The organism is Acidovorax sp. SRI_002 (assembly GCF_057586455.1).
In genome coordinates, this window is sequence record NZ_JBYCZW010000006.1 from 169,742 (window position 1) to 225,966 (window position 56,225).

Annotated in this window: 51 protein-coding genes (2 of these 51 running past the window's edge); 22 read left to right on the forward strand and 29 right to left on the reverse strand. The window is 66.6% G+C overall.

Translation table 11 applies throughout. From position 1 onward, the window contains the following. From AC2YJX_RS17670 to AC2YJX_RS17685, 4 genes are all read left to right on the forward strand, one after another. On the forward strand, positions 1-90 hold the end of the coding sequence (locus AC2YJX_RS17670; protein ID WP_487256811.1) for a putative bifunctional diguanylate cyclase/phosphodiesterase. The gene continues 2,280 nt to the left of window position 1, outside the view; only the last 90 of its 2,370 coding nucleotides appear in the window; the start codon falls outside the window, past its left edge; its stop codon occupies positions 88-90. Positions 91-409: 319 nt separating this feature from the next. Beyond that, complete coding sequence (locus AC2YJX_RS17675) at positions 410-1,237, forward strand: pseudouridine synthase (protein ID WP_121508843.1); 828 nt, start codon at positions 410-412, stop codon at positions 1,235-1,237. A 55-nt stretch (positions 1,238-1,292) separates the two neighbouring features. Then, entirely contained in the window at positions 1,293-2,558 is a 1,266-nt protein-coding gene (locus AC2YJX_RS17680) for an esterase/lipase family protein (RefSeq protein ID WP_487256812.1), read from the forward strand. Between the two features lie 135 nt (positions 2,559-2,693). Beyond that, positions 2,694-3,629: a hypothetical protein gene (locus AC2YJX_RS17685; RefSeq protein WP_055400141.1), complete on the forward strand. Its 936-nt coding sequence runs from the start codon at positions 2,694-2,696 to the stop codon at positions 3,627-3,629. 266 nt (positions 3,630-3,895) lie between these two features. On the opposite strand, the gene aqpZ is transcribed toward AC2YJX_RS17685, so the two are convergent. Beyond that, positions 3,896-4,591 (reverse strand): aquaporin Z, encoded by a 696-nt coding sequence (aqpZ, locus tag AC2YJX_RS17690; RefSeq protein ID WP_055400143.1) that lies wholly within the window; start codon positions 4,589-4,591, stop codon positions 3,896-3,898. 322 nt (positions 4,592-4,913) lie between these two features. Between aqpZ and htpG the strand changes: the two genes are divergently transcribed. After that, positions 4,914-6,890 carry a molecular chaperone HtpG gene (gene htpG, locus AC2YJX_RS17695; protein ID WP_487256813.1) on the forward strand — a complete coding sequence of 659 codons (1,977 nt, stop codon included), beginning with the start codon at positions 4,914-4,916 and terminating at the stop codon, positions 6,888-6,890. Between the two features lie 120 nt (positions 6,891-7,010). Here htpG and AC2YJX_RS17700 read toward each other — a convergent pair whose 3' ends face one another. Beyond that, positions 7,011-7,319 carry a hypothetical protein gene (locus tag AC2YJX_RS17700; RefSeq protein ID WP_055400148.1) on the reverse strand — a complete coding sequence of 103 codons (309 nt, stop codon included), beginning with the start codon at positions 7,317-7,319 and terminating at the stop codon, positions 7,011-7,013. A 471-nt stretch (positions 7,320-7,790) separates the two neighbouring features. On the opposite strand from AC2YJX_RS17700, the gene AC2YJX_RS17705 reads away from it, so the two are divergent. After that, the gene (locus AC2YJX_RS17705) at positions 7,791-11,072 is read left to right on the forward strand and encodes an IPTL-CTERM sorting domain-containing protein (RefSeq protein WP_487256814.1); all 3,282 of its coding nucleotides are present in this window, start codon (positions 7,791-7,793) and stop codon (positions 11,070-11,072) included. 143 nt (positions 11,073-11,215) lie between these two features. Here AC2YJX_RS17705 and AC2YJX_RS17710 read toward each other — a convergent pair whose 3' ends face one another. The 10 genes from AC2YJX_RS17710 to AC2YJX_RS17755 form a co-directional block, all read right to left on the reverse strand. Further along, positions 11,216-11,929 carry a response regulator transcription factor gene (locus AC2YJX_RS17710; RefSeq protein ID WP_228897503.1) on the reverse strand — a complete coding sequence of 238 codons (714 nt, stop codon included), beginning with the start codon at positions 11,927-11,929 and terminating at the stop codon, positions 11,216-11,218. A 183-nt stretch (positions 11,930-12,112) separates the two neighbouring features. Further along, positions 12,113-13,171: a serine/threonine protein kinase gene (locus AC2YJX_RS17715; RefSeq protein ID WP_487256815.1), complete on the reverse strand. Its 1,059-nt coding sequence runs from the start codon at positions 13,169-13,171 to the stop codon at positions 12,113-12,115. A gap of 15 nt (positions 13,172-13,186) precedes the next feature. Beyond that, positions 13,187-14,281 carry a DUF2855 family protein gene (locus tag AC2YJX_RS17720; protein WP_487256816.1) on the reverse strand — a complete coding sequence of 365 codons (1,095 nt, stop codon included), beginning with the start codon at positions 14,279-14,281 and terminating at the stop codon, positions 13,187-13,189. Positions 14,282-14,366: 85 nt separating this feature from the next. Further along, the gene (locus AC2YJX_RS17725) at positions 14,367-15,806 is read right to left on the reverse strand and encodes a serine/threonine protein kinase (protein WP_487256817.1); all 1,440 of its coding nucleotides are present in this window, start codon (positions 15,804-15,806) and stop codon (positions 14,367-14,369) included. Next, entirely contained in the window at positions 15,803-16,561 is a 759-nt protein-coding gene (locus AC2YJX_RS17730; RefSeq protein ID WP_431151715.1) for a metallophosphoesterase family protein, read from the reverse strand. The genes AC2YJX_RS17725 and AC2YJX_RS17730 overlap by 4 nt, the downstream gene beginning before the upstream one ends. Positions 16,562-16,695: 134 nt before the next feature. Then, the gene (locus AC2YJX_RS17735) at positions 16,696-17,082 is read right to left on the reverse strand and encodes a DUF1304 domain-containing protein (RefSeq protein ID WP_291467703.1); all 387 of its coding nucleotides are present in this window, start codon (positions 17,080-17,082) and stop codon (positions 16,696-16,698) included. A gap of 4 nt (positions 17,083-17,086) precedes the next feature. Then, positions 17,087-17,503 (reverse strand): organic hydroperoxide resistance protein, encoded by a 417-nt coding sequence (locus tag AC2YJX_RS17740; protein WP_010462826.1) that lies wholly within the window; start codon positions 17,501-17,503, stop codon positions 17,087-17,089. 72 nt (positions 17,504-17,575) lie between these two features. Further along, positions 17,576-18,040: a MarR family winged helix-turn-helix transcriptional regulator gene (locus tag AC2YJX_RS17745; protein ID WP_487256818.1), complete on the reverse strand. Its 465-nt coding sequence runs from the start codon at positions 18,038-18,040 to the stop codon at positions 17,576-17,578. Positions 18,041-18,310: 270 nt separating this feature from the next. Further along, positions 18,311-19,129, reverse strand: a complete 819-nt coding sequence (locus tag AC2YJX_RS17750; RefSeq protein ID WP_487256819.1) for a crotonase/enoyl-CoA hydratase family protein — start codon at positions 19,127-19,129, stop codon at positions 18,311-18,313. Positions 19,130-19,210: 81 nt separating this feature from the next. Beyond that, positions 19,211-20,059, reverse strand: a complete 849-nt coding sequence (locus tag AC2YJX_RS17755; RefSeq protein ID WP_487256820.1) for a 3-hydroxybutyryl-CoA dehydrogenase — start codon at positions 20,057-20,059, stop codon at positions 19,211-19,213. A gap of 129 nt (positions 20,060-20,188) precedes the next feature. On the opposite strand from AC2YJX_RS17755, the gene AC2YJX_RS17760 reads away from it, so the two are divergent. The 3 genes from AC2YJX_RS17760 to AC2YJX_RS17770 all read left to right on the forward strand — a co-directional run bounded on the left by AC2YJX_RS17760 (position 20,189) and on the right by AC2YJX_RS17770 (position 22,866). Further along, a complete protein-coding gene (locus AC2YJX_RS17760) occupies positions 20,189-21,778 on the forward strand; it encodes a GMC family oxidoreductase (RefSeq protein ID WP_487256821.1) in 1,590 nt (529 codons plus the stop codon). A gap of 188 nt (positions 21,779-21,966) precedes the next feature. Then, a complete protein-coding gene (locus AC2YJX_RS17765; protein ID WP_487256822.1) occupies positions 21,967-22,704 on the forward strand; it encodes a hemerythrin domain-containing protein in 738 nt (245 codons plus the stop codon). Positions 22,705-22,710: 6 nt separating this feature from the next. After that, positions 22,711-22,866: a hypothetical protein gene (locus AC2YJX_RS17770; RefSeq protein WP_487256823.1), complete on the forward strand. Its 156-nt coding sequence runs from the start codon at positions 22,711-22,713 to the stop codon at positions 22,864-22,866. A 3-nt stretch (positions 22,867-22,869) separates the two neighbouring features. On the opposite strand, the gene AC2YJX_RS17775 is transcribed toward AC2YJX_RS17770, so the two are convergent. The 3 genes from AC2YJX_RS17775 to AC2YJX_RS17785 are packed head-to-tail and all read right to left on the reverse strand — an operon-like array spanning position 22,870 to position 25,582. After that, entirely contained in the window at positions 22,870-24,222 is a 1,353-nt protein-coding gene (locus AC2YJX_RS17775) for a GAF domain-containing protein (RefSeq protein WP_431151722.1), read from the reverse strand. Beyond that, on the reverse strand, positions 24,219-24,734 hold the full coding sequence (locus AC2YJX_RS17780) for a hypothetical protein (RefSeq protein ID WP_260666127.1): 516 nt from the start codon (positions 24,732-24,734) through the stop codon (positions 24,219-24,221). Before AC2YJX_RS17780 ends, AC2YJX_RS17775 begins: the two co-directional genes overlap by 4 nt. After that, a complete protein-coding gene (locus AC2YJX_RS17785) occupies positions 24,731-25,582 on the reverse strand; it encodes an ABC transporter permease (RefSeq protein WP_094289109.1) in 852 nt (283 codons plus the stop codon). The genes AC2YJX_RS17780 and AC2YJX_RS17785 overlap by 4 nt, the downstream gene beginning before the upstream one ends. Positions 25,583-25,672: 90 nt before the next feature. Between AC2YJX_RS17785 and AC2YJX_RS17790 the strand changes: the two genes are divergently transcribed. The 6 genes from AC2YJX_RS17790 to cynS all read left to right on the forward strand — a co-directional run bounded on the left by AC2YJX_RS17790 (position 25,673) and on the right by cynS (position 31,418). Beyond that, on the forward strand, positions 25,673-26,881 hold the full coding sequence (locus AC2YJX_RS17790) for a sensor histidine kinase (RefSeq protein ID WP_056059659.1): 1,209 nt from the start codon (positions 25,673-25,675) through the stop codon (positions 26,879-26,881). Continuing rightward, on the forward strand, positions 26,878-27,573 hold the full coding sequence (locus AC2YJX_RS17795; protein WP_094289105.1) for a response regulator: 696 nt from the start codon (positions 26,878-26,880) through the stop codon (positions 27,571-27,573). The genes AC2YJX_RS17790 and AC2YJX_RS17795 overlap by 4 nt, the downstream gene beginning before the upstream one ends. A gap of 146 nt (positions 27,574-27,719) precedes the next feature. Further along, on the forward strand, positions 27,720-29,126 hold the full coding sequence (locus AC2YJX_RS17800) for a CmpA/NrtA family ABC transporter substrate-binding protein (RefSeq protein ID WP_146870102.1): 1,407 nt from the start codon (positions 27,720-27,722) through the stop codon (positions 29,124-29,126). A 1-nt stretch (position 29,127) separates the two neighbouring features. Beyond that, the gene (ntrB, locus tag AC2YJX_RS17805) at positions 29,128-29,997 is read left to right on the forward strand and encodes a nitrate ABC transporter permease (protein ID WP_487256824.1); all 870 of its coding nucleotides are present in this window, start codon (positions 29,128-29,130) and stop codon (positions 29,995-29,997) included. Continuing rightward, complete coding sequence (locus AC2YJX_RS17810) at positions 29,987-30,862, forward strand: ABC transporter ATP-binding protein (RefSeq protein ID WP_487256825.1); 876 nt, start codon at positions 29,987-29,989, stop codon at positions 30,860-30,862. Before ntrB ends, AC2YJX_RS17810 begins: the two co-directional genes overlap by 11 nt. A gap of 112 nt (positions 30,863-30,974) precedes the next feature. Continuing rightward, positions 30,975-31,418, forward strand: a complete 444-nt coding sequence (gene cynS, locus AC2YJX_RS17815) for a cyanase (RefSeq protein WP_008905293.1) — start codon at positions 30,975-30,977, stop codon at positions 31,416-31,418. Between the two features lie 22 nt (positions 31,419-31,440). Here the strand turns inward: cynS and AC2YJX_RS17820 are convergent, their stop codons facing one another. From AC2YJX_RS17820 to AC2YJX_RS17855, 8 genes are all read right to left on the reverse strand, one after another. After that, the gene (locus tag AC2YJX_RS17820; protein WP_487256826.1) at positions 31,441-32,208 is read right to left on the reverse strand and encodes an anti-sigma factor; all 768 of its coding nucleotides are present in this window, start codon (positions 32,206-32,208) and stop codon (positions 31,441-31,443) included. Beyond that, on the reverse strand, positions 32,205-32,771 hold the full coding sequence (locus tag AC2YJX_RS17825; protein WP_055396332.1) for a sigma-70 family RNA polymerase sigma factor: 567 nt from the start codon (positions 32,769-32,771) through the stop codon (positions 32,205-32,207). The genes AC2YJX_RS17820 and AC2YJX_RS17825 overlap by 4 nt, the downstream gene beginning before the upstream one ends. A 107-nt stretch (positions 32,772-32,878) precedes the next feature. Then, positions 32,879-33,457, reverse strand: coding sequence for a DUF3455 domain-containing protein (locus tag AC2YJX_RS17830; protein ID WP_055396334.1), 579 nt, complete (start codon positions 33,455-33,457; stop codon positions 32,879-32,881). A gap of 153 nt (positions 33,458-33,610) precedes the next feature. After that, a complete protein-coding gene (locus AC2YJX_RS17835) occupies positions 33,611-34,936 on the reverse strand; it encodes an FAD-dependent oxidoreductase (protein WP_487256827.1) in 1,326 nt (441 codons plus the stop codon). Further along, on the reverse strand, positions 34,933-36,090 hold the full coding sequence (locus AC2YJX_RS17840; RefSeq protein ID WP_487256828.1) for an acyl-CoA dehydrogenase family protein: 1,158 nt from the start codon (positions 36,088-36,090) through the stop codon (positions 34,933-34,935). The genes AC2YJX_RS17835 and AC2YJX_RS17840 overlap by 4 nt, the downstream gene beginning before the upstream one ends. Positions 36,091-36,133: 43 nt before the next feature. After that, entirely contained in the window at positions 36,134-36,703 is a 570-nt protein-coding gene (locus tag AC2YJX_RS17845; protein ID WP_487256829.1) for an OsmC family protein, read from the reverse strand. Positions 36,704-36,789: 86 nt separating this feature from the next. Beyond that, positions 36,790-37,701, reverse strand: coding sequence for a sulfurtransferase (locus AC2YJX_RS17850; RefSeq protein ID WP_015012391.1), 912 nt, complete (start codon positions 37,699-37,701; stop codon positions 36,790-36,792). Between the two features lie 233 nt (positions 37,702-37,934). After that, positions 37,935-39,563: a sigma-54 interaction domain-containing protein gene (locus AC2YJX_RS17855; RefSeq protein WP_487256830.1), complete on the reverse strand. Its 1,629-nt coding sequence runs from the start codon at positions 39,561-39,563 to the stop codon at positions 37,935-37,937. A gap of 108 nt (positions 39,564-39,671) precedes the next feature. On the opposite strand from AC2YJX_RS17855, the gene purT reads away from it, so the two are divergent. Both purT and AC2YJX_RS17865 read left to right on the forward strand, forming a co-directional pair. After that, positions 39,672-40,874 carry a formate-dependent phosphoribosylglycinamide formyltransferase gene (gene purT / locus AC2YJX_RS17860; RefSeq protein WP_487256831.1) on the forward strand — a complete coding sequence of 401 codons (1,203 nt, stop codon included), beginning with the start codon at positions 39,672-39,674 and terminating at the stop codon, positions 40,872-40,874. Positions 40,875-40,938: 64 nt separating this feature from the next. Next, the gene (locus AC2YJX_RS17865; protein ID WP_487256832.1) at positions 40,939-43,350 is read left to right on the forward strand and encodes a putative bifunctional diguanylate cyclase/phosphodiesterase; all 2,412 of its coding nucleotides are present in this window, start codon (positions 40,939-40,941) and stop codon (positions 43,348-43,350) included. On the opposite strand, the gene AC2YJX_RS17870 is transcribed toward AC2YJX_RS17865, so the two are convergent. The 4 genes from AC2YJX_RS17870 to AC2YJX_RS17885 form a co-directional block, all read right to left on the reverse strand. Further along, positions 43,325-44,260 (reverse strand): ATP-binding cassette domain-containing protein, encoded by a 936-nt coding sequence (locus AC2YJX_RS17870; RefSeq protein ID WP_176888169.1) that lies wholly within the window; start codon positions 44,258-44,260, stop codon positions 43,325-43,327. The two genes, AC2YJX_RS17865 and AC2YJX_RS17870, sit on opposite strands and share 26 nt — an antisense overlap. A gap of 117 nt (positions 44,261-44,377) precedes the next feature. Next, entirely contained in the window at positions 44,378-45,514 is a 1,137-nt protein-coding gene (locus tag AC2YJX_RS17875; RefSeq protein ID WP_487256833.1) for a GGDEF domain-containing protein, read from the reverse strand. Positions 45,515-45,538: 24 nt separating this feature from the next. Next, on the reverse strand, positions 45,539-47,020 hold the full coding sequence (locus AC2YJX_RS17880; protein WP_055396354.1) for an AMP nucleosidase: 1,482 nt from the start codon (positions 47,018-47,020) through the stop codon (positions 45,539-45,541). A gap of 68 nt (positions 47,021-47,088) precedes the next feature. Further along, positions 47,089-49,161 carry a putative bifunctional diguanylate cyclase/phosphodiesterase gene (locus tag AC2YJX_RS17885; RefSeq protein WP_487256834.1) on the reverse strand — a complete coding sequence of 691 codons (2,073 nt, stop codon included), beginning with the start codon at positions 49,159-49,161 and terminating at the stop codon, positions 47,089-47,091. 164 nt (positions 49,162-49,325) lie between these two features. Between AC2YJX_RS17885 and AC2YJX_RS17890 the strand changes: the two genes are divergently transcribed. The 5 genes from AC2YJX_RS17890 (at position 49,326) to AC2YJX_RS17910 (ending at position 55,128) form a co-directional block, all read left to right on the forward strand. After that, entirely contained in the window at positions 49,326-50,606 is a 1,281-nt protein-coding gene (locus tag AC2YJX_RS17890) for an MgtC/SapB family protein (RefSeq protein ID WP_121422157.1), read from the forward strand. Between the two features lie 33 nt (positions 50,607-50,639). Beyond that, positions 50,640-52,043 carry an ATP-dependent RNA helicase DbpA gene (dbpA, locus tag AC2YJX_RS17895; protein ID WP_487256835.1) on the forward strand — a complete coding sequence of 468 codons (1,404 nt, stop codon included), beginning with the start codon at positions 50,640-50,642 and terminating at the stop codon, positions 52,041-52,043. A gap of 388 nt (positions 52,044-52,431) precedes the next feature. Then, complete coding sequence (locus tag AC2YJX_RS17900) at positions 52,432-53,175, forward strand: GntR family transcriptional regulator (RefSeq protein ID WP_055396362.1); 744 nt, start codon at positions 52,432-52,434, stop codon at positions 53,173-53,175. 120 nt (positions 53,176-53,295) lie between these two features. Continuing rightward, a complete protein-coding gene (locus AC2YJX_RS17905; protein WP_431151738.1) occupies positions 53,296-54,306 on the forward strand; it encodes a tripartite tricarboxylate transporter substrate binding protein in 1,011 nt (336 codons plus the stop codon). A 3-nt stretch (positions 54,307-54,309) separates the two neighbouring features. Then, a complete protein-coding gene (locus tag AC2YJX_RS17910) occupies positions 54,310-55,128 on the forward strand; it encodes an amidohydrolase family protein (protein WP_487256836.1) in 819 nt (272 codons plus the stop codon). 54 nt (positions 55,129-55,182) lie between these two features. Here the strand turns inward: AC2YJX_RS17910 and AC2YJX_RS17915 are convergent, their stop codons facing one another. Together AC2YJX_RS17915 and AC2YJX_RS17920 are read right to left on the reverse strand one after the other, a co-directional pair. Continuing rightward, the gene (locus AC2YJX_RS17915; protein WP_487256837.1) at positions 55,183-55,872 is read right to left on the reverse strand and encodes an ankyrin repeat domain-containing protein; all 690 of its coding nucleotides are present in this window, start codon (positions 55,870-55,872) and stop codon (positions 55,183-55,185) included. 41 nt (positions 55,873-55,913) lie between these two features. Further along, a protein-coding gene (locus tag AC2YJX_RS17920) for a GlcG/HbpS family heme-binding protein (RefSeq protein WP_121423024.1) crosses the window boundary here: on the reverse strand, positions 55,914-56,225 show its 3' portion. It continues 183 nt past the right edge of the window; 312 of the gene's 495 nt are visible here — the last part of the coding sequence; the start codon falls outside the window, past its right edge; the stop codon is at positions 55,914-55,916.

Sequence of the window (56,225 nt, forward strand, 5' to 3'; positions counted from 1 at the left end):
GCGCAGGGCTATCACATTGCACGACCACTGCCGGTCGATGATTTCCTGGCCTGGCAAGAGGGGCAGGCGCATCAGGTGCGCCAGGGGTAAGTTTCTTTAGTTCTTGGTCTGCCAGGCCCCGCAGGCGAAAATACGCGCAATGTCTTCTCCTTCCAGTTCTCGCCCGCCTGCCGGCCCCGCTGCTGCCCCTGCGCCTGCTGCAAGTGCCAGCGCACCAGCGGCACCCGCAACCCGTCCTGTTCTCCGCCGTCCCGCCGTGGCCGCCAAAGCCGCTCCCGTCCGGCCTGCGCTGCCGCCGCGCGCTGCCAGGGCGCCCGCGCCCCCCAACTACCGCACGGCGTCGGGCTCGTTTGTTGCGCCCATCAAGCAAGCGCCCGAACGGGCGTCCGCGACGATCACCGTGAACGGCATGGTCAGCTCCCGCCTGAACAAGCGCATGGCCGAGCTGGGCCTGTGCTCGCGGCGCGAGGCGGACGACTGGATCGCCCAGGGCTGGGTGAAGGTCAATGGCCAGGTGGCCGAGATGGGCGTGCAGGTGTTGCCCACCGACCGCATCGACGTAGACAAGGTTGCCCAGGGTTTCCAGGAGCAGCGCGTCACCATCCTGCTGAACAAGCCCATCGGCTATGTGAGCGGCCAGGCCGAGGATGGTCACACGCCCGCGGTGGCACTGATCAACCCCCGCACGCACTGGCGTGACGACCCCAGCCGCAACCGATTTTCTCCGCCGCAGTTGCGTGGCCTGGCGCCTGCGGGGCGGCTCGATATCGACTCGGTGGGCCTCTTGGTGCTGACCCAGGATGGTCGGGTGGCCCGGCAGATCATTGGTGAGGACTCCGAGATGGAAAAGGAGTACCTGGTGCGCGTCGTTTACCAGGCACCGGGTCAGGTGGTGCCACGCCATCCCAGTGAGCGCTCCGCGCCGCTGCAGGAGATTGACGAGCGCGATCCTGTCAGCACCAATGTGCAGGCGGTGTTTCCCCCCGCGTTGCTGGCCCGGCTGCGCCACGGCTTGAGCCTGGACGGCGAGCCGCTCAAGCCCGCCAAGGTCGATTGGCAGAACCCCGAGCAACTGCGCTTTGTGCTCACCGAAGGCAAGAAGCGCCAGATCCGCCGCATGTGCGAGCTGGTGGGCCTCAAGGTGGTGGGGCTCAAGCGCATTCGCATCGGCCGCGTCACCCTGGGCAATCTGCCGGTGGGGCAGTGGCGCTACCTGTCTCCCAGCGAGCGGTTCTGAGTACCACCAGGCTCCCCGCGTCACCGCACTGCATCCCTTGAACGGAGCCTTCTCCATGCCTACCCCACCGCGACCGCGCGCTGATGCTGCCAACGCCGCCAAACCCCATCCGCTGCGCCAGTTGCGTGCGTCGGACTTGCGGGGAGTGGCGCGGTTGGCCACACAGGCCACCACGGGCATCAGCCGCGTGGCCGAGGGGGTGCACCAGTCGGTGCTGGGCACGCTGGGCCTGCCTGGAGGGGCGCAGCCGGGCCAGGCGCGCGGCCTGACCGGGCTGGTCTACCAGAGCATTCGGGGCGTGACACGCTTGGTGGACGCGGGCCTGCAGGCAGGTCTGGCGCGGCTGGAGCCGTTTTTTGAACCCGATGCGCCGCCCACCGCAGTGCAGTGGGAGCGCGAGGCCGTGCTCGCCGCCCTCAACGGCGTGATGGGCGACCGCCTGCAGCGCGACGACAACCCACTGTGCACCCGCATGGGGTTCTACCGGGATGGGCTGCCTTTGGACCTGCCCGCCTTGGCCGCCAGCGGCCGGGCCACGGGCAAGCTCTTGGTGCTGGTCCATGGCCTGTGCATGAACGATCTGCAGTGGCTGCACCAGGGCCATGACCATGGCGCCCACCTTGCGCAGGCGCTGGGCTATACGCCGGTCTACCTGCGCTACAACACGGGCCTGCACACGTCCGCCAACGGTGCCGAGCTGGCCGCCCAGCTGGAATCCCTGGTGGCGGCCTGGCCCGTGCCCGTGAAGGAGGTAGCGGTGCTGGCCCACAGCATGGGCGGCCTGGTGGCCCGCAGTGCCTGCCACCAAGCGGCGGCTGCGGGGCAGGGCTGGCAGGCGCTGCTGCGCCACCTCGTATTTTTGGGAACGCCCCACCATGGCGCACCGCTGGAGCGCGCAGGGCACTGGGTGGACACCCTGCTGGGCAGCACGCCGTATTCCCGGCCGTTTGCCCGGCTGGCGCAGCTGCGCAGCGCGGGCATTACCGACTTGCGCCATGGCCATGTGCTGGAGGCCGACTGGCAGGGGCGTGACCGCTTCGTGCGGCACCCTGACCGGCGCACCCCCGTGCCCCTGCCCGATGGGGTGGCCTGCCATGCTGTTGCCGCCACGCTGGCGGCGCGGCGCAGTCCGGCGGCCGAGCGGCTGGTGGGGGACGGGTTGGTGCCATTGCACAGTGCCCTGGGCATCCATGATGATGCGAAACGAACCCTGGGTTTTGCCAAGAGTCGGCAAGCCGTGTTCCACCGGATGGGCCACCTGGCGTTGCTGGGAGATGCGGGTGTGGCGCAGCAGGTGGAGCAATGGCTGCAGCCTGCGTGAAGACAAGCAAAAAACAGGCAACACGGCAGAACCGGAAAAGCGGTTCGGATGGCCTGTTTTTCCCCGCCAGCGGTCTTGCCGGGTGTGAGGCCACCGCTACCATGTGGCCACGAGATATGTAACAAGGAGAAGCTAGTGAGTGACGTGAAATACCGCCTGGTAACCCGCAGCGACTTTGACGGCTTGGTGTGCGCCGTGCTGCTCAATGAGCTCAACCTCATCGACGAGATCACCTTCGTCCACCCCAAGGACATGCAGGACGGCAAGATTGCCATCACCAGCCGTGACATCACCACCAACCTGCCCTATGTGCCCGGGGCCCATTTGGTGTTCGACCACCACGAGTCCGAAACGGTGCGCAATTCGGGGCGGCGCTCCGAAAACCACATCATCGAAGCCCATGCCCCCTCGGCAGCCCGTGTGGTCTACAACCACTACGGCGGCAAGGCGGCCTTTCCGCGCATCACCGACGAGATGATGGCGGCGGTGGACCAGGCCGACTCGGCCCAGTATTCGCGCGAAGACATCCTCGACCCCCAGGGCTGGGTGCTGCTGAACTACATGATGGATTCGCGCACGGGCCTGGGGCGCTTTCGCGAATTCCGCATCAGCAACTACGCACTGATGATGGATCTCATCCAGTACTGCCGCGACCACACCATTGAAGAGATCCTTGCCCTGCCCGATGTGCAGGAGCGCGTGCAGCTTTACCGCGAACACGCCCCCAAGGCCCAGGAGCAGTTGCAGCGCTGCGCCATCCGCATCGGCAAGCTGGTCGTGCTCGATCTGCGCGAGGAGGACACCATCTGGGCCACCAACCGTTTCATGATCTACGCGCTGTTCCCTGACTGCAACATCTCCATCCACGTGATGTGGGGGTTGCAAAAACAGAACACGGTGCTGGCCACCGGCAAGTCCATCCTGGACCGCAGCAGCCAGGTTCACATCGGCAACCTCATGCTGGAGTTTGGGGGCGGTGGGCATGCGGCAGCGGGCACCTGCCAGGTGGCCAATGACAAGGCCGACCAGATCCTGCAGTCGCTGGTGCAGCGCATCACGCTGGAAGGCTGACGGGGCAGGCCGCCACAAGGCCCGCATGGTTTGCATTCAACCGGAATGCCAGGCTGGAAGCTGCCGACAGTGCTGTAGCGCGGCAAGGCACGTCGCACCAGTGATCCCTTGCGCTTCGCGCCACCCACGGCGCACGAAGCTGGCGCGGCCCAGGCCAGTGCTCCCGCGCAAGGGCCGCCCCGCCGCGCTGGGAGCGTCCCCCTCCCGGCTCGCGCAGCGAGGCGAGAGAGGGGGAAGGCGCGAAGCGACTCAGGGGGTGTTTCACTTCAGTCGTCGCTCAGCAGCGCGCGGTAGATGGCAGCGCCCAGCAGTGCGCCTGCAATGGGCGCGGCCCAGAAGACCCACAGTTCCGACAGCGCATAGGCTGGGCCAAACAGCGCCGGACCGGTGCTGCGGGCCGGGTTGACCGAGGTGTTGGTCACCGGGATGGAGATCAGGTGGATGAGCGTGAGGCACATGCCGATGGCCAGCCCGCCAAAGCCGCTGGCCGCGCGTTTGGCCGTGGCGCCCAGGATCACGATGAGGAAGATGGCTGTCAGCACGACCTCCGTCACCACGGCGGCCATCAGCCCATAGCCGCCTGGGGAGTGTTCGCCATAGCCGTTGGTGGCAAAGCCCCCGATGTCTGCGCCCGGCTTGCCCGTGGCAATGAGGTACAGCACGGCCGCTGCAGCAATGGCGCCCAGCACCTGGGCCACCACGTAGCCCGGCAGCTCGGACGCCTTGAACCGGCCCCCCAACGCCAGCCCTACCGACACGGCAGGGTTGAAATGCCCGCCCGAGATCGGCCCCAGCGCATAGGCCCCGGTCAGCACGGTGAGGCCAAATGCCAGGGACACGCCGACAAAACCGATACCCAGCTGCGGGAATGCGGCAGCCAGCACGGCGCTACCGCAACCGCCAAATGTCAGCCAGAACGTGCCGAGGAACTCAGCGGACCATTTTTTCAGGGATGTGGGCATGGCAAGAGGGCTCCGGAAGAAAGGGGGCAGAGGATGGGAAGGCGGCCTCGCACCGAGTGCCTTCGGTGGCGTGCATCTTATGGGGTCTAAATGACAGAAATTGCTGTCAAATGCCTGCAAATTGTCAACAATCTTCAGCGCCGAAATGGCTGTGCGGGATGGCTTCGGTGCGGGCCGCGGGTGGTGAGGGGCGTGCGCCGCACAGTGCAACCCTTGAAATCACTGAGTCCGCCCCGAGGTGAACACGCGCGAATGCCGTTCCTGGCCTCCTGGGCGTGAAACGCGTTCTTTTTGCACCTTACACAGCAACCTCCAAGACACCATGAGCACAAAACAAACCCTGTCTTTCCAGGCCGAAGTAGCGCAACTGCTGCACCTGGTCACCCATTCGCTGTATTCCAACCAGGAGATCTTCCTGCGCGAGCTGATCTCCAACGCGTCGGACGCCTGCGACAAGCTGCGTTTTGAAGGCCTGAACAACTCCGCGCTGTTTGAAGACGCCCCCAACCTCGAAGTGCGCGTGACCTTCAACAAGGCCGCCAAGACGCTGACCATCACCGACAACGGCATCGGCATGAGCCAGCAAGAAGCCATCGACCACCTGGGCACCATCGCCAAAAGCGGCACCAAGGACTTCATGGGCCGTCTCTCAGGCGACCAGAAGGCGGATGCCCAGCTCATCGGCCAGTTTGGCGTGGGCTTTTACTCCGGCTTCATCGTGGCCGACAAGATCACCGTGGAATCGCGCCGCGCGGGCCTGAAGGCCGACGAAGGCGTGCGCTGGATCAGTGGCGGCACGGGCGACTTCGAGGTGGAGACCATCACCCGCGCCCAGCGCGGCACCAGCATCATCCTGCACCTGCGCGACGACGCCGAGGAATACCTCAACGCCTGGAAGCTCAAGCAGGTCATCGCCAAATACTCCGACCACATCAGCCTGCCCATCCTGATGGAAAAGGAAGAGTGGAAAGACGGCGAGCTGATCAACCCCAATGACGAAAACGGCGGCCGCCAGCCCGGCGGCATGGTCAAGACCGGCGAGTGGGAAACCATCAACAAGGCCAGCGCTCTGTGGACGCGCCCCAAGAAGGACATCACCGAAGAGCAGTACGCCGAGTTCTACAAGACCATCAGCCACGACCACGAGGCCCCGCTGACCTGGGCGCACAACCGCGTCGAGGGCAACACCGAGTACACGCAGCTGCTGTACATCCCAGCCAAGGCGCCGTTTGACCTGTGGAACCGCGACAAGAAGGCCGGCGTGAAGCTGTACGTGAAGCGTGTGTTCATCATGGACGACGCCGAGGCGTTGATGCCCACCTACCTGCGTTTTGTGAAGGGCGTGATCGACTCCGCCGACCTGCCGCTGAACGTGAGCCGCGAGCTGCTGCAGGAAAGCCGCGACGTGCGTGCCATCCGCGAAGGCTCGACCAAGCGCGTGCTCTCGATGCTGGAAGACCTGGCCAAACACGACAAGCACGACACCGCCGCCAATGCCGACGGCGTGACCGATGTGGTGGATGCCGACGACAAGGCCAAGGAAGGCAAGTACACCGCGTTCTACGCCGAGTTTGGCGCCGTGCTGAAGGAAGGCCTGGGCGAAGACTTTGGCAACCGCGAGCGCCTGGCCAAGCTGTTGCGCTTTGCCAGCACCACCAGCGACGCTGTGACGGTCGGTTTTGCCGATTACAAGGCCCGCATGAAGGAAGGCCAGGAGGCGATTTACTACATCACTGCCGACACCCTGGCCGCTGCCAAGAACAGCCCGCAGCTCGAAGTCTTCAAGAAGAAGGGCATCGAAGTGCTGCTGATGACCGACCGCGTGGACGAGTGGGCGCTGAACTACCTGCACGAGTTTGACGGCACGCCGCTGCAAAGCGTGGCCAAGGGCGCCGTGGACCTGGGCACGCTGCAGGACGAGGCCGAGAAGAAAGCCGCCGAAGAAGCTGCCGAAGCCTTCAAGCCTGTGCTGGCCAAGCTGAAAGAAGCGCTCAAGGACAAGGCCGAAGACGTGCGCGTGACCACGCGCCTGGTCGATTCACCCGCCTGCCTGGTGGTGCAGGACGATGGCATGAGCACCCAGCTGGCGCGCATGCTCAAGCAGGCCGGCCAGCAGGCGCCCGAGACCAAGCCTGTGCTGGAGGTGAATGCCGAGCACGCGCTGGTCAAGAAGCTCGATGGCAGCGTGCACTTCCACGACCTGGCGCACATCCTGTTCGACCAGGCGCTGCTGGCCGAGGGCGGCTTGCCTGAAGACCCCGCCGCGTATGTGAAGCGCGTGAACGCCTTGCTGGTGTAAAAATTTAGGCCAAATCGGCCTCTGGCGCTTGTCCATCAAGCGCTAGGTGCTATAAAAATAGTAGTAAAAACCGGTGGTGCCTGGCACCACCGGTTTTTTTATGGGGCTTTACAAAGCCGCTCAATCTTCGGGCTGGGCCTGCTCCAGGATGCGGCTGTGTGCCTGGTTGCGTTCCTGTGAGGGGGTGTCGATCAGCTCCTTGAGCGCGCCCTCTGGCAAACGCAGTCCCTTGCGCCGGTCGTTCTTGACCGGCAGGTTGCGCCAGCCCGACAGCACCAGCCAGTCCCACAGTTCCCTGGGCAGCGGATGGGTGACGGCCATCTTGACCTGCCCCCGCAGGATCACGGTGCCCACGGCGGGCAAAGGCCCCACGGGGGCGGGCTTGCGCTTCTGGCGAATGGAGAGGAGCGTGCGAAACATGTCCTTCATGGGTGGGCCAACTCGCGGTAGATCGAAGATGGCGCAGCATAGCCCAGGGGCCCCCAGCCGGTCCACCACCCGTGCTGCCCACCGGGGTGGCGTGCACCCGTGGTGCAAACAATACGCAATACCGTTCGCAACCGTTAACGATTGTTGCCGGGCGGATTGCGCCCCCGTCCGTCGATAAATTCCAACACAGCCTTGGTCCGTGGCGGCCACGGTACATCCACGCACTCCCTGCATTTTTTGCCAGCCCCTCGGGGCCTGGTGAGGTTGCGGCGTGGCCGGAAGTCGGAGCCATTCACCTCAGGAGTATTTTTGATGCTTTATCGATTGACGCGATCTTGGGAGGGCGCATGCGCTTTCTGGCGCGCGCGCACATCCAGTGGGCCCGCGCAGCCTGCTACAAGCCCTGCGCACAGCGCGGTACGCCGCTTTCGCTGGCTTTTGCTGGCGGGTGGCCTGTTTGCGGGTGCAGCCATGGCGCAGTCCGCCGACCTGGTGGTCAACCATGCGGATTCGCCGGACCCTGGGCCCGCAGGCGGCATCTTCACGTACACGCTGCGCATCGACAACAACGGCCCCAACGGCGCCACCGGCGTCACGCTGACGGACACACTCCCGGTGGGCTCCACGTTCGTGGATGTGGCCACCACAGCAGGCACCTGCAGCCAGGCGGCGGGTGTCGTCGATTGCACGTTGGGCAATATCCCGTTCAACAGCAACCAGACCGTGACCATCCGGGTGCGGCTGCCTTCCGCCGGGGTCTGGACCAACACCGCCACGGCTGGCAGCGCCACGTCCGACCCGAACACCAGCAACAACGTCAACAGCGTGCAGGACACCACCGCTACGCAGGCGGCCGACCTTGCGCTGGTGGCTACGCCCTCCACGGCCAACGTTGTGGCCGGCCAGGCCTACAGCTACGCGCTGCAGGCTGCCAACAACGGCCCGAACGCGGCCGATGGCAGCCAGCGCATTACCTTCACAGTGCCAGCCGGCGCGTCGATTACCTCTGTTCCGACAGGCACGGGCTGGTCCTGCGCGCCATCGGGCGGCTATCCGCTGAGCAGCGGCAATGTGACCTGCACGCGCACGGGCACCCTGGCCAGTGGAGCGTCTGCCTCGGTGCTGACGGTTCCCGCCGTGTCCAACGTCAATGGCACGGTGACGGCAGCTTTTGCCATCGATGGCATCAAGCCCGACAACTCCGCCATGCCCGATGGCAACACCGCCAACAACACCACGTCGGCGGACGTGACGTCCACCTCGGGTGCCGACGTGTCCATCACCAAGACAGCCGCCAGCTCCAATGTGGCCCAGGGTGCCAACGTGGTGTACACGCTCACGCCGCGCCTCAACGGCGGGGTGTCGCTGGCGGGTCAGCCGGTCACCGTGACCGATACGCTGGGCGCCGGACTCAGCTTCGTATCTGCCGTCGGCACGGGCTGGGTCTGTGACGCCACAATCACCTGCACGCGCACCGAATACACCGGTGCCAACTTCAGCAACATGCCCACGATCACCGTGACCGCCACGGCCAACAGCGCAGGCACGCTGGGCAACACGGCCGGTATCAGCACGGCGCTGCCAGACCCGGTGCCCGCCAACAATTCGGCTTCGGTCAACGTGACGGCCAGCAACGACGCCGACATGCAGCTGACCAAGACGGCCAGCATCAACCCCGTGGTGCCGAACCAGGCGTTCAATTACACGCTGACCGCGCGCAACACCGGGCCGCTGGCCGTGCCCAATGGCCAGACCATCACCATCACCGACCAGGTGCCGGCGGGCGTGAGGCTCGACAGCCTGGTCAGCGCGACGGGCTGGACTTGCGACGCTTTGCCGTTCACCGGCCCCGGCAACTGGGCCTGCTCGCGCTCTACCGGCCTGAACGCCAATACCAATGCCCCTGCCGTCACGGTGTCGGCCGTGCTGACGGGCACTGGCACCGCCACCAACAACGCCTGCGTGGCGCTGGGGGCGGGTGTGCGCGTGGACAGCAACGGTGCGAACAACTGCGTGGGTGTGGGCGTGACCTCCACGGCCACCGAGGCCGACCTGCGCGTCGTGTCCAAGACCGCTGCGCCCGACCCTGTGGTCGCGGGCCAGAACCTGACCTATGTCATCACTGTGGACAACGTCGGCCCGGCCGCTGCCACGAACGTGGTGGTGTCGGATACGCTGGGTAGTCTTGTGAACACCGGGGGGTTTCAATCTGCCGTGGCCTCGCAAGGCAGCTGCACGCCCAACGCTGTCACCAACGGCACCTCGCAGAACCTGAGCTGTAACCTGGGCACGCTGAACTCCGGCGCGCAGGCCACCGTGACTGTGGTGGTGCGCCCCAGCATTGCCGTCAGTGGCCCTCGCACCAACACCGCGACCGTGCGCTCTACCGACGTGGGCGACCCCAACCAGGCCAACAACAGTGGCAGCGTGACCAGCCAGGTCACGGCCATCGTGGATGTGACGGCTGCCAAGACGGCCACTCCGTCCACCGTTGCGGCCGGGGCTCCCATCACCTTCGTGGCGACGATTGGCAACACAGGGCCTTCCACGGCACAGACCGTGCAGATGGTGGACACCCTGCCGTCCAATGCCGCCTTTATCGACGTGGTGAGCGTGAGCGGGGGCGGCAGCTGCGCGCCCATCGCCGCGGGCACGGTGGGCGGAACGCTCACCTGTAATTGGGCCAGCATCAATTCCGGATCGCAGCAGACGGTGAACTACCGCATGCGCCCCCTGGGCAGTGCAACGGGCAGCACGGTGGTCAACAGTGTGGCTGCGACCACGGCAACCGCCGAGTCGAACACCGCCAACAACAGCGCCACCACCAGCACCCCGGTCACTGCCGCGCAGCTGGACATCCTGGTGAACAAGGTGGACAGCTCTGACCCGGTAGACCTGGGCCAATCGACGACGTACACCATCACGGTGAACAACAGCGGGCCGTCGTTCGGCACCAATGTGGTGATGACCGACATCTTCCCCGCACCGGGCTCCTCGCCCACGGCCACCTTCAGCTACCAGGGCGCGCTCACGGTGAATGCAGGCGGCGCGTGTACCGAACCCACGATGGGGGCGACCAGCGGCACGCTGACCTGTAGCTTTCCGGGGCTGAGCAGCGGCCAGAGCGCCACCATCACCTACGTCATGCGCGCGGAGACCCTTACCGTCAATGGCGCCACCAGCGGCACGGCCTTCAACCAGGCGAGTGTGGTGGTGGACGAAACCGAGACCACGCTGGCCAACAACGTGGTGACCCATGACACCACCGCGCGCCGCTTTACCGTGGCCACGGATCTGGCACTGAACAAGACAGCGCCGGCAGGTCCTCTTACGCCCGGCGCTGGGCTCGCCTACACCTTGGTGGTCACCAACAATGGCCCGCTGGCCAGTGATGGAGCGCAGGTCGTGGACGTGCTGCCCGCCGGGGTGAACTTTGTTTCAGCGCCAGGTTGCGTCAACGCGGCCGGGACTGTCAGCTGCGGCGTCGGAGCGTTGGCGGTGGGTGCATCGCGCACCTTCACGATCAACACCACCCTGGCCACCCCTTACAGCGGTGCGCGTCCTCTGGTGAACTCTGCCACGGTGGATGCGCCGGGCGACACCAACCCTAGCAACAACACGTCCAGCGCCTCGACGACGGTGACGGGCAACGCCAGCAACATTCCGACGCTGTCGGAATGGGGCCTGATCCTGCTGGCTGCATTGCTGGGTCTGATGGCCTGGCAGCACCCTGCCATGGGCCGCCGCCGGTAGCCCGGCAGCCACCACCGCCGCGATCACTTCGCGGCGGCGGGCTGAACGCCAAAAGGCCAGCACGCTGCAAAGCGTGCTGGCCTTTTTTTGTTGTTCAGGGAAGGAGCACGTGGCGGCTTGTGCGCCGCCCTGCGCGCGGCGTGTCAGCCGCGTGGGTCCGCCAGGGCCACCGTGTCTACCGTGTCCAGCCGGTACCCCATGCCATAGATGGCCGTGATCGCATAGCCGTGGGCCTGCTGCGTCAACTGCAGCTTGGTGCGCAGGCGCGAAACGTGGGTGTCGAGCGAGCGTGAAGGTGCTTCACTGCGCTCGCCCCACACCGCTTCGCGCAGGTGCGCGCGCGACAACAGGCGGCCCGCGTTGCGGAACATGAAAAGGGCGAGTTCGTATTCCAGGTTCTTCAGCGCCAGTGGCTCGCCGTGCAGGGATAACAGCCGCTTCTCCGGATCGAACCGGTAGGGGCCGAAGACCAGCTGCTGGCCCATGGCCTGCGGATACGCCCGCCGCAGCAAGGCCGCAACGCGGGCGACCAGCTCCCCCACACGCAGGGGTTTGACCATGTAGTCGTCCGCGCCCCGGTTGAGCGCTTCGATCACGTCACGTTCTTCATTGCGGCGTGTGACAAGCAGGATGGGCAGTTGCTGGCCGGCCATCTCGCGCAGGCGCTGAATGACCTCGATGCCATCCATGTCCGGCAGGTGCCAGCCAGAGATCAGCAGGTCAAAGGTTTCGTGCCGGGTGTCCTTGAGCAGGCTCGCACCGCTGGTATAGAAATGGCACACATGGTGGTGGCGCTCAAGGGCGCCCCGGATCATGTCGGGCAAGAGGGGGTCGTCGTGCAGGACGGCAATGCGCATGGTGTCGGTCTTCGGGCGCAAGCGCCCTTCGCAAGTCAGAAAACGCCTTTCCAGGAAGGCGTCTCTGGATGTTGCGCGACATCGCGCCCCTGTGCACACGGGTTGACAATCGTTTGCAATGCCCGGGCGCCTCCGGCGCCTCTCCGGGGCACCGCAGCGCAGGCGGCTCAGGGCGCATTCATCTCACGCCACCAGGGGCTCTTCCTGCATGGCCTCAATCTGCTCGATCAGCATGTCCACCTGCCCGCGCCAGTAGTCGCTGGTGCCAAACCACGGGAAGTTGACGGGGAAGATGGGGTCCTGCCAGCGGCGCGCGAGCCAGGCGCTGTAGTGGATGAGGCGCAGCGTGCGCAGCGGCTCGATGAGCGCCAGTTCGCGGCGGTCGAAGCTGCGGAACTGCTCGTAGCCGTCGATCAGCGCGCCGAGCTGGTGCGTGCGCTGGCGCCGGTCGCCCGACAGCAGCATCCACAGGTCCTGCACGGCCGGGCCCATGCGCGCGTCGTCCAGGTCCACAAAATGCGGGCCGCCCCGGCCCCATTCATCCAGCGGAGTCCAGAGGATGTTGCCGGGGTGGCAGTCGCCATGCAGGCGGATTGCTGTCGCATTTTCTAAGCCAAATGAGGCTCCAGCGCTTGATGGATAAGCGCTGGCAGCTATCAATTCAAGAGCTTTGTCGCATTGGGCCTTCCAGGTGGCCTGCATGTCGAGCGGAATGATCTCGTTCGTGAGCAGCCAGTCGCGCGATGCCGTGCCAAAGGTCTCCAGGTCCAGCAGCGGCCGGTGCACAAACGGTTGGGCCGCACCCACGGTGTGGATGCGCGCCAGAAAGCGGCCGATCCATTCCAGCACCTCGAAGTCGTCCAGCTCGGGCTGGCGCCCGCCGCGCCAGGGGCTGACAGAAAACGCAAAGCCATCGTGCTGGTGCAGGGTGGTGCCGTTCAGCACCAGCGGGCCCACGGCGGGCACCTCGGCGGCCATCAGCTCGGCGGCAAAGGCGTGTTCTTCGAGTATCTGCGCCTCGCTCCAGCGGCCTGGGCGGTAGAACTTGGCCACCACGCGCTCGCCGTCTTCCAGCGTGGCCTGGTACACCCGGTTTTCGTACGACGACAGGGCCATGAGGCGGCCGTCGCCATACAGGCCCACGCTGGCCAGCGCGTCCAGCACCTGGTCGGGCGTGAGGCGGGCGTAGGGGTGTTGGTCGTTCGAGGCGTTGGCAGCGATATCGGGGGGCAATGGGGTCATGCCCCATTGTCGCCGTCAGCCCGGCAGCATGGTGGCGATATGCCCTGCGCGCGGGTCGGCACTGCCCGCCAGCACGCTTGCGAACAGGGTTTGCGTGGCCTGGGGGCCCGCATGGTGCTGCACCACCAGCCAGGGCTGCGGCCCGGCCGACACGGCGGTGCTGAACTGGTTCCAGGCCGCCACCAAGCGGTCGTTCAGGCCCTGGGCGCCCCAGTCGGCGTGGCGCTTCTTGACCTGGGCGGGGGCGAAGAACATCACCGGGCGCGGGCCGGGCAACTGGCCTGCGCCGCCCAGGTCCTGCACGTGGCTGGCGCCCACCGAGCAGCTGTAGGCCAGGCCCGTGAAGTGGGCGTGGATGCGCTGGCGCAGGCCCACGCTGCCCGCAAAGTCGATGTACACGCTGGGTGTGGCACCGTCGATGCTGTCCAGTGCGTCGTAGGTAACCACGCGGCTGTAGCAGCCCAGGCTCTCGCAAAACGCCACATTGCCGGGTGAGGTGAGGCCGATGACCTCGACGCCCTCCCGCTGCGCGAGTTGGAACGCGGTGCCGTAGGCGGTTTTGCTCGACGCGCTGGACAGCAGCATGCGCTGGGCGCCAAAGAACTGCTGGTCCGCCAGAAAGTCGTCAATGAGCCACGAGGTGATGAACAGCGGCCGCAGCAGCGCCTGCACGTCCTCGTTGTCGGCGCGGTAGAGCCCGTCGGTGCGGGTGCGAAGGTAGTGGTTGTAGACCGCATGCAGGCCCGCGCGATGGGCTGCGCCGTCGCTGAAGCCTGCGGCGTTAACGCGCTGGGGTGAGAGCACGGCCTGGTCGGACATGGGCCAGTAGCCATACAGCCGCTCGCCCGCCGCTACGTCGGGGTGCAAGGACTCGGTCACCGTGCCAAAACCCCACACGGGCACGATGCCCCAGCCCGTTTCGCCGGTGGGGAAGAACTGCCAGTAGTTCAGCATGTCGCCCAGCGCGGCGTAGGTGATGTTGTTGGCCGTGAGGGCAAACGACTCGACCCGCACGCGGACCTGGCCGCCTTCCAGCGGGGTGTCGTCGGCGGTCAACAGGCGGGTGCTGGCCAGGTTGTCCTGGCGCACGAGGAGGGTGGTGGTGCTCATGCCGCCACGCTAAACGAAAGCCCGGCGCGGCTCAAGCGGGCCGCGCCACCTCGGCGACAGCGGGGCCCACTCTTTGAACAGGCGCTTAGCCTGGGAACGTCTGGCCCAGTTGCTCGAACGGCAGCGCCTGCTTGACCAGGATGACGGTGCAGGGCGCATCACGCGCCACGCGGATGGGCACGGTGTCGATGAAGCGCTGCATCTGCAGCCCGTGCGTGGCGGCGCCCAGGATCATCATGCTCACGTGGTTGCTGGCCGCATAGCGCACCAGCGCCTGGGCCACGTCGCCCGCTTCGAGCACGTGGTAGCTCACGGCATGTCCGGTCAGGTCCAGACCCTGGGCCCACTGGCGCAGGCGTGCCATGTGCTGGCGGTGCAGCGTGGTTTCACTGCGCTCACTGTCGCTGGTGCTGCTGGCGCCCGGCGAGATCACCGTCACGCAGGCCAGCCGCGCGCCGGGGCGGATGCCCAGCGAGCGGGCCACGGCCTGGCGCAGCGAGTACAGCGTGGCATCGCTCACATCGGCATGGGGCACGGCGACCATGAGGATGGGCGTGTCCTCGATCTGCTGCGAGGGCAGGGGGCTGGGCGTGTAGTGCATGCCCGCAGCACGCAGCCAGCGGCGCACATGCGTGCGCAGTGGAGTGCGCTCGGTGCGTTCGCCGCGTTCGGTAACCTGCACCTGTTCGGGGTTCGACAGGTCGAAGGCCAGGTGCGCGGCCGACGGGTAGCGGCTCCCTGCCTCAGGCTCCAGGCAGCGCAGGATGACTTCCTGCAGCCAGGGCGGGATGTCGGCGCGGTGCTTGCGCGGCGGCGCGGGCGTCATCCACAGACGCTGGCGCATGCCGCCGCTGGTGGTGGGCGCGCCAAAGGGCAGCTCGCCCGTGGCCAGCTCGTACAGCATCACGCCGATGGCAAAGATGTCGCTGCGCGGGTCGCCGCGCACGCCCACCACTTGCTCGGGCGCAATCCAGGCGGGCGAGCCCACGGCCTGGCGCATTTCCTCGGCCAGCAGGTCGGGGTAGTGGGCGTGGCACGAGAGGCCAAAGTCCAGCAGCACGGCCGTGCCATCTTCTTTGATGAGCACGTTGGCCGGTTTGAGGTCGAGGTGGCACACGTTCTGCTGGTGCAGGCTGTGCGCCGCGCGCGCGGTGGCCGCGCCCAGGCGTGCGATGGTTGCTGTGTCGCAGCGGCCAGGCCCTTCGTCCAGCCAGTGCTGCAGCGTCTGGCCGGGGATGTATTCCATGACCAGGTAGGGCAGACGCACCAGGTCGCCCGCCGCCACAAAACGCGGCACATGCTGGCCGCTGAGCACGGGCAGGATCTGCAGCTCGACCTCGAAGCTCACGATGTTCTCGGCCCCGTCGCCCGCCGTCATGCGCGGGATCTTCATCGCCATGGGAAAGCCGGGGCTGCGGTCGGCCTGCGCGTATTCCACGGCGTAGATGTGGGCCATGCCACCCGCGTGGATGCAGTCCACCACGCGAAAGCCGTCGATCTCGGTGCCGGGTTCGAGCAGTTTCATTGACCATGCTCCAGCCTGTCGGCATAAAACGCGGGCAGTCCTGCCGCGCGGATGGCGGCGGCGGCGGCCAGGTGGTCATACGGCACGCGGTAGAAGGTGATCTGCCTGGCGGTGTCGTCGAACAGTGCGTACATGGCGCGCGCATCGCCGTCGCGCGGCTGGCCCACCGAGCCCACGATGCCCAGCCACTGGCGGTGCGGTGGCACAGGCACGGGCACGCCGGGCTCGGGCGCAAAACGCATCAGCTTGGCGGTGGGCGTGAGGAAGTACAGCACCTGCTCATGCACATGGCCGCAGAACACGTAGCGGATGGCGGGGTCAAGGGCCTGGGCCGCCGTCATGCTGCGCTCGGCGGCGTTCGAGTCCTCCACGTAGCGCCATTGCTCCGGCATGTCGGCGCTGGCATGCACGAGCAGCGCGCTGCTGCCCAGACGTGCGGTGAGCGGCAGCGACTGCAAAAAGGCGATGTGGCTGTTGCCGAGCTGGTCGTGCGTCCACTGCGCGCCCAGCTCGCTGCGGTTGCGCGGGTTGGCAGGCGGGGCCAGGGCCATGGCGTCGTGGTTGCCCAGCACACACAGGGCGCCCTGCTGGGCGAGGTCGCGCACCTGTTCCACCACGGCCACGGGCTCGCCGCCGTACCCCACCAGGTCGCCCAGCAGCGCAAATTGTTCGGCGCCCTGTGCGCGGGCGTGTTGCAGGCAGGCGTCCAGGGCCTGGCGGTTGGCGTGGATGTCGGACAGCAGGGCGATTTTCATGGTGTTGTCTCCAACCCCATCATCGCGCGCATGGCTGAATGGCAGCTTGCAGGCCGCCGTGCTTTCCCGGATTCAAAGCAAAAATAGCTGCTACCGCCCGTCTATAGGGCGGTAGCAGCTATTGATTTGATAGCTCAGAGGCTGCGCTGGGCGGCGGGTTTTTTGTCCAGCGCCAGCACCAGGCCCAGCGCAATGATCGCGGGCAGCGCCTGGCTGAAGAAGATCTTGGGCGCTGCGGTGGCGGCGCCAAACACCCCGGCCACGATCACGCATGCCAGGAAGAAGATCTTGAACACCCGGTTGCCGGTGAACAGCCCCCAGAACAGGCCCGCCGCCAGAAAACCGTTGTACAGCCCCTGGTTGGCCGCCAGCGTGGTGGTGGCGTCGGCCAGCTCCTGGGTCAGGTTGAAGGTTTTCATGCCCAGGGGCTTGTTCCAGAAGAACATTTCGAGCACGAGGATGTACACATGCTCGATGGCCACCAGGGCCACCGCGATGCGGGGAATCAGCAGGCGGCCCATGGTCTTAGACGATCGTGATGGTCACGTCTATGTTGCCGCGCGTGGCGTTGGAGTAGGGGCAGACCTGGTGGGCTGCGTCCACCAGCTTCTGGGCGGTTTCCTTGTCCAGGCCGGGCAGGCTGATGGCCAGGCGGGCAGCGATGCCGTAGGCGTTCGGGATGGGGCCCAGGTCCACTTCGGCGTCGATGGACACGTCTTGGGGCACAGGAATGCCGATCTTGCCGCCGACGGCCTTCATGGCGCCGATGAAGCAGGCTGCGTAGCCGGAGGCAAACAGCTGCTCGGGGTTGGTGCCGGTGCCGGCCGTGCCGGGCGAGGACAGCTTGACTTCCAGGCGGCCGTCATCGGTCTTGGCGGCGCCATCGCGGCCACCGGTCACGTGCGACTTGGCGGTGTACAGGACTTTTTCGAGCTTGGTCATGGTGTCTTCCTTGCGGTTGTTGCCCACTGGCGGGCGGTGGAGGGAATCGGTTCTTGTGCTGTCTGCAGACCGTCAGCGTTGCTCGCTGAGCCGGTCCCGCAGTTGCTTGAGTTCGGAGGTCAGGGCCGTCAGCTCGGCAATCGAGCACTGGCTGCTTTGCAGCACACAGGGCGGGATGGCCTCGGCCTGGTCGCGCAGTGCGCGGCCTTGCGACGTGAGGGTGATGCGCACGCGGCGCTCGTCCTGCACATCGCGCAGCCGGGCAATGTGGCCCTGCGCCTCCAGGCGCTTGAGCAGCGGCGTGAGCGTGCCGGAGTCGAGAAACAGGCGCTCGCCCAGCTCGGACACCGTCACGCCATCCTGTTCCCACAGCACCAGCATCACGAGGTACTGGGGGTAGGTCAGGCCGATCTGGTCGAGCAGCGGTTTGTACAGCTTGGTCATCGCCAGCGAGGCGGAATACAGCGCAAAGCAGACCTGGTTGTCCAGCCGCAGGATGGCGGGGCTGGGAGTGTGGGGTGTGCTGTGGCTGGGCATGGGGTGAATTGTGGGTGTGAATTCAATTGTGCGCAATTGAATTGTGAAAAACTTTGTTAATGGATGGGATTGTGTGGGTGGGGGAGCGGCGCCGCGCCATCGGTGCTATTCGCGCGTCCCGCTTGCGCAGGCGGGGGCGCTGTGCCCCTTCACTCTCGGAAAATTGCTATCAATAGCAGAGCTGCTGGCGCATGATTCATATGCGCTAGCGACCGATTAGGCTTGAAATTTGGCATGTAGTGGTTCGGGCGACGACGAACCACCAGGCCCTCAGCGCCCGCTGAACTGCGCGGGCCGTCGCTCGACAAATGCGCGCACGCCTTCAGCGGCGTCCTCGCTGTTGGCCAGTTCCTTCTGCACCGGGATGAAGTCCGCCACCGCGGCCGCCTGGCCTTGCTCGATGGCCTTGAGCACATTCAGGCGCGTGGCGACCACCGCACGCGGCGCCTGTGCGGCAATGCGCTGGGCAATCGCCAATGCCTCGTCCAGCTCCTTGCCAGCCGGCACCACTTTCTGCACAAAGTTCAGGCGGTACGCCTCAGCGCTGCCAAACTCGTCGGCCGTCAGCAGGTGCAGCAGCGCATTGCCTGTGCCCGCGCGCTCGGCCATGCGCAGCGTGGCGCCGCCCGTGGCCATGATGCCGCGCTGCACCTCCATCTGCGAGAAGCGGCAGTTGTCGGCCGCCACCACGATGTCGGCACCCAGCATCAACTCGATGCCCACGGTGAAGCAGATGCCCTTGACCGCCACCACCATGGGCTTGGTACGGCGCCGGTAGCCGGGCAGGCCGTAGTCGTGCGGCTCAACCAGGCCTTCGGGGATGGCTTTCTCGCCGCGCTGCATGTAGGCGCTCACAGCGGGCAGGTCCAGTCCGGCCGTGAAGTGGTCGCCCATGGCGTGCAGCACACCGACGCGCAGGTCGGGGTCATCATCCAGTCGGGTGTAGGCCTCCGCCAGCTGGCGGAACATGGGGGGCGTCCAACCGTTGCGCTTGGCCGGGCGGTTGATGCCGATCAGCAGCACGTGGCCGAGCACCAGGGTGTCTATGCAGCCCTCGGGCGGGGGTGTGGTGGGGGTGATGTTTGTCATGGGCGCAGGTCTCCTGGCCCATGATTGAAAACGCAATGGAAACTGCGCGCCGTCCCCCGAGGGACAGCGCGCTGAAGGTCGTCAGTAGGTGTAGACGCCTTGCCCGGTCTTGCGGCCCAGGCGGCCTGCGGCCACCATTTCCTTGAGCAGCGGGCAGGGGCGGTATTTGCTGTCGCCAAACTCGGTGAGGTACACATCCATCACGGCCAGGCACACATCCAGGCCGATCATGTCCGCCAGCGCCAGCGGGCCGATGGGCTGGTTGCAGCCCAGTTTCATGCCCGCATCGATGTCCTCGGGGGTGGCCAGGCCCTCGGCCAGCACGAAGAAGGCCTCGTTGATCATGGGCACCAGGATGCGGTTGACCACAAAGCCGGGCGCGTTCTTCACGGTGATGGGGCTCTTGCCCAGCGCCTCGGCCAGGGCCTTCACAGCGTCGTGCGTGGCATCGCTGGTCTGCAGGCCGCGGATGATCTCCACCAGCGCCATCATGGGCACGGGGTTGAAGAAGTGCATGCCGATGAACTTGTCGGCGCGGCTGGTGGCGGCCGCCAGCTTGGTGATGGAGATCGAGGACGTGTTCGATGCGATCAGCACCTCGGGGCCCACGAGGGCATCCACCTGCTTGAGGATCTTGAGCTTGAGTTCGTAGTTTTCGGTGGCGGCCTCGATCACCAATTGCGCGGCTTTGAGGTCGTCGTAGCTGGTGGAGGTCTTGATGCGGCCCAGCGCGGCGGCCTTGTCGGCCTCGGTGATTTTTTCCTTCTTGATCAGGCGGTCCAGGCTGCTGGCCACGGTGGCCAGGCCTTTTTGCACTGCAGCATCGGAGATATCAACCATCACCACGTTAATGCCCGACACCGCACAGGCCTGTGCAATGCCGTTGCCCATGGTGCCTGCGCCGATGATGCCTACGGTCTGAATCGTCATATAGAGAGCCCTCTTCAAAGTGAAACGGATGGACGGAATGGTAAGGCGAATCGCACGACCGTTCGGTTATCGTGCGTCAAACCTGAACCAACAAGCCGCTGCGCAGCATGGCGGAGGAGACACAACAACATGTTCGACTACATCGTGATCGGCGGCGGCTCGGCGGGCTCCGTGCTGGCTGGCCGCCTGACCGAAGACCCCGCCGTGCGCGTGTGCCTGCTGGAGGCGGGCTCCGCCGACAAGAGCGTGCTCATCCACTGCCCTGCCGGGCTGGCCGTGATGGCCAAGTTCGAGCTGAACGGTTGGGGCTTCAACACCACGCCCCAGGCTGCGCTCAACAACCGGCGCGGCTACCAGCCACGCGGCAAGGTTCTGGGGGGCTCCAGCTCGATCAACGCCATGGTCTACATCCGGGGGCAGCATGCGGACTACGACCACTGGGCCGCGCAGGGCAACCCGGGCTGGGGCTGGGAGGATGTGAAGCCCTACTTCCTGCGCGCCGAGCACAACGAGCGCGGCGCCGATGCCTGGCACGGGCAGGGCGGGCCTTTCAACGTGGCGGACCTTCGCTCGACCAACCGCTTCAGCCACCACTTCACCGAAGCGGGTGTGCAGGCCGGGCACCCGCACAACACCGACTTCAACGGCGCCACGCAGGAAGGCGTGGGCCTTTACCAGGTCACGCACAAGAACGGCGAGCGCCACAGCGCGGCCAAGGGCTACCTCACGCCCCACCTTGCGCGCTCCAACCTGCAGGTCATCACCGGTGCCCACGCCACGCGCATCCTGTTCGAGGGCACGCGCGCCGTGGGTGTGGAATACCGCCAGGGCGGTGCCTTGAAGCAGGTGCGTGCGGGGCGCGAAGTGCTGTTGAGTGCGGGCGCACTGCTGTCGCCGCAGTTGCTGATGTTGTCGGGCGTGGGGCCTGCCGCACACTTGCAGCAACACGGCATCCCGGTGCTGCACGAACTGCCGGGCGTGGGCCAGCATTTGCACGACCATCCCGACGTAGTGCAGGTGCTGGACGCTCCCGATCTGAAGGACCTGTTCGGCCTGTCACTGTCGGGCATGGCGCAGACGCTGCGCGGCATTGTCGAATGGCGCAAGCACCGCACGGGCATGTTGACCACCAACTTTGCCGAGGCGGGGGGCTTCATCAAGAGCGACCCGTCCGAGCCAGCACCCGACCTGCAGCTGCACTTCGTGATTGGCAAGCTGGTGGACCACGGGCGCAAGACGGTGTTCGGCCACGGCTACTCGGCCCACGTGTGCCTGCTGCAACCCAAGAGCCGGGGCTCGGTCACGCTGGCCAGCCGTGACCCCATGGCCTTGCCACTGGTGGACCCGAACTTCCTGGCGGACCCCGACGACATGGCGCGCATGGTGCGTGGCTTCAAGCGCACGCGCGAGATCCTGATGCAACCGGCGCTCGCGAAGTTCGGCGCCAAGGAGCTGGCGGCCTCGGCCAGTGCGCGCACCGACGCGGAGATCGAGCAGTTCATCCGCCAGTACGCCGACACCATCTACCACCCCGTGGGCACCTGCCGCATGGGGCCTGGGCCCATGGACGTGGTGGATGCCGAACTGCGCGTGCATGGCCTCGCAGGCCTGCGTGTGGTGGACGCGTCCATCATGCCGCGCATCGTGAGCGGCAACACCAATGCGCCCACGGTGATGATTGCGGAAAAAGCGGTGGACCTGCTGCGCGCCGCGCCGTGAACGATTTCACGTTTGGCGCGCGGAACGCGATTTTTAAGGTTTTCAAAGGGTCTGTTTAAGGAGTTTTTAACAGGCAAAAACGCGGCGAATTTCTAGACTTCTTGGCATGGAAGCGGGTGCATGGTGCACCCGGCCCGGCGCCCAAAAAAAGGCGCTGAAAGAGCCCAACGAGGCCATGAAAGAACGTAATGAAGATTGATGCCCGCGAAATTGCCGCACTGACTCAAGCCCAACCCGCCGCCCCCCGCATGGACATGTACGCCAGCATCCACAAGGCGCTGCGCGCCTTCATGGCCGACACGCTGCTGGGCCTGGGCCGCATGGATGTGGACGACGACCTGGAGTTTGCCCAGACCTGCGACCGGGTGATGCAGCTGCTGGACCTGTGCCGCGCGCACCTGCACCACGAGAATCAGTTTGTGCACGCCGCCATGGAGGCGCGCCAGCCCGGCTCCAGCCAGAGCATTGCTGGTGAACATGTGGAGCACGAACAGGCCATCGTCGCTTTGGCAGACGGCGTGAACCACCTGATGGCCTGTGCCAAGCCCGCACGCCCAGCAGCCACCCAGGCCCTGTACCGCCAGCTGGCGCTGTTTGTGGCGCACAACTTCGAGCACATGAACGAGGAAGAGACCGCGCACAACCGCGTGCTCTGGCAGTGCTACACCGACGCGGAACTGGCAGGCGTGCACGATGCGCTGGTGGCCTCGATCCCGCCGCACGAAATGATGGTGGTGGCCCGCTGGATGGTGCCCTACATGTCACCCGCCGAGCGCACGGCCATGCTGTTGGACATGAAGCAACATGCGCCTGCCCCCGTGCTGGCCGCAGTGCTGGCGCAAGTGCAGCCGCACCTCACGCAGCCTGAGTGGACCAAGCTGATGCGCAGCCTGGGCCTGCCGGTGGTGCCGGGTCTGGTGCACTGAGAAGGTGTGAACGAACCCGCCATGCCCGCTCATCCCGCCAAAACACACCCGTTCGTCGTTAAAAATGCTCGCCATAGCCCGAGCTATGGCTGCGCTTTGCGTCTTGATCGGGCGCGTTTTGACTGCCTGCTCGGGCACGCCGGATTCATTCACACCTTCTGAGACTCAGGCGTCTTCCAGCACCACGGGGCGCAGCACGCACAGCCGAAAGCGCCCGCGCCCTGTTTTTTCGATGTGGATATGCGGGCAGTTCTCCTGCAGGCGGCGCTGCAGCAACAGCAGGCGGGCCTCCAGGTTGTCGGCCACATCGGGCAGGCGCAGGGCGGGGTCCAGCCGCAGTTCGCGGTTGGTGAAGTCCACGCGCCCGGTGTGCTGGTGGTCGCGCAGCAGCTTCCAGACAATGGCGCCCGCCACGCCCTTGATCAAATAGTCGTCGTTGATGAACACGCTGTCGTTGGCCGCAAAGTGGCGCACCCGCAGAGCGCTGCCGCTCACCGGCGGTGCCGCCGTCGGAGTAGGCAGCGGCTCGGGCGCATCGGGCGCGGCCTGCAGCAGGTCGATGGCGGCGGCCAGCTGGCCCGCAATGGCCACCAGCAGGTCTTCATCCTCGAAACCAAAGCGCATGTCTTCGGGGCTCTCGGCAAACAGCACGCCCAGCAGGCGTCCGGCCGACAGCAGTGGTACCGCCACCTGGCTGTGCGGCTCTGGCAGCCCGGGGTAGGGGATGTCCAGGCCGCGCAGCGGGGGCGCATCGGGTGTGGCATGCGCGTCCATGCTTTCGCGGATGGCATGGCTGTACAGGGCGGCGTGCGTCATGTGGCTGATGCGCACCGGCGTTCGCTCGCGCGCAGCCATGCCGATCACTCCCTGGCCCAGTCGGATTTCTGAACCCACGCCCGACGTGGCATAGCCGCAGCTGGCCACCGTGTAGAGCTGCTGGGCGCTGGCGTCCAGCATCAGCACCATGGCGTGCTGAATGCCCAGCTTGTCCTGCAGGCCCTGCAGCGCGCCTTGCAGCAATTCATCCAGCCCCGAGCAGCGCGCGATGCTCTCGCTGCACAGACGCAGCGTGTGCAGCAACCCGGAACGCGGCGCCGGTGCCGGCAGGCCTTCGCCCGCTACCGATTCGATGCGCTCCACAGCGTAGATGTCGGCCCCTTTGAGTTCAAACACCTCGGCCATGCCCGCATGCGACGCAATGCCCGCCAGCTGCGCGCGCATGCTCTCGAACACCGGCCCGCTGTCCTCGGTGCGTTCGTACAGCAGGTGCAGGCGGTAGAAATGGGCGGTGACTGGGTCCAGCACCAGCACCGACGCGCGCGGGTTGCGCAGGATGTTCTGGCGGGTCTTGTTGAAGAACTGGAACGACAGCGCCACGTGCGCCGCATCCACATAGACCACCTGCGAGATGTAGGCCACGTTGGGTGTGCCGTCAGGGTCGCAGGTCGCCATGATGGCGGGAATCGCCCCCTCTAGGCAGGGGCGGATGCTGTGCAGGGACGGCGCTGCGGAGCTCATGGCTGCAGTACGGGTGGTGTGGGTGGTGCGGGCGGCGCACACAACTCCGCGCCCGCGCGCGGGCCTGGGGTCTGGTCGAACGCGCTGGTGGGGGTGAAGGTCACTGCGACCACATCCTGCAGCGGTGCTGCCAGCATGGCGCCCACATACTGCGGCCCATAACCCACCCGGCCCACCTCCTGCACCATGGACTGCAGGTAGGCCTGCAACACCGGCAGGTCGCCATCAGTGGCCGGGCGCTGCGTGGCCCGGCGGGCTTTGAGCTGCAGCGTCTGGTGGGTGGACGGCACGCTGAACACCACGGCAATCTCTCCGGTGTGCGCAATGTCCTGCAGCAACTGTTCGGACTGGCTGCGCCGCAGGTACACCGTGACCTCCCGCCCATCGCCGTTGATGCGACTGCCCACGGCCCGCATGATGCTCGGCCGCAGGGCCGCATCGCGTGACGCCACGATGGCCGACACGCCCTTGGCCACCATGGCGATATGGCTGGGGCCGAGCAGCGCGGTCATGCCTTGAAGCGCTTGCGGGTCAGGGCCAGAGCCACCCAGAAGGCCACCACGGTGGTCACCACCAGCACCAGGCCGTGGCGCAGGGGGTGGGCGGGCCACTGGTCCATGAACAGCGGGCGTACCAGCTCGACCGCGTTGGTCAGTGGCAGCCAGTCGGAGATGGTGCGCACGATGGGAGGCAGCTGCTCGCGCGGGAAGAACACGCCCGAGAGAAACATCATGGGCGTGAGCACCAGCGTGAAGTAGTAGGTAAAAAAGTCATACCCCTTGGCCAGCGCATTGAAGATGAGCGCGATGCTGGAGAACATCACCCCCACGAACAGCAGCACCGGCCAGGCCACCAACAGCTTGGGGCTGTGGCTGATGGAGAGGGCCAGCATGACGCCCAGGATGGCGGTGACGGTGAATAGCGCCTTGAACGCCGCCCACAGCATTTCGGCCAGCACCACGTCGTCCAGGCTGACCGGCGCGTTCATGATGCCGTCCCAAGTCTTTTGCACATGCATGCGCGAGAAGGCCGAGTACAGCGCCTCGAAGCTGGCCGCGTTCATGGCGCTCATGCAGATGGAGCCGCTGGCCAGGAACAGGATGTAGGGCACCTTGGTGTCGCCCGCCGCGCCGCCCACGTTCACCTGCCCCACCAGGGCCCCCATGCCGTAGCCAAAGGCCACCAGCCACATCAGCGGCTCGGCAATGTTGCCCACCAGGCTGGGGATGGCCAGCTTGCGCCAGACCAGCAGGTTGCGCATGAACACGGGCCACCAGCGCACGGACAGGCTGGGCGGGCGCCATACCGACGGCGGGGGCGGGGCCACAGTGGCCACAGAGGGCGGGTGAGCGGTTTGCATCCGCTTATTGTGCGATGTTGGCGGGCGGGCGCACAGTCCCCGATGTGTTCATCGTCGCCACCTGGGCACGGCCATTGCTTGGGTACCCCTATGTCCACCCACGTCCTGAACCTGCCCGCCGGTGCCAGTGCCCTCTGGCAGAACCGCCTGGGGCTGCTGCTGGAGTCCACGGGCGAGGGGGTGTTTGGCATTGATCTGGCGGGCAACTGCGTGTTCATCAACCGGGCGGGCGCGCAGATGCTGGGCTTTGCGGCCGATGAGGTGATGGGGCGCAACATGCACGCGCTCACCCACCACAGCCACCCCGACGGCAGCCCGTATGCGGATGGCGACTGCCCCATCTTCAACGCGTTCCGTCAGGGCCTGCCCTGCCGGGTGGACACCGAGGTGTTCTGGCGCCGCGATGGCTCGGCGTTTGCCGTGGAGTATTCGAGCCACCCCATTCTGGAAGGCGATCAGGTGCAGGGTGCCGTGATCGCTTTTGTGGACATCACCAGCCGCAAACGCGCCGCCGACGAGCTGCAGCGCGCGCACGATGAGCTGGCCCGCGCCAACGACGAGCTGGAGCGCCGAGTGGCAGCACGCACACAAGAGCTGTCGCAGGCGCTGGCGCAGCTGCGCGAGCTGTCCGCCTATTCGGAGCAGGTGCGCGAAGACGAACGCACCCGCATCGCCCGCGAAGTGCACGACGAGCTGGGCAGCCTGCTGGTGGCGCTGAAGATGGATGTCAACTGGCTGCACAAGCGCCTGGGCGAGCAGGGCGAGCGCACGCCCGAGGCCGCGGGCGACATGCGCACCCAGATGCGCTGCAAGTGCCAGAACATGAGCCGCCTGATCGAAAACGCCGTAGACAACGTGGGCCGCATCATCACCGACCTGCGCCCCAGCATCCTGGACCACCAGGGCCTGTGGGCGGCGCTGGAGTGGCAGGCACAGGAGTTCGTGCAGTCGGCCGAACTGGAGCTGGCGTGGCAGATGGAGGTGCCTGCCACCCTGCACTTGCCCGAGCCTGCAGCCATCGCTGTGTTCCGCATCTTCCAGGAGATGCTGAGCAATGTGGGCCGCCACGCGCAGGCCAGCGCCATCGACATTGCCATCGACGTGCAGGACGAGATGCTGCAACTGCGCGTGCGCGACAACGGCGTGGGCGCCACCCGCCAGGCCCTGGAGGCGCCCACCGCCTATGGCGTGATGGGTATGCGCGAGCGGGCGCGGCAGCTTGGGGGCCGCTTGAGCATCACCAGCGAGCCGGGGCAGGGCTCGTGCCTGCAATTGCTGATTCCTCTGGAGCTGTCATGAATTCCGTCGTTCGCGTATTGATCGGGGATGACCACCGCATCGTGCGGGAAGGGCTCAAGCAGGTGCTGGGCGACCCGGCCAATGGCGTGCCCGAGATCACTGTGGTCGCCGAGGCCACCCAGGGCAACGAGGTGCTGGAGCTGGTCGCCGCCCTGCAAGGGCCCACGGGAACACCGGGGCTGGACCTGGTGCTGCTGGACATCGCCATGCCGGGCATGGACGGCCTCGAAGTGCTGCAGGCGCTCCGCAAGGCCTGGCCTGCGTTGCCGGTGCTGATGCTCAGCACCTACCCCGAGCGGCAATACGCGGTGCGCTGCATCCAGATGGGCGCGGCGGGCTACCTGCACAAAAGCGCCGATCCCGACGACATGGTGGCCGCCGTGCGCAAGGTGGCCGCTGGCGGGCGCTACCTGACGGAGGCGACCGCGCAAGCCCTGGCAGGTGCACTGGAACGCACCGGGGTGGTGCGCACCGCCCAGCAGGGCACGCCCGCCGGAGTGGACGCGCTCTCCTATCGGGAGCACCAGGTGTTCCGCCTGCTCACTGCCGGGCAGAGCGTGAGCGAAATTGGTGCGCAGCTCAAGCTCGCGCCCAACACGGTGAGCACCTACCGCGCCCGCATCCTCGAAAAGACCGGCGCGCGCAACGATGTGGAGCTTGCGCTGCTGGCACGTGGCGCACCGGCAGAGTGAATTCGGTGCGTTGCACGACCGATTTGTAGTGCTGGCCCTACACGCTGTAGACACCACACCCACGAATTCATGACAGCGGGCCGACACCGGCAAAAACTGGCCCGCGCTTTGCGTAACGCCTGGCACCAACTTCTTCGAGGTGTGCCATGTCCGAATTCTTCTCGCCCTACGATGCCGACCGCCCGTTGATGCTGAAATGCAGCTGTGGCCGCGACCACACGGTGGCCGACCACCACACCGAGGTGTCGGCCGATGCCGCCGCAGCCACCCTGCGCCAGCGCAGCGAGACCCGTGAGTTCGAGCTCTACAGCAACGAGTTCATCGAAGCCACGCTGGTCAAGGCGCTGTTTCCGCAAGACGCAGTGCGCCGCCGCTTCATCAAGGCGGTGGGCAAGGGAACGGCCATGGCGGCCATCGCGAGCGTGTTGCCCGTGGCCAGCATGCAGGCCATGGCGCAAGAGAAACAGGGCGCACTGGAGAAGACCAACCTCAAGATCGGCTTCATCCCGATCACCTGCGCCACCCCGCTGATCATGGCCCACCCGCTGGGCTTCTACAGCAAGCAGGGCCTGAGCGTCGAAGTCACCAAGACGGCCGGCTGGGCACTGATCCGCGACAAGATGATCAACAAGGAGTACGACGCAACGCACTTCCTGAGCCCCATGCCGCTGGCGATCTCCATGGGCCTGGGCTCCAACGCCACGCCGATGAACGTGGCCACCATCCAGAACGTGAACGGCCAGGCCATCACGCTCAGCCTCAAGCACAAGGACAACCGCGATCCCAAGAACTGGAAGGGCTTCAAGTTCGCGATCCCCTTCGAGTACAGCATGCACAACTTCCTGCTGCGCTACTACCTGGCCGAGGCGGGCTTGAACCCCGACACCGACGTGCAGCTGCGCGTGGTGCCACCCGCCGAGATGGTGGCCAATCTGCGTGCGGGCAATATCGACGGCTTCCTCGGCCCCGATCCTTTCAACCAGCGCGCCGTGTTCGAGGAAGTCGGCTTCATCCACCTGCTCACCAAGGACCTGTGGAACGGCCACCCCTGTTGCGCCTTCGGCACCAGCACCGAGTTCATCCAGAAGAACCCCAACACCTTTGCCGCGCTGTACCGCGCGGTGCTCACCTCGGCCGCGATGGCGCGCGACCCGGCCAACAGGGAGCTCATCGCCAAGGTGATTGCGCCCCAGGCCTACCTGAACCAGCCCGAGGCCGTGCTCAACCAGGTGCTCACCGGAAAGTTCGCCGACGGCCTGGGCAAGATCCAGAACGTGCCCGACCGCGCGGACTTCGACCCCATGCCGTGGCAGAGCATGGCCGTGTGGATGCTCACGCAGATGCAGCGCTGGGGCTACATCAAGGGCGATGTGGACTACAAGCAGATCGCCGAAAAGGTGTTTCTCATCACCGACGCGAAAAAGCAGATGAAGGCGCTGGACCAGAAGGTGCCCGAAGGCGCGTACCCCAAGTTCAAGATCATGGGGCGCGAATTCGATGCCGCCAAGGCGAGCGAGTACGCCAAGAGCTTCCCCATCCGCAAGGCGGCATGACATGACTCCCGCCAAGAACCTCAACCTGCGCGCGGGCCTGTTGTCCGTGCTCATCTTCCTGGCCCTGCTGGGGATCTGGTACATCGCCACCGCTTCTTCGGGCGGGGGCAACAGCACGGCCGGCATGACCGCCGAGCAGATCGAGTACGCCAAGATGATGGGCAAGGACCCAGGCGCCAGCGCCAAGGGCAGCGGCTTCCCCTCGCTGGCAGAGATGGGCCGTACCGTGTGGGGGCACGTGTCCAACCCGTTCTATGACAACGGCCCCAACGACAAGGGCATCGCCATCCAGCTCGCGCATTCGCTGGGCCGGGTCGCGCTAGGGTTCGGCCTGGCCTGCTTGGTGGCGATACCGCTCGGTTTCGTCATCGGCATGTCGCCGCTGCTGCGCCGTGCGTTCGACCCGTTCATCCAGGTGCTCAAACCCATCAGCCCGCTGGCGTGGATGCCGCTTGCGCTCTACACCATCAAGGACTCATCGATCTCGGGCATCTTCGTGATCTTCATCTGCTCGATGTGGCCCATGCTGGTGAACACGGCGTTTGGCGTGGCATCGGTCAAGCGCGAGTGGCTCAACGTGTCGGCCACGCTGCAGGTCAACCCGCTGCGCAAGGCCTTCCTGGTGATCTTGCCCGCCGCAGCGCCCACCATCCTCACGGGCATGCGCATCAGCATGGGCATCGCCTGGCTGGTGATCGTGGCGGCCGAGATGCTGGTGGGCGGCACGGGGATTGGCTACTTCGTGTGGAACGAGTGGAACAACCTGTCGCTCACCAACGTGATCTTTGCCATCCTGGTGATTGGCGTGGTGGGCATGTTGCTCGACCTGGCCTTCGGCCAGCTGCAGAAGGTGGTGACCTATGTGGAGTGATGTCGCCCAGCGCCCCGCTGTTCCAGCCCCTCTTGCCACTGACGTCCCGCAACGAAAGGCCTCTGCCGTGACCCAAGGCTTCCTCCAGATCGATCGGCTGAGCAAAGCTTTTGTGCCCGCCAAGCCCGTGTTTGCTGATGTGTCGTTCACGCTCGACAAGGGCGAGTTCGTCTGCATCATCGGCCACTCGGGCTGCGGCAAGACCACCATCCTGAACGTGCTGGCGGGGCTGGACACCGCCACCTCGGGCACCGTCATCATGGACGGGCGCGAAGTGGCCGGCCCCAGTCTGGACCGGGGCGTGGTGTTCCAGAGCCACGCGCTCATGCCCTGGCTGACGGTGCGCCAGAACATCGCGTTCGCCGTGAAGTCGCGCTGGCCTGACTGGAAGAAGAGCCAGGTGGATGCGCATGTGGAGAAGTTCGTGGCGCTGGTGGGCCTGAGCCCTGCCATCGACAACAAGCCCTCACAGCTCTCAGGCGGCATGAAGCAGCGCGTGGGCATTGCGCGCGCGTTCTCCATCCAGCCCAAGATGTTGCTGCTGGATGAACCCTTTGGCGCACTCGATGCGCTCACACGCGGCACCATCCAGGACGAGCTGATGGCCATCGTGCGCCAGACGCAGCAGACGGTCTTCATGATCACGCACGATGTGGACGAAGCCATCTTGCTGGCCGACCGCATCCTGCTCATGAGCAACGGCAACGAGACGCCCGAGGGCTACCGCCCCGGCGGCATCGCCGAGGTGGTGGTGAACCCGCTGCCACGCGAACGTACGCGCACCAGCCTGCACCACCTGGACGGCTACTACGCGCTGCGCAACCACATCGTGGACTTTCTCGTCACCCGAGCCAAAGCCCACTGATTTCCTGAATAGCCTAGCACTGTCGTGTTGCCCCTTGGGGGGGCAGGGAGTGCTGCACCCTGAAGTTCCTGTTCCCTGTTCCAAAACCCATCCAACCGAAGGAGCCATCACCATGAACCGCAACGACGTTACCGAAAAGATCATCAGCACCAAGGTCGCCAAGGGCCTGCAATGGGAGGCCATTGCCAAGAAGGTCGGCCAGTCCAAGGAATGGACCACGGCCCTGTGCCTGGGCCAGATGACGGCCACGCCCGAGCAGGCCAAGATCGTCGGCAAGATCTTCGGCCTCACGGCCGAGGAGCAGAAGTGGCTGCAGGTGGTGCCCTACAAGGGCTCGCTGCCCACGCCAGTGCCCACCGATCCGCTGATCTACCGCTGGTACGAGGTGGTGAGTGTGTACGGCACCACCATCAAGGAGCTGATCCACGAAGAGTTTGGCGACGGCATCATGAGCGCCATCGACTTCAGCATGGACATCCAGCGCGAAGCCAATCCCAATGGCGACCGCGTGAATGTGGTCCTGTCCGGCAAGTTCCTGCCCTATAAGCAGTACTGAAATCGGGCCCGGGCCGTGTTCGTCACAGCACTTTGACGGCGCGGCCAATGAACTGGATGGGGCCTGTGGGCTTGCCAATCGGCGAGCCCGTGGGTGGTTCCAGCGTCAGCTCGAACAGCTGGTTGGGCTGCAGCGGCGGCAGCTTGTCCAGCGGGATCTGCAGCGGCTGACCGGGCTGCACCAGGCCCAGCGACACAGGGCCGCTCCAGCCGTCGGCCTTGGTCCAGAACTCCAGGGCCTTGTCGGCCGGTACTTCGGCCACACCCAGCGGAATCAGGCTGATCTGCCGGGGCGAGTTGGCTTGCACCACCCAGCCCGGGGCCTTGTCCTGCGGCGCGACCAGCACCACCATGAACTGTGGCGGCGCGGCCACTGGGGCGGTGCGGGTGACGAGCACTGCCGCGAGCACCGCCGCCATGGCAAAGCCCGAGCCGGCGAGGGCCCGCCACAGGCCCAGGTGGTCCCACCAGCGCACGGACGGTTTGCGTTTTGTTTCTGCGCGGGGCGGTGCAACGGGTGTCGCAGTCTGTTGAGGGCTCGCCGCTCGCAGCGACTGGTCGATGCGCGCCCACAAGACAGCGGGGGGCGCGATGGGCTCTGCCAGCTGGGTCAGCGGCAGCAGGCGGGCTTCCCATTCGGCAACCGCCTGTTGCAGTGCCTTGTCACCAGGCAGGCGTTGCTGCACACCCTGGCGTTCGGCGGCGGGCAGGGTGCCCAGCACGTACTCGCCGGCCAGCACGCTCAGGTCTTCCGGCGAGGGGGAGGACGGTGTGTTGCGCACGTCGGTCATGCCATGCACTCCCGCAGCGAAACCAGGCTGCGCCGGATCCACGCCTTCACGGTGCCCAACGGGGCACCGAGGCGCTCCGCAATTTCTCCGTGCGAGCAGCCGTCCACATAGGCGTGCAGCACGCAGTTGCGGCGCGCGGGGTCCAGGGCCTCCAGGCAATGCTGCAGGCGGCCCAGGCTGGCGTTCAGCGCAAAGGTTTCCTCGACCTCATGGTGGGCCTGCACAGACATGTCGGCCTCCAGGGCTTGGGTGGTGGTGTCGTCCACATCAACGTGGCGGCCCGCGTCGCGCACGGCGTTCAGGGCCAGGTTGCGCACCACGCTGTAGATCCAGCCGCGTGCGCTGCCCCGGCGCGGGTCGTAGCTGGCGGCGCGGGTCCAGATGTTCACGCAGGCATCGTGCACGATGTCCTCGGCCAGGGCCCGCTGGCGCACGATGCGCAGCGCAACGCCCAGTAGCCGCGCGCCCTCCTGTTGGTACAGGCGGTGCATGGCCTGCCGGTCGCCCGCTGCGCAGGCGGCCAGAGCGGCTTCGTAGTCAAAATCGCCAGGGGTGTCGGGCACGGTGTGCAGGCAGCGGGGCCGCGGCTAAAGAGTGAGCGCATCGTAGCCGCAAACCCGCCACCGCCTGGCGGTAGCCCCCGCTGGGCAGGGGATTGCGTGTGCGTGGTTTACGCGGCCTTCCAGAAGATGTAGTCGGCCTGGTACTTCACGATCTGGCGCTCGCCCTTGTTGGCGGTGGTGCAGGCGGCTGCAGGTGCCACACCACCCTTCAAGGCCACGCGCTGGATGAAGGTCACTCCGGTCATGGCGCCGGAGCCCATGGCGGGGTTGGCCTTGACGAGCTGGTAGGGCAGGTTACCCGTGCCCGAGGGGGCCACGGCCAGCTGGGTGGCTGTCAGCTTGGACCCATCGCTCGACTCCCAGGTGGCCGGCGGGCCGTAGTAGGTGCCCACTTGTTTGCCACTGCGGTCATTCAGCACGGCCTTGGGGCCCACGAACACCCATTCGGTCTGGCCGGGCATGTTGGCCTTGTCGCGGCATTCGTAGGTGATCTCGCCCACGCCCACGGTTTCCATCGCCACCTTGTTGCCAGCCGGCACCTTGATGCTGTCGGGCAGGCTGTCCTGCGAATACATGGATTTGGAGGACGACGACATCATCGAACCGCAGGCGCTCAGCAGCACGGCGGCGGCAATGGCGCCCGTCAGGGGCAGCAGGCGGGAGATGGGGGACGTGTGGATGGTCATGGCGTTTCTCTCTGGTCTATGGGTTGATAGGACAGCAGCAAGATGCGCTGCTGTAGGTACTACCCACGAAAACGCCGTTTGGATGCAGTGGATGCCAAAAATTTTTTGCCGATGCCAGCCCGGGCAAGATTGCCGCCCGGGCCCGATGCTGCCTCAATGCAGGGTCAGCGGCCGGGTGGTGGTCTTGACCCGCACCACGGCCGCCCGGTGCTCATAGGGGGCCACCGGCTGGCCCAGGATGGCGGCCGCCAGCGTGCGCGCCTGTCGCGCAATCGGTTCGATATAGCGGCTGCACTGCCCGTCGATGCTGATGCAATCGCCCAGTGCATGGATGCGGGATACGCTGGTTTGCAGCGTGTCTGCGTCCACCGCAATGCCATGGGTCCAATCAAGCCCAGCACTCTGCGCCAGGCGGTGGGGGGGCAGCAGGCCTGCAGCCACCACCACTTCGTCCGCCGCAAAACGCCGCCCGCTGGTGGTGGAGACGCGGTAGCGCGAGCCCACGCGTTCCACCTGCTCCACCTGCAGACCGCCTTCAAAGCGGATGGACAGGTCTTTCCAGGCGTCCAGCAGCTGCGGGCCCGCCTGCTGGTCGTGCCAGCGCGCCAGTGGTTCGGTGGCCGTGTCCAGCAGCGTGATGTGGTGGCCGCCCAGTGCCAGGTCGTTGGCCAGCTCACTGCCGACCAGGCCCGCGCCGATGATGAGCACGTCCTTGGGCTGGTCGCCCAGGTGCTGGCGCAGGCGCTGGTAGGCGTCCAGGTGGTTGATGCGCCAGCACAGGCTGGCGGGCAAGCCCGGAGGCAAGGCGGCCTGCGCACCGTGGGCCAGCACCAGGTGGCCGTAGCGCAGCACGCCCCGCGTGGTGCGCAATTGGCGGGTGTCGGCGCAGATGCGCACGGCATGGGTGTGGGCCAGCAGGGTGACGCCCAGGCGGTGCGCCGCATCGCGACCGGTTTCGGACACCAGGGCCAGCGGGTCCAGCTGGCGCGCCATGGCCACCGACAGCAAAGGCTTGTCGTACCGGTCGCCCGCGCAGGCCGTCACCAGGGTGATGGGCAGCGTGGCGCTGTGTTGGCGCAGGGTTTCGGCCAGTTGCCAGCCTGCACGGCCCGCGCCGACGATGACCACTCCCGGCTCGCCACGCACGCGCAGGGAGGCGGCTGGCGCTGCGCTGGCCTGCGCCCGCAGCGCCTCCAGCGTGGGGGCTTCGTACGGTGAAAAATCGGCCTTGGTCACGCCGCACAGGGGGCAGGCCCAGTCGTCGGGTATGTCCGCCAGCCGCGTGCCCGGCGGCAGGCCGCCATCCGGGTCGCCGTCGGCCTCGTGGTAGACGTAGCCGCAGGCGTTGCAGATGTAGCTTTGCCAGGGCGCCTGGGCGGCCGCGTCGGCAAACGCATCGCACAGCGCCTGCGATGCCGCGCTCAACACGAACTCGGAGGTAACCGACGGCGTGGTGGCGGTGGGGAGGGCGGGCGTCATGCAGGCATCTCCTCGGTGCTGAGCCGGGCGATCTCCTTGCGCAGGTGCTTGATGGCGGGCGTGACGATGGCCACAAAGTGCGACTCGCGCACGCGCCGCTGCACGTCCGAGCTCATCAGGTAGCCGCGCGCGCCCTGGTGCATCAGGGCCGACTGAGCGGCGCGCAGGCACAGCTCCGCGCCATGGGCACGGGCGTCCAGCACATCGATGAAGAAGTCGGTGCTTGTGTCGAACGGCGTCTGGGCCAGTTGCATGACGCGTGCGGTCAGCGCATCCAGTTCGGCCTGCAGGGCGTCGGGCCGGTCTTCCAGGAACTGGTTGACGTGGCCCAGTTGGGCCTCCACCGCCCACATCGAGTCGATGGCGCCCTGGGTGATGCCCACCGCCATGCCACATTGCAGCATCACGAACGCAGCGCGGATGCGGGCGATGAAAGGCCGGGTAGGGTCGGCCATGGTGTCGGCCGTGCCGATGAAATGGTCCTTGAGCCGCAGTGCATAGGTGCCCGTGCCCTCCATGGCGGAGAAGCTGGGGCATTCGCGCATCTCCACGCCCGGTGCGTCGCAGCGCAGCAGGAACATAACCTCGCGCTGGCTGGCCGCACCGTCGGCCTCCACCACCGCCGCAATCGCGCCGCAGTAGTGGTCGGGCCCCAGGTTGCTCACCCAGGGCAGGGTGCCGTTGACGAGGTAGCCGCCCTCCACCGGCGTGGCCTTGAGCAGCAGGCTTTCGATCTGCGCGTAGCTCTTCATGGGGTTGGACAGCGCCGTGCCGCCCATGCCTGCGCCGCTGGCGTGGCGCTGCAGCACATCGCCCATCAGCGTGGGGTTGCCCGACTGCTGCAGGTACAGCCCACACACCGCCTGGCACCACATCATGAAGCCGGTAGCGCCGCACACGCGCGAGGCCTCGGCCATGGCGCGGATGGCCAGGCCGTAGTCGGCCGAGCCCGCCGTGCTGTCCAGGTGCGCGCTCATCGCGCCCACGGCGGCCAGCTGCTGCAGCTCCGCGCAGGGGTAGTAGCCGGTGCGGTCAATCGCCTCCACCTGCGCGGCCAGCGGGCCCTGGGCAATCTCGCGCACGGCGGCCAGCAGCGCATCGCCCCGCAGGGCGCCGTCCAGGTGGAGTTGGGGAGGGAGGTCGGCGGGGTTCATGGGGCTCCTTGGGTGCGCAGGGCGGGCTCGGTTGCGGGGCTATTTAGTCCGCGAGGCTGATCTCGAAGGGGATGGGGTTGCGCATGCTGTTAGCCACGGGCGAGTAGAAGTTGGCGTGCTGCACGATCTCGGCCAGTACCTCGCGCGGTGCATCGCCCTCCACCAGCACCTTCACGCGGATCGCCTGAAAGCCCATCTCCGGCGGCGTCTTCTGCAATGCGCCACCCGCACCCCAGGCGGCGGGGTTGCCGATGTCGCCTTCCATGAACACCTCGATCTTGCTGAGCTTGACCTGCTTCCAGGTGGCCACGGCCGTGATGCCCACGGCCAGGCAGCCGCCCAGGCCCGACAGCACGATCTCGCCGGGCGCAGGTGCCGTGTCCTGACCGAACAGGTGCAGGGGCTCGTCCACCACCACCGGCGCATGGTTGCCCACATAGCTCAGCGAGCGGTACTGCCCCTCCATCACCGTATGGACCTTGTTGGTACCCCGGCTGGCAGGGTTGTTGCGGCCCTTGTCGGCAAAGGCCATCAGCCCGTCGCGGTCGATGGGGCGCAGGTGCGTGTGCACGGTGGTGACGGGGGCAGAGGGTTCCAGCAGATCGGTGGACATGGTGTTCCTTGGAGAAAGAGAAGGGAATGCAAAAAAGAAGGACAGGGTTCGCAGCGGGCCACGCCCGCTGCAACAACGCACGGGGCTCAGGCCGCCAGTGCCAGCGCAGGCTTTTTGGGGAACTTGACCAGCGGCAGCCCGCTTTCGATCGGCAACTTGTCGTCGCGCGACCATTCGTTCCACGAGCCGAAGTACATGCGCACATCGGCAAAGCCCGCCTGCTTGAGCGCCAGGAAGGTGTTGGACGCGCGTGCGCCCTTGAAGCAATACAGGTACACCGTGTCCGCCGGGCTGATGCCCGCCGTGGCGCATTCGGCGCGCACTTCGTCGGGCGACTTGAACACCGGACCCTGGGGCGAGGGCTTCATGAAGCGGTACCACTCCAGCCACTTGGCGCCCGGCAGGCGGCCCTTGCGGGGCGCAAAGTCCTTGCCATAAGGGCTGGAGCTGTCGCCAATCCACTCGTCCACATCGCGCACGTCCAGCAGCACGGTGTCGGTGCCCAGGGCTTCGATCACGTCTTCCTTGGTCAGCATCACATCGGTGGTGGCCAGGTTGGTGGGGAAGATGGCCGGGGTGGGCACCACGGCCTCGGTGGAGACGGGCAGCTCTGCCGCCTTCCAGGCCGAGTAGCCGCCATTCAATACCTTGACCTTGGGGTAGCCCAGCCAGGTCAGCAGGTAGTAGCCCCGGCACGACTGGCCGTAGCCGCTGTTGAGCGCGTCTTCGTAGAACACCGCCGTCTCGGCACCCGACAGGCCGATGGCGCCCAGGTGCGCGGCAAAGGTGTCTTTCAGCTCCTGCAGGCCTTGGGGCGTGGAGGTGGCGAGATACGTGAAGGTCTCGCGCAGGTTCACCGCGCCGGGGATGTGCCCCAGGGCATAGGTGTCGGCGTCGCGGGTGTCGATCAGCACCACAGGTTCTGCGGCTTGCAGGGCCAACAGCTGGGTGGGTGAGATGAGGACGGCGTCGGAGGCGGTAGCGGTCACGGTGCTCATGGAAAACCTTTCGGTGCGGTGGTGGGCGGGATGCCTGCCCTCCTTATCGCAACAGGTGTGCCAGAGCTTGGGAATGCAAAGAAATTTGAATGAAATAGGCTGCTAGCGCTTATTGGTAAAGCACTGACAGCTATTGATTTGATAGTATTTTTTGCCGACTATCACCAGAGCGCAGCCTGTCCAACGCGGACGCTGAACACTGTGTCTACAAATTGTTGACACAGTGTTGGGCGTCACTTCAAGCCTGCTTTGCGCAGCCGGTAAGCGAACTGCCGGAGCGTCAACCCCAGGCTCTGCGCCGCGCGCGACTGGTTGCCGTGGTGTTCGACCAGCGCGGCCTGCAGCACCTGAACGCTGTGGGACTGGGCCGAGGCGTAGTCGCGCACCAGCGGTGCTGCGGCGATAGGGGTAGACGGCATCTCGGCCTGAATCTGCTGAATGGGCGCCGGTGCGGGTGGCAAAACCACAGCCGCAGCGGGCAGAAACCGGTCCAGCTCGCCACGCGTTACCAGCGTGTCATTGGTCAGCAGCACCAGGCGTTCGATCACATTGCCCAGCTCGCGGATGTTGCCGGGCCAGGGGTGTTCTTCCAGCCGCGCCAGCGCGTCGGGCGAGAGGTTCACGTTGCGCTGGTGCGCCTGGTTGGCGCGGCTCACAAAGTGCAGCGCCAGCGCGCGGATGTCTTCACGCCGCTCGGCCAGCGAGGGCAGATGGATCGGAATCACGTGCAGGCGGTAGTACAGGTCCTGCCGAAAGCGCCCGGCCTCCACATCGGCCGCCAGGTCGCGGTGGGTGGCCGCCACCAGGCGCACGTTGACCTTGACCTCGCGCTGCCCGCCCAGGCGCACCAGCGTGCCCTCCTGCAGCGTGCGCAGCAGCTTGGACTGCAGGGCCAGCGGCAGCTCGCCAATCTCGTCGAGAAAGATGGTGCCGCTGTCGGCCTGCTCGAACCAGCCCGCGCGGGCTGTGCTGGCGCCGGTGAACGCGCCTTTTTCGTAGCCAAACAGTTCGGATTCGAACAGCGCGTCCGGAATGGCCGAGCAGTTGACCTTGATGAAGGGCCGGTCGCGCCGCCCGCTGGCCAGGTGCACGGCGCGTGCGAACAGCTCCTTGCCCGTGCCCGACTGGCCCAGCAGCAGCACGGTGGCCTGGGTTTGCGACACGCGCTCCAGCTCGCTCAAGGCCTGCAGCAGCGGTGGCGAGCTGCCTATGAGCCCGTAGCGCGCGCTTTTGGTGTTGAGCGCGTTGGCCAGCACGGCATTGCGCGCCTCCAGCTGCCGCGTCTGGTCGGCCACCAGGGCTTCGAGCTGCAGCAGCTGCCCCACCAGCGTGGCCAGCACGCGCAGCACGGCCAGGTCGTCGTTCAGGTGGCGCTGGCGGCTGCGGATGCGGTGGCAGGCCAGCACGCCGATGGGCGCGTTGTTGACCTCGATGGGCAGTGCGATGAAGGCCACCGTCTCGGGCGGCAGCTGACTGCGCTCCACCACGCGGCCCAGGAACAGCGGCTCGGCATCAATGTCCTGCACGATGGCTGGCTGACCTGTGGCCAGCACGCGGCCCGTGATGCCCTCGCCCCAGGCGTAGCGCCCGCGCTGGGCCTCGGCCTGGGTAAGGCCGTACGCATGCTGGATGGAGGCGGTGCGCGCCTCGCCGGCTGTGGAGGAGGGGGCATCGTCCACCAGCACAATGCGCCCCCGGTTCAGGCCCAGCAACTCGCTCATCAAGTGCAGCATCTCGCGCAGCACCAAGCCAGGCGCCAGGCTGCGGCCGATAAGGCGCATTACCTCGCGCATCAGCAGCAGCTCCTGGGCGTGCCAGTCGGTGGGGCTGTGCGAGCGGGCCGTGCTGGAAGGGGAGGGCATGGGCGGTGGGGGCATGTCAGGGCGATTGCAAGTTCTGCGCCCGGGTGCATTAAAGTCGCCTGCGTCCAGCCATTTACCGACTTTTTCACCTTCTCGAAAGCCCCCACCATGACCACCCTCGGAACCCCTCTGTCCCCCCATGCCACCAAAGTCATGCTGCTGGGCTCGGGCGAGCTGGGTAAGGAGGTACTGATCGCGCTGCAGCGCCTGGGGGTGGAAACCATTGCCGTAGACCGCTACGACAACGCCCCCGGCCAGCAGGTGGCCCACCACGCGCGCACCATCACCATGAGCGACCCGGCCCAGCTCAAGGCGCTGATCGAAGCCGAACGGCCCCACCTGGTGGTGCCCGAGATCGAAGCCATCGCCACCCCCATGCTCGAACAGCTGGAAGCCGCGGGCACCGTGCGCGTGATCCCCACGGCCCGCGCAGCGCGCCTGACCATGGACCGCGAAGGCATCCGCGTGCTGGCGGCCGAGACGCTGGGGTTGCCCACCAGCCCCTACAAATTCTGCAATTCGCTGGAAGAGCTGCAGGTCGCGATCGATGCCGGTATCGGTTACCCCTGCATCGTCAAGCCCGTGATGAGCAGCTCCGGCAAAGGCCAGAGCAAGATCGACGGGCCTGATGACGTGAAGAAGGCCTGGGACTACGCCATGGCCGGTGGCCGCGTGAGCCATGGCCGCGTGATCGTCGAGGGCTTCATCGACTTTGACTATGAGATCACGCAGCTCACCGTGCGCGCCGTGGGAGTCGATGGCCAGATCGAAACCCACTTCTGCGACCCCATCGGGCACGTGCAGGTCAGCGGTGACTACGTGGAAAGCTGGCAGCCGCACCCCATGCACCCCGCTGCGCTCGAAAAGTCGCGCCAGATCGCCAAGGCAGTCACCGACAACCTGGGCGGCCAGGGATTGTTTGGCGTGGAGCTGTTCGTCAAGGGCCAGGACGTCTGGTTCAGCGAGGTGAGCCCCCGCCCGCACGACACCGGCCTGGTCACGCTGTGCACCCAGCACCAGAGCGAGTTTGAGCTGCACGCCCGCGCCATCCTGGGCCTGCCCGTGGACACCAGCCTGCGCAATCCCGGCGCCAGCGCCGTCATCTACGGCGGCGTGGAAGCCCAGGGCATCGTGTTCGATGGTGTGGAAGAAGCCCTGCGCGTGCCGGGCACCGATCTGCGCCTGTTCGGCAAGCCCGAGAGTTTTGTGAAGCGCCGTATGGGCGTGGCGCTGGCTCGGGCTCAGAATGTGGACACGGCGCGTGCGAACGCCAAGCTGGCGGCGAGCAAGGTCAGGCCCCGCGTGGCCTGATAGCCTGCGGCCGCAGTTGCGGCGGGCCGGTGCGACGACGGCGCTTCTGTGAAGGAGAACCCCTGTGAGCCTGAGTGCGCGGATCCTGTGGCTGGTGCTGGCAGCCTCTTTGTTGCCTGTGCCGGCCCTGGTGTGGCTGCTGCTGGAGTTCCGGGTGGCCACCACCGGACAGGCGCGCGACCGGCTGGTGGCCCGGGCAGGCATCATTGCCAGCGACCTGGACGACAAGATCGCGGGCACAGGGCAGCTCTTGTTTGGCCTGGGGCGCGTACCCCTGCTGGCAGCGGGCGACAAGGGCGCCTGCTCTGATTTCCTGGCAGATGTCCTCAAGGAACATCCTCAGTACACCGGCATCCTCACCATCCAGCCCGATGGCTCCCTGTTCTGTGATTCGCTGCGCAGTGGCCGTACCCTGGACCTCCGGGACCGCAGTTACTTTCAGCGTGCGCTGACGGCCTCCGGGCCGGTGCTGGAAGCGGTCATAGGCCGCCTGACGGGCAAAGGGGTGCTGCAGGTGGCCTACCCGGTGCGCGATGCGGGAGGCGCGTTGCGCTTCATCCTGCTGGCCTCGCTCGACATGCAGGACTACGGGCAGGCCACGGTGCATGCACAGCGCTATGAGCGCATGCATCTGCAGGTATGGAATGCCGACGGTTCGGTGGTCATGGACTTCCGGCGGCCGGAGGTGGCGCCGCTGACCCTGGGGGACGCCGAACGCACTTTCATGTTGCAAGCAGTCGAAGGGCATGCCGTGATGGAGGGGGCCGATGGCGTGCGTCGCGTCTGGGTGCGCGCCCAGTTGCCGCGCGCACAGGGCTCGGATCTGCGTCTGGCCCTGGCCGTGCCCGAGGACGACCTGCGTGGCCCGGTGGAGCGCCAGTTCCGGCGCGCACTGCTGGGGGTGCTGGCGCTGGCGGTCATCGTGTTCGTTGCGGCTTTTCTGTTGGTGGAATTTGCGGTGCGCCGCCATGCCATGCGCGCCATACGTGCCATTGGCCGCATGGATGCTGGCAACTACGCCGAACCCATTGGTACACCCTATCCACCGGGAGAGCTGGGGCAGGTGGCCCGGGCACTGGACCGGATGGCGGAGTCCCTGCTGCGCCAGCAGCAGTCCATCGCGCTGCACACGGAGACGCTGGAGCGCCAGGCGCGGCGAGACCCCCTGACCGATTTGGCCAACCGCTACAGCCTCACGGAGCGGCTGGACGCGGCGTTGGACCGGGCGCGGGAGCAGGGCCACTGCGTGGCCGTTCTGGCCATGGACCTGGACCGGTTCAAAGGAGTGAATGACAGCCTGGGACATGCCCGGGGCGATGCCTTGCTCAAGGAGGTGGCGGCCAGGTTGCAGGGTTGTGTGCGTCCTGGCGATGTGGTGGCCCGGCCGGGTGGGGATGAGTTTGTGGTGGTGCTGCCCGACCTGCCGGACCCGGCGGTGGTGGAGCCCATGGCGCGGCGCATTGTGCGGGCGCTGACCCTGCCTGTGGAGACCGGCACGTCCAGCTGGTTGCTGGGCACCAGCCTGGGCATTGCGGTCTTCCCGCAGGATGGGGACTCTGGCGACCTGTTGTTGCGCAATGCAGACGTGGCCATGTACGACGCCAAGGACCTGGGGGGGAATCGGCTGGCTTTCTTCAGCCCGCACATGACGGAGGTGTTGACGGAGCGCCTGCGGGTGGAGGCGGGCCTGCGCCATGCCATCGAGCACGACGGGCTGCGCCTGCACTATCAGCCCATCATGGATGCGCGGACGGGTCGGGTGTCGTCGGTGGAGGCGCTGGTGCGGTGGGCGGACCCGGAGCGTGGGCTGGTGTCTCCGCTGCAGTTCATCGGCATTGCGGAAGAAACGGGGCTGATCGTGCCCCTGGGCGAATGGGTGCTGAACAAGGCCTGCGCGCAGGCACGCCGGTGGCTGGATGCCGGGTGGGGGGAGATCCCGGTGGCGGTGAACCTCTCGGCCCGCCAGTTTCAGGAGCCCGAGCTGGACCAGGTGGTGGCCCGTGCCTTGCAGCGCACGGGGTGCCTGTCCCATTTGCTGCAACTGGAGATCACCGAAAGCTCGATCATGGAGCCAGTGGAGGAGGCCCTGCAGACCATGCAACGCCTCACCGCGCTGGGCGTGCAGCTGGCCATCGACGACTTCGGCACCGGCTATTCGTCACTGAGCCAGCTCAAGCGGTTTCCGGTGCGCAAGCTCAAGATCGACCGCTCTTTCGTCAACGACCTGGGGAGCAATGACCGGGGCGAAGCACTGGTGGACGCCATCGTGGCCCTGGCGCAAAAGTTGGGCCTGCGCACGGTGGCCGAGGGCGTGGAAACCGAGCACCAGGCACAGTGGCTGGCCCGGCTGGGCTGCGACGAACTGCAGGGTTACCTCTTTTCCCAGCCTTGCGCGCCACAAGACCTTGAAAACTGGTGGCAGGGCCGGATGGCGGGCCCTCCCGCCGGCCTCACTCCCGGATCTGCCGCCCCGTGAGCTTGAGGAACAGGTCTTCCAGATTGGCCGGCCGGTGTAGCGTGCGCAGGTGGCCATGCTGCCCCAGCGCCTGCAGCAGCGGCTGGGCGTTCTGGGTGTAGAAAAACACCGTCTCGCCGCTGATCTCCACGCGCGCGGCCAGGGTACGCAGCGCGGCGTCTTCGGCCATCTGGACGGCCCCCACGCCGAACACCTCCACCACATCCGGCTCCAGGTGCTGGGCGATCAGTTCGCGCGGGCGGCCTTCCGCAATCTTGCGGCCGTGGTCCAGCACCAGCAGGCGCGAGCACAGGCGCTCGGCCTCGTCCATGAAGTGGGTGGTCAGCAGGATCGACTTGCCTTGCTGCAGCAGCAGTTGCAGGCGCTCCCACATCAGGTGGCGGGCTTGCGGGTCCAGGCCGGTGGTGGGCTCGTCCAGCAGCAGCAGGCGCGGGTTGTTGACCAGGGCGCGCGCCAGCGACAGGCGCCGCTTCATGCCGCCCGATAGCTCGCCCGGCTTGGCATCGGCCTTGTGGGTGAGGGCTGCGAACTCCAGCAACTGGGGTACACGCTCGTCCATCACAGCGCCTTTGAGGCCAAAGTAGCGGCCGAATACGCGCAGGTTCTCGGCGCAGGTGAAGTCCGGGTCGAGGGTGTCGAACTGCGTGACCACACCCAGCTGCGCCTTGATGGCCAGCGCATCGCGTGGCATGTGCAGCGGTGCGGTGCCGGGCTTGGAGGTGAAATGCACTTCGCCGCCATCCGGTGACGCCAGGCCCAGGCACATGCGAATGGTGGTGGTCTTTCCAGCACCGTTGGGGCCGATGACGCCCAGGCATTCGCCGGGAGCAATCGCGAAGGACACGTCGTCCACCACCGTGGTCTCGCCATAACGTTTGCGCAGGTGCAGAGCTTCAAAAAGTGCGGTCATGGGGCGATTGTGTGCGACGTGGGCATACCCGGTGTTGCGCGCAGTCGTTGTAGCAAAAATCAACACTTAGCGCAGGTGGATAGTGCACTGATTGCTATCAAAAGAGGATCAATTGGCTCAGTCCGCTGCGATCAGCCGCCCACGGCCCGCCGTCTTGGCTGCATAGAGGGCGCCGTCGGCACGGGCCATCAGTTCCGCCAGGGCGGCCTCGCCGGGCTGCAGGACGGCCATCCCGGCGCTGTAGTCCAGCGCAAAGCCCAGCTCGGCCACACTGGCTGCATGCAGGCGCCTGCGCAGTCGCCGGTCCAGGGCCAGTCCGGCGGGCTCGCTGTTGTGCAACAGCAGCACACCAAACTCCTCGCCACCCAGGCGGCCAACCAGGTCGCCGCTGCGGCAGGTGTCGCCCAGCAGACGGGCAAAGAGTTGCAGGGCGCGGTCACCAGCCTCGTGGCCATGGGTGTCGTTGACCTGCTTGAAGTGGTCCAGGTCCAGCATCATTGCCGTCATGGGCAACTGGTGGCGTGCGGCGTGGGCCAGCAGGCTGCTGCCTTGGGTGGTGAAGCCGCGCCGGTTGAGCACGCCGGTGAGGCCGTCGGTCATCGCCAGCGTGCGCAGCTTGTGTTCAGCCTCCGACCGCCAGGCCACCAGCAGGGCGACCGTGCCCAGCACCAGGCTCACATTGGTGGCCACAGCAGCTGCCAGGTTGACGGGATGGGGCGTGCGAAAGCTGGGGTACTGGTCGGTGAAGGCGCCCAGCATGCCCCGCGCCAACGTGAACGCGGCCGACGTCAGCAGGCAGCCCAACAGCAGGCTGCGCCAGCGCAGGTTGGCCTCGACCACAGGCGCCAGGGTGGCGCGCGCAACGATGCACAGGATGGTGGCCAATACAAAGTTGGCCCAGCCCACGCGCCAGGCGTAGTGACCAAAGCCCAGGGTGTAGCCCAGCGGGGCGGCTATCACCAGCACCAGCAGCAGGCGGCGCAAGGGACGGGGGCCCAGCCATTCTTCGAGCGCCCGGTACAGCATCCACTGTGCGGCCGCGTTGCAGGCAATCGACACGGTGGAAAGGGCCTGGTCCCACAGGGTGGATGAGGCAATGATGGCCGCCCAGGCCACGGCCTGCAGCAGCATGCTGGCCTGCACATGGCGGGCCGCGCGGCTCACGTCCCGGCCCATGATCAGCGGCAGCGCGGCCGAGATCATGAACAGGTTGGCCGCCATGACCGTCATCAGCGTGAGGAAATCCAGTGGCATACGCAGCGGCCCCGGGGCCTGTGTTTACTGAAAAGCGACCTCGGCAAAGCTGCGCAGCTTGCGGCTGTGCAGGCGGTCCACGCCGCCGTTGCGCAGGATCTCGATGGCGCGCATGCCGATGCGCAGGTGCTGGTCCACCCGCTCGCGGTAGAAGTGGTTGGCCATGCCGGGCAGCTTGATTTCGCCGTGCAGGGGCTTGTCGCTCACGCACAGCAGGGTGCCGTAGGGCACGCGAAAGCGAAAGCCATTGGCGGCGATGGTGGCGCTTTCCATGTCCAGCGCCACTGCGCGGCTCTGGCTGAAACGGCGCTGGGGCGTGTTGTCGGGCAGCAGCTCCCAGTTGCGGTTGTCGGTGCTGGCCACGGTGCCGGTGCGCATCACGCGCTTCAGGTCGGCGCCGCTGATCTGCGTGACATCGGCCACGGCCTGCTGCAGCGCGAGCTGGATCTCGGCCAGCGCCGGGATGGGCACCCACAGCGGCAGGTCTTCGTCCAGCACATGGTCCTCACGCACATAGGCGTGGGCCAGCACGTAGTCGCCCAGCTGCTGGCTGTTGCGCAGGCCCGCGCAGTGGCCCAGCATCATCCAGGCGTGGGGGCGCAACACGGCGATGTGGTCGGTGATGGTCTTGGCGTTGGCGGGGCCCACGCCGATGTTGACCATGGTGATGCCGCTGCTGTCTGCGCGCACGAGGTGGTAGCCGGGCATTTGCGGCAAGCGCGGCGGAGCTACGCCCAGTTCGTCGCCGGGCTGGGCACCCAATCCCACGCGGCGGGTTACCACGTTGCCCGGCTCGATGAAGGCGATGTATTCACTGTCGGGCTTGGCCATCTCGGCGTGGCCCAGGCGCACAAATTCGTCGATGTAGAACTGGTAATTTGTGAACAGCACGAAGTTCTGGAACCACTCGGGCGCCGTTCCCGTGTAGTGGCGCAGGCGGTGCAGCGAGTAGTCCACGCGCGGCGCGGTGAACAGCGATAGCGGCTGCGCCTCGCCCGGGCGGGCCTGCCAGGTGCCGTTGGCGATGCCGTCGTCCATGGCAGCCAGGTCGGGCAGGTCGAACACGTCGCGCATCAGCATGCGGCGCTCGGGCGTCAGCGTGCCCTCGATGTGGTCGTGCTCGGCAAACGAAAAATGGATCGGAATGGGGTGGGCGCTGGTGCCCACTTCCAGCTCCACGTTGTGGCTGGCGCGCAGCAGGCGAAACTGCTCGGCGTAGTAGTGAGCGAACAGGTCGGGCCGGGTGAGGGTGGTTTCGTAGCGCCCAGGGCCTTCCACAAAACCATAGGCCAGCTTGGTGTCGGCCCGCGCCACGGTGGTGGTGTGCACCCGTACAAAGGGGTAGAACGCGCGCACGGCGCCTTCGGGCGTTTCGCCCGCCACAAAACGCTGCATGGCGTCGCGCAGGTGGCCAATCTGTTGCTGGTAAATGCGCTGCACCTGGGCCAGTGCGTCGGCCGGGTCGGTGTGGCGGGTGGGGGCGATGAAGTCGGGGATGAGGGGCATGCCCCTATTGTCCACAAGCCGGGAACGTGTCTGTGTGACGGCACCGGGAAGGGATCGGAAACAGGTTCTTAAACCGGCAAATCGCGCATCCAGCGCTGGAGCGCCACGGCATCCAGCGGCACCGACACCACATGCCCCTGGATCAGGTCACACCCCAGGCCCTTGAGCAATTGCACCTGCGCTGGGGTTTCCACCCCTTCGGCCACGGTTTTGAGCTGCAGGCTGCGGGCCATCTGAATGACGGCCGTGACGATGGCCACGTCGTCGGGGTTGCCGGGCGTGTCCACCACAAAAGACCGGTCGATCTTGAGGCTGTCGATGGGGTAGCGCTTGAGGTAGGCCAGCGACGAATACCCCGTGCCAAAGTCGTCGATCGAGATGCCCACGCCCAGCGCTTTGAGGGCATTGAGGGTGTCCAGCACCTGGCCGGTCTGGTGCATGAGCACGGATTCGGTCAGCTCGATCCCCAGGTACTGCGGCGCCAGGCCGGTATCGCGCAGCGCCGCGGCGATTTCGCCAGCGACATCGCGCTGGCGAAATTCGAGGGCCGACAGGTTCACCGCCACGGGCACCAGGGCCAGGCCCTCGTCCTGCCATTCCTTGAGCTGGCGGCAGGCCTCGCGCATCACCCAGCGGCCGATGGGGGTGATGAGGCCGCGCGATTCCGAAAAGGTGATGAACTCGTCCGGCCCCACCAGGCCGCGCTGCGGGTGGCGCCAGCGCACCAGAGCCTCCAGCCCCTGCAGGGAGCCGTCTTGCAGGCTGATCTGGGGCTGGTAGTGCAGCACAAAGGCGTTGTCCACAATGGCCTCGCGCAGAAGGCGCTCGTGCTGCAGCACATCGATGGCGCTGGCTTCCATGCTCGGGGTGTAGAACTGGCGGTTGCCGCGGCCGCTTTCCTTGGCGTGGTGCATGGCTGCATCGGCGCAGCGCAGCAGTGCATCGCCGGTGGTGGCGTGTTCGGGGAACAGGCTGATACCGATGGAGGGGGACACCGTCAGCGGCACCTGGCCCAGGGTGAACACGCCGTGCATGGACGCCAGCAGCTTGTCGGCCACCCGGGCGGCATCGTCGGGGCCCTGCACATCGGTCAGCACCACCACAAACTCATCGCCGCCCAGCCGCGCCACCACGTCAGCGTCGCGCACGCCCTGGCGCAGGCGTTCGGCCACGTTGCACAGCAGCTGGTCGCCTGCATGGTGGCCCAGCGAGTCGTTCACCGTCTTGAAATGGTCCAGGTTCACAAAAAGCACGGCCGCACGGCCGTGGCGCCTGCGGGCCAGCGACAGCACCTGCGACAGCTGTTCCATCAGGAAGTGGCGGTTGGGCAGCTGCGTGAGCGTGTCGTGCAGCGCAATGAAGGCCTCGCGCTCCTGGGCCTGCTTGCGGGCCGTGATGTCACGCACCACCACGATGCGGTAGTCGGCATGGTGCAGTGGCATGGTCTTGCCCACTACCTCCACGGGAATGACATGACCGTCCTTGTGGCGGATGGTCACTTCGTAGGGGTCTTCGCGCCCGGTGCGCGTGTAGTCCAGCGCCACGGCCCTCCATTCCGGACTGATGAAGTGGAAGATGGAAAACCCCACCACCTCCTGCAGCGCATAGCCCGTCAGGCGGGTGAGTGCCTCATTGCCGTCGGTGATGATGCCGTCGCGGTGGAACACGATGGCCTCGTCCGTGGCCTCGGTGAACTTGCGCATGCGCTCTTCGCTCTGGCGCACTTGGCGCTCCGCGCGCCAGCGCTCAGTGATGTCGGTGATCAGAACGAACGAGCCCAGCTGCTGCGCGCTGGCGTCAAAGTGCGGGATCAGGTTGACCTCGATCATGCGGGCCTCGCCATTGGGCAAGGTCTGCTCACGTGTGTACTTCACATGTTCGCCGCATGCGGACCGTTCCACATGCGGCTGGATGGCCAGCCAGGCCTTGTCGCCGATGGCCTCCTGCACCGTGAGGCCCAGGATGGACTCGGTCGTGTGGCCGTTGTAGGCGGCATAGCCTTGGTTGGCGAACTGGCAGCACAGGCCGGGCAGGTTGTAGTAGGCCATCAGCGCGGGCACGGAGTCTGCAATCAGCCGCAGCAAAGCATCGCTGGAGCCTCGGGGGCCAGGGGTGGGGGCTGCGTTGGTGAGGTCTTGCATGGGCAGGCGCTGATGGGTTTTGTTATAGCCGATAGACCTGACAGCAAGGCTTGGGGCAACTCCCCATGCAAGTTTGCTGCGCGGGTGGGTGGGTTGCGGTGGGTCTTTCTGTCACCATGGGGCATTGCCAGAAGAACAAAAGACAGGAAAGGTGCGGGAGTTCCATGCAGGAGTTCGGAGGTTTTTCCTCAGCGCTGGCCGTGCTGGCGAGCGCAGCGGGGTGCGGTTTGCTGATGGGTATTGAGCGCGAGCGTCGCAAAGGGGCGGGGCCCGACCGGGCGCTGGCCGGGGTGCGGTCGTTCACCCTGGCTTCCCTGGGGGGCGCGGCAGCTGCGCTCACGGCGGTTCCTGTGCTGGTGGTGGTGGGGGCCGTGTTGGTAGCGGCCCTCACGGTGGTGGCCTATGCGCGCGACCGCTCTGGCGACCCTGGCGTCACCACCGAGATCGCCTTGTTTCTGGCCTATCTGATCGGGGTGACCTGCGCGCGCGACCAGTTGCTGGCCGCCGCCCTGGCGGTGGTGGTGACGGGGCTGCTGGCGTTGCGGGACGTGTTGCACCAGTTTTCCAACCAGTGGCTGCAGCCCGGCGAGGTGCGCAGCGGGCTCATTCTGGCCGCCTTGGCTTTGCTGGTGTATCCGCTGGCCCCCAACACCCCCCTGTGGCAAGACGTGCTGAACCCGCAGGTGGTGGTGCGCCTGGTCATCGTGCTGCTGGTGATCCAGTCGCTGGCGCACTTGGCCAAGCGACTGATGCAGGCGCGCCATGCCGTGGCGCTGTCGGCGCTGGCCTCCGGGTTTGTGTCGAGCACCGCCACCATCGGCAGCCTGGGTATGGAGGTGCGAGCGGGCCGGGCCACGGCGCACACCAACGCAGGCGCTGCGGTGCTGTCGTGTGTGGCCACCATGGCCCAGATCGTGGTGGTGGCCGCCACCGTGCAGCCGCAGTGGCTGGCTCGGCTGTGGCTGCCCGCGCTGGCGGGCGGGTGTGTGGCGGCCGCCGTGGGATGGTGGGGCGGGCGCGGCGCGGCGCACCTGTCTGCGAAGGCTATGGACGCCGGTGCGGAGGTGGCGGTTGCTGTACCCCCTGACACCCCTATGTTCAAGCTGCGCGATGCCTTGCTGATTGCGGCTCTGCTCACTGGCATTCAGGCCGGTGTGCAGGGGCTCACGGCGTGGCAAGGCGACGCGGGCATGCTGGCAGGCGCGCTGCTGGCGGCCTTGGCCGACGTGCATGCCGCCACGGCGGCCGTGCTGGTGCGCGGCGGCCCGCACAGCGCGGCCGCACCCGCCATCGCGCAGGCCCTGATGGCCGCGCTGCTGGTGCATGCAGGCAGCAAGTGCGCGGTGGCCCTGGCCAGTGGTGGCTGGCGCTACGCGCTGGCTGTGGCACCGGGCGTGCTGGCGCACACCCTGGCTTTTGTGGGGGTGTTGGCCCTGCAGGCATAGCGGCTGGTGAAGGCGGGGCCGGATAATCGACCCATGACCTCCAAAGAAAACCAAGCCCGCGCTGATTTCAGCGCGCTGGCCCTGAGCCCCGCCACGCTGGCCAACCTGCAGCAGCTGGGCTACACCACCATGACCCCCATCCAGGCGGCCAGCCTGCCGCCCGCGTTGCTGGGCAAGGACCTGATCGCCCAGGCCAGCACCGGCAGCGGCAAGACCGCCGCGTTTGCCCTGGCCCTGCTGGCCAACCTCAACCCCCGCCGTTTTGCGGTGCAGGCGCTGGTGCTGTGCCCCACGCGCGAGCTGGCCGACCAGGTGACCACCGAGATCCGCCGCCTGGCGCGGGCCGAAGAAAACATCAAGGTCGTGACCCTGTGTGGCGGCGTGCCGCTGCGCGCACAGACGCTGAGCCTGGAGCATGGCGCGCACATCGTGGTGGGCACGCCCGGCCGCGTGATGGACCACCTGGAGCGCCAGCACCTGTCGCTGGAGGCGCTCAACACCCTGGTGCTCGATGAGGCCGACCGCATGCTCGACATGGGCTTCTTCGACGACATCGTCGTGGTGGCCAAGCAGTGCCCCAAGGAGCGCCAGACGCTGCTGTTTTCGGCAACGTACCCCGAGGGCATCGCCAAGCTCAGCGCCCAGTTCATGAAGTCGCCCGAGCAGATCACGGTGCAGGCCCAGCATGCCGAAGGCAAGATCGAGCAGCGCTGGTACGAGGTGAAAAACAGCGAGCGCCTGCACACGGTGTCGCAGCTGCTCAACCACTTCCGCCCAGAATCGTCCATCGCCTTTTGCAACACCAAGCAGCAGTGCCGCGACCTGGTGGGGGTGCTGCAGGCCCAGGGCTTCAGCGCGCTGGCGTTGTTTGGCGAGCTGGAACAACGTGAGCGTGATCAGGTGCTGGTGCAGTTTGCCAACCGCAGTTGCTCGGTGCTGGTGGCCACCGACGTGGCCGCGCGGGGCCTTGACATTGCCAACCTGGCCGCCGTGATCAACGTGGATGTGACGCCCGATCCCGAGGTGCACATCCACCGCATTGGCCGCACCGGCCGGGGCGATGCCGACGGCCTGGCGCTGAACCTGGCCAGCCTGGACGAGATGGGCTATGTGGGCAAGATCGAGCAACTGCAGGGCCGCGAGTCGCGCTGGTTCCCGGTGGCGGACCTCACGCCCACAGGCAGCGGCCCGCTGGTGCCGCCCATGGTCACCATCCAGATCATCGGTGGCCGCAAGGAAAAGATCCGTGCGGGCGACGTACTGGGCGCGCTCACGGGCGAGATGGGCTACACCCGCGAGCAGATCGGCAAGATCAATGTGAACGACTTCTCGACCTACGTGGCGGTGGACCGCGCCATTGGCGCGCAGGCCGCGCAGCGCCTGAACCAGGGCCGCGTGAAGGGCAAGACCGTGAAGGCGCGGCTCGTCACGGACTGAGAGGCTGAGAGTCTTTTATCTATGCCCGCCTGCACGCGAAAACGCCTCGGATCTAGGCGCAAAGCACAGCCATAGCTCGGGCTATGGCGAGCATTTGCAACGACGAGCCGGGGCGTTTTCGCGTGCTTTTCGGGCTCGGCTAAAAAACTCTCAGATCTGAGGCGCTCACGTGGGGCCAGCGCCGCTGCGCGGAGGCTGGCTGCGCTGGTGGCAGGTGAAAGTTTGGGTGAAAAATGCCGCCAGCGCTTGATGGGTGTCATTTGTTGCTATCTACTTGATAGCGATCAGGTTCTGCCCGGCGGCGGATCATTTCCGCAGCTGTTTTTTTCACGCCGCCTGTGGCATCTACGCATTGCATCATGACCTATAGAGGACTATAGTTCTTGGCATGACCACATCCCACAAAGTTGTTGCCTTTGACAGTGCCCCGGGACTGAGCCGCTACGCCGCCCTGGCCGCCGCCCTGCGTGCCCGCGTGGTGGCCGGGGAGTGGCCACCCGGCTCGGCCCTGCCGGCAGAAAGCCTGCTGGCCACCGAGCACCAGGTGGCGCTGGGCACCATGCGCCGTGCGCTGGAACTCCTGGTGGCGCAAGGCCTGGTAGAACGCATACACGGCCGGGGCACCTTTGTGCGCCAAGGGATTGCCGGTGCGTCGATGCTGCGCTTTTTTAGGTTTGACAGCGGCAGTGGCGAAATGCCACGCTCGCGCATCCTGTCACGCCAGCGCGTGGCGGCCCCGGCCGCCGTGGCCCGCAGGCTGGGCTTGGCCACGGGCGAGATGGTGCTGCGGCTGCAGCGTTTGCGCCTGCTGGCCGACCAGCCCTGTCTGCTGGAAGAGCTGTGGTTGCCGCTGGATGTGTTTGCTCCCCTGGCCGAAGGCAGCACCGCCGAATGGGACGACCTGCTGTACCCCATGTTCGCGCGGCGCTGCGGCGTGCATGTGCACCGTGCCGTGGACGACATTGGCTTTGCCGTGCTGACGGCCGCTCAGGCCATCCCCCTGGGGCTGGCCGCAGGCCATCCGGGCGTGGTGGTGCAACGGGCCGCCTACGACCTGGGCGGGCGCTGCGTCGAATGGCGCACCACGCGCGGCGATGCCCATGCCTTTCACTACACCGTGACCATTACATGAACGACAACCGTGGGGGTGTCCGTGGCCTGGCAAGCCAGTTCCACACCCCCTGCTGGACTTGGGGCGCCAGCTTCCTGCGTGTCCCCCTGAACGCCTGAAAACTCAACCAAGGAGACCTGTATGCACCATCTGTCCGATCCTCTGAACCCCCCTGGTTTGTCGCGCCGCGCGGCCCTGGCTGCCGTGGGCGCCACCTTGGCCGCCCCCTGGGTGCACACCCGCGCCGCGGGCGTGGGCGGCGGACGCACCGTGACCCTGGTTGTCTCTTACCCGGCAGGCGGCGGTGCCGACCTGATGGCCCGCATCATCGCGCCCCGCATGGCCGAGGCGCTGGGGCAAGGCGTTGTGGTGGACAACAAGCCCGGCGCCAGCGGCCAGCTGGCCGCATCGGCGGTGGCCCGCGCCACGCCGGATGGCACCACACTGCTGCTCGATGCATCGTCGTTCGCTGTCAATCCATCGCTCTACCCCAAGCTGCCCTACGACAGCAACACGGCCTTTGTGCCACTGGCCGTGTTGGCGACCTTTCCGAACGTGCTGGTGTGCCACCCGGGCTTCGGTGTCAATTCCGTCAAGGAAGTCATCGCGCGCGCCAAGGCCAAGCCCGAGGACGTGGCCTATGCGTCGTCCGGCAATGGTTCGGCCCAGCATCTGGCGGGGGCGTTGTTTGAAGAGCGCACAGGCGTGCGGCTGTCCCACATTCCCTATCGTGGGGGCGGCCCTGCCATGAACGACGTGATGGGAGGCCAGGTGCCGCTGTTTTTTGCCAATGTGGCCTCGTCCCTGGGCCACATTCAGGCGGGCAAGCTGCGGCCGCTGGCAGTGACCAGCGCCGTGCGCGCCCGTTCGCTGCCCGATGTGCCCACCATGGCGCAGGCCGGCGTGGCCGACTACGAAGTGCTGGAGTGGAACCCCGTGCTGGCTCCGGCGGGCATTGCGCCCGAGGTGCGCACGCAGCTGGTCAACGCCATCCGCAAGGCGCTGGCAGACCCTGAGGTGCTGGGCCGCATCCGCGCGCTGGGCGGTGATGCCTTTCCCGATGCCACCCAGGCCAGTGCGGGCAAGTTCATCCAGGCCCAGCAAGTGCAGTGGGGCAAGGTCATCCGTGAGCGCAAGATCGTGGTGGGCTGACCCATGGGTGCGCTGGCCACATCCACACCGTTGCGGGAAGCCCTGGAGGGATGGGACACGCACGTCCATGTGTTTGATGCCGCAGCCCCGGTCCAGGCCGGGCACTACCAGCCTGCGCACCAGCCTCTCGAACGCATTGAGGCAGAAGCCGCGAAGCTGGGCGTGGGCCACCTCGTGTTGGTGCAGCCCAGTGTGTATGGCACCGACAACCGGCTGGTGCTCGACGCCCTGGCGCGCGAACCGGGTCGGCACCGCGCGGTGGTGGTGGTGGATACCGACATTGCCGACAGCGAACTGCACTCCATGCACGCACTGGGCGTGCGCGGCGTGCGTTTCAATCTGGTGTCCCCCGTGGGCAACGGGGCGCAGGCCATGCAGGCGCTGGCGCCCCGCCTGAAGGCGCTGGGCTGGCATGTGCAGTGGTATGCAGCACCCGCCCAACTGGCGCAGATTGCCCAGCTGCATCTGCAAACGGGGTTGCCTTGTGTGCTGGACCATCTGGCGGGAATGCACGCCGCCTTGGCGCAGGACGATGCGGCCTGGCAGGCGCTGGCAAGGCTGGCCGACCTGGGGGCATGGGTCAAGCTGTCGGGCTGGTACCGCCTGCAGGCCGGGGCCCCCTACGCCGAACTGCACGGCGCGATCCGCCGCGTGGCAGGGCTGATGGGTGAGCGGCTGGTGTGGGGTTCGGACTGGCCCCATACGGCGTTTGCTCCGGACGCCATGCCCGCCTACGCGGGTGTGTGGGAGCCGGTGGTGGATGCCCTGGGCGCGGCGCGCGCCGACAAGGTGCGCATGGCGGGCGCCGAGCTGTACCGCTGAAGCGAAGTGCGTATGGGGGCATTGGCATGGGTGCTTCCCGCACCCGCCGTGTCTTTACCTGGCGCCTGCCGTTTCCAGCATCCGCACCATTTCGCTGAAGCCCCGTTGGCGCGCCAGTTGCAGCGGCGTGTTGCCCTGCCGGTCGGTCAGCGTTTGGCTCGCTCCCGTCCGCAGCAGGGCGTTCAGGGTCGCTTGGTGGCGCGGGCCGCCGTTGCCCAGCACGATGGACTCGATGAGCGCCGTCCAGTGCAGGTTGTTCACATGGTCCAGCGGCGCGCCAGCGGCGATCAGCTGGCGCACCACGCCGTCGTGCCCCAGGTGGGCAGCGGCGATGAGCGCCGTGCCTTCGTAGCGGCTGGTCACCTGTTTGGCGCTGGCGCCCAGTTGCAGCAGCACGCGCAGCGTGGCCTCGTCGTCGGCCACGGCGGCAATGGTCACGGCGTCGTAACGGTCGTTTTCCAGCAGATCCAGGCCAGCGCCCGCTTTGGCAAGGGCGCGGATCGCTTCGGCCTGCCGGGCGTAGGTGGCCACATGCAGCGGTGTGCGACCGTAAGCGTCGCGGGCGTTCAGGTCACCCTTTGCGGCAATCAGCTTGTTCAACGTCGGCATGTCGCCCCGCGCCGCAGCGGCATGCAGGCCCTGGTAGGCCGCTGTTTCGGCCGCCGTGGGAGGCACCTGGGCCTGGGCCGTGGTGGCACAGGCCAGTGCAGCGGCCAGTGTGAATACAAGGTTCCAGTGCTTCACGGGTGTCTCCGATGGCGTGCGTTGCAGGTGTGGGCGGGGGGTTACTTCAGCAGATCCTGCACCTTGGCGATGCCGGCCACGGCGCATTGCTCGTCCAGGTGGCCGCCAGGCGCGCCGCCCACGCCCACGGCGCCGATGACTTCGTTACCCACCTTCACCGGCACGCCGCCGCCCAGCAGCAGGTAGCCAGGGATGTTCACCAGGTTGGCAGCAGCGGGGTTTTTCTGCGCGCCTTCCATCATGGCCAGCGTGGTGTTCTTGGCCGATGCCGAGGTGTAGGCCTTCAGGCGGCTGGCTTCCAGCGTGTGGGGGCCTGCGTTGTCGGCGCGGTGCACGGCGCGCACGGTGCCTGC

Bases quoted from the DNA above. Each gene is read 5' to 3' on its own strand.
- AC2YJX_RS17790 (WP_056059659.1), top strand. From the start codon at position 25,673: ATGTCCACCCACGTCCTGAACCTGCCCGCCGGTGCCAGTGCCCTCTGG.
- AC2YJX_RS17715 (WP_487256815.1), bottom strand. From the start codon at position 13,171: ATGACCCCATTGCCCCCCGATATCGCTGCCAACGCCTCGAACGACCAA.
- cynS (WP_008905293.1), top strand. From the start codon at position 30,975: ATGAACCGCAACGACGTTACCGAAAAGATCATCAGCACCAAGGTCGCC.
- AC2YJX_RS17830 (WP_055396334.1), bottom strand. From the start codon at position 33,457: ATGACCATCCACACGTCCCCCATCTCCCGCCTGCTGCCCCTGACGGGC.
- AC2YJX_RS17725 (WP_487256817.1), bottom strand. From the start codon at position 15,806: ATGAAACTGCTCGAACCCGGCACCGAGATCGACGGCTTTCGCGTGGTG.
- AC2YJX_RS17875 (WP_487256833.1), bottom strand. From the start codon at position 45,514: ATGCCACTGGATTTCCTCACGCTGATGACGGTCATGGCGGCCAACCTG.
- AC2YJX_RS17910 (WP_487256836.1), top strand. From the start codon at position 54,310: ATGGGTGCGCTGGCCACATCCACACCGTTGCGGGAAGCCCTGGAGGGA.
- AC2YJX_RS17785 (WP_094289109.1), bottom strand. From the start codon at position 25,582: ATGCAAACCGCTCACCCGCCCTCTGTGGCCACTGTGGCCCCGCCCCCG.
- AC2YJX_RS17900 (WP_055396362.1), top strand. From the start codon at position 52,432: ATGACCACATCCCACAAAGTTGTTGCCTTTGACAGTGCCCCGGGACTG.
- AC2YJX_RS17755 (WP_487256820.1), bottom strand. From the start codon at position 20,059: ATGACGATTCAGACCGTAGGCATCATCGGCGCAGGCACCATGGGCAAC.
- AC2YJX_RS17835 (WP_487256827.1), bottom strand. From the start codon at position 34,936: ATGACGCCCGCCCTCCCCACCGCCACCACGCCGTCGGTTACCTCCGAG.
- htpG (WP_487256813.1), top strand. From the start codon at position 4,914: ATGAGCACAAAACAAACCCTGTCTTTCCAGGCCGAAGTAGCGCAACTG.
- AC2YJX_RS17680 (WP_487256812.1), top strand. From the start codon at position 1,293: ATGCCTACCCCACCGCGACCGCGCGCTGATGCTGCCAACGCCGCCAAA.
- AC2YJX_RS17810 (WP_487256825.1), top strand. From the start codon at position 29,987: ATGTGGAGTGATGTCGCCCAGCGCCCCGCTGTTCCAGCCCCTCTTGCC.
- aqpZ (WP_055400143.1), bottom strand. From the start codon at position 4,591: ATGCCCACATCCCTGAAAAAATGGTCCGCTGAGTTCCTCGGCACGTTC.
- AC2YJX_RS17675 (WP_121508843.1), top strand. From the start codon at position 410: ATGGTCAGCTCCCGCCTGAACAAGCGCATGGCCGAGCTGGGCCTGTGC.
- AC2YJX_RS17705 (WP_487256814.1), top strand. From the start codon at position 7,791: ATGGCGCAGTCCGCCGACCTGGTGGTCAACCATGCGGATTCGCCGGAC.
- AC2YJX_RS17780 (WP_260666127.1), bottom strand. From the start codon at position 24,734: ATGACCGCGCTGCTCGGCCCCAGCCATATCGCCATGGTGGCCAAGGGC.
- AC2YJX_RS17840 (WP_487256828.1), bottom strand. From the start codon at position 36,090: ATGAACCCCGCCGACCTCCCTCCCCAACTCCACCTGGACGGCGCCCTG.
- AC2YJX_RS17700 (WP_055400148.1), bottom strand. From the start codon at position 7,319: ATGAAGGACATGTTTCGCACGCTCCTCTCCATTCGCCAGAAGCGCAAG.
- AC2YJX_RS17735 (WP_291467703.1), bottom strand. From the start codon at position 17,082: ATGGGCCGCCTGCTGATTCCCCGCATCGCGGTGGCCCTGGTGGCCATC.
- AC2YJX_RS17765 (WP_487256822.1), top strand. From the start codon at position 21,967: ATGAAGATTGATGCCCGCGAAATTGCCGCACTGACTCAAGCCCAACCC.
- AC2YJX_RS17720 (WP_487256816.1), bottom strand. From the start codon at position 14,281: ATGAGCACCACCACCCTCCTCGTGCGCCAGGACAACCTGGCCAGCACC.
- ntrB (WP_487256824.1), top strand. From the start codon at position 29,128: ATGACTCCCGCCAAGAACCTCAACCTGCGCGCGGGCCTGTTGTCCGTG.
- AC2YJX_RS17820 (WP_487256826.1), bottom strand. From the start codon at position 32,208: ATGACCGACGTGCGCAACACACCGTCCTCCCCCTCGCCGGAAGACCTG.
- AC2YJX_RS17905 (WP_431151738.1), top strand. From the start codon at position 53,296: ATGCACCATCTGTCCGATCCTCTGAACCCCCCTGGTTTGTCGCGCCGC.
- AC2YJX_RS17710 (WP_228897503.1), bottom strand. From the start codon at position 11,929: ATGCGCATTGCCGTCCTGCACGACGACCCCCTCTTGCCCGACATGATC.
- AC2YJX_RS17775 (WP_431151722.1), bottom strand. From the start codon at position 24,222: ATGAGCTCCGCAGCGCCGTCCCTGCACAGCATCCGCCCCTGCCTAGAG.
- AC2YJX_RS17890 (WP_121422157.1), top strand. From the start codon at position 49,326: ATGCAGGAGTTCGGAGGTTTTTCCTCAGCGCTGGCCGTGCTGGCGAGC.
- AC2YJX_RS17800 (WP_146870102.1), top strand. From the start codon at position 27,720: ATGTCCGAATTCTTCTCGCCCTACGATGCCGACCGCCCGTTGATGCTG.
- purT (WP_487256831.1), top strand. From the start codon at position 39,672: ATGACCACCCTCGGAACCCCTCTGTCCCCCCATGCCACCAAAGTCATG.
- AC2YJX_RS17855 (WP_487256830.1), bottom strand. From the start codon at position 39,563: ATGCCCTCCCCTTCCAGCACGGCCCGCTCGCACAGCCCCACCGACTGG.
- AC2YJX_RS17870 (WP_176888169.1), bottom strand. From the start codon at position 44,260: ATGACCGCACTTTTTGAAGCTCTGCACCTGCGCAAACGTTATGGCGAG.
- AC2YJX_RS17850 (WP_015012391.1), bottom strand. From the start codon at position 37,701: ATGAGCACCGTGACCGCTACCGCCTCCGACGCCGTCCTCATCTCACCC.
- AC2YJX_RS17745 (WP_487256818.1), bottom strand. From the start codon at position 18,040: ATGCCCAGCCACAGCACACCCCACACTCCCAGCCCCGCCATCCTGCGG.
- AC2YJX_RS17730 (WP_431151715.1), bottom strand. From the start codon at position 16,561: ATGAAAATCGCCCTGCTGTCCGACATCCACGCCAACCGCCAGGCCCTG.
- AC2YJX_RS17740 (WP_010462826.1), bottom strand. From the start codon at position 17,503: ATGACCAAGCTCGAAAAAGTCCTGTACACCGCCAAGTCGCACGTGACC.
- AC2YJX_RS17885 (WP_487256834.1), bottom strand. From the start codon at position 49,161: ATGCAAGACCTCACCAACGCAGCCCCCACCCCTGGCCCCCGAGGCTCC.
- dbpA (WP_487256835.1), top strand. From the start codon at position 50,640: ATGACCTCCAAAGAAAACCAAGCCCGCGCTGATTTCAGCGCGCTGGCC.
- AC2YJX_RS17750 (WP_487256819.1), bottom strand. From the start codon at position 19,129: ATGACAAACATCACCCCCACCACACCCCCGCCCGAGGGCTGCATAGAC.
- AC2YJX_RS17760 (WP_487256821.1), top strand. From the start codon at position 20,189: ATGTTCGACTACATCGTGATCGGCGGCGGCTCGGCGGGCTCCGTGCTG.
- AC2YJX_RS17845 (WP_487256829.1), bottom strand. From the start codon at position 36,703: ATGTCCACCGATCTGCTGGAACCCTCTGCCCCCGTCACCACCGTGCAC.
- AC2YJX_RS17880 (WP_055396354.1), bottom strand. From the start codon at position 47,020: ATGCCCCTCATCCCCGACTTCATCGCCCCCACCCGCCACACCGACCCG.
- AC2YJX_RS17795 (WP_094289105.1), top strand. From the start codon at position 26,878: ATGAATTCCGTCGTTCGCGTATTGATCGGGGATGACCACCGCATCGTG.